52 protein-coding genes (2 of these 52 cut by a window edge) are annotated in these 57,083 nt (G+C 58.5%); 22 read left to right on the top strand and 30 right to left on the bottom strand.

Annotation, left to right across the window (positions count from 1 at the left end):
• From AAY24_RS06185 to AAY24_RS06150, 8 genes are all read right to left on the bottom strand, one after another.
• A protein-coding gene (locus AAY24_RS06185; RefSeq protein ID WP_046858943.1) for a phosphoribulokinase crosses the window boundary here: on the bottom strand, positions 1-827 show its 5' portion. 88 nt of this gene lie to the left of the window's left edge; the window shows 827 of its 915 coding nt (coding positions 1-827); its start codon is at positions 825-827; its stop codon lies beyond the left edge, outside the window.
• 106 nt (positions 828-933) lie between these two features.
• On the bottom strand, positions 934-1,650 hold the full coding sequence (locus tag AAY24_RS06180; RefSeq protein ID WP_046858942.1) for an epoxyqueuosine reductase: 717 nt from the start codon (positions 1,648-1,650) through the stop codon (positions 934-936).
• A 326-nt stretch (positions 1,651-1,976) separates the two neighbouring features.
• Entirely contained in the window at positions 1,977-2,672 is a 696-nt protein-coding gene (gene narI / locus AAY24_RS06175; RefSeq protein ID WP_046858941.1) for a respiratory nitrate reductase subunit gamma, read from the bottom strand.
• A 10-nt stretch (positions 2,673-2,682) separates the two neighbouring features.
• On the bottom strand, positions 2,683-3,198 hold the full coding sequence (gene narJ / locus AAY24_RS06170) for a nitrate reductase molybdenum cofactor assembly chaperone (RefSeq protein ID WP_046858940.1): 516 nt from the start codon (positions 3,196-3,198) through the stop codon (positions 2,683-2,685).
• A 16-nt stretch (positions 3,199-3,214) separates the two neighbouring features.
• Complete coding sequence (gene narH, locus AAY24_RS06165; protein ID WP_046858939.1) at positions 3,215-4,774, bottom strand: nitrate reductase subunit beta; 1,560 nt, start codon at positions 4,772-4,774, stop codon at positions 3,215-3,217.
• 69 nt (positions 4,775-4,843) lie between these two features.
• The gene (locus tag AAY24_RS06160; protein ID WP_046858938.1) at positions 4,844-8,605 is read right to left on the bottom strand and encodes a nitrate reductase subunit alpha; all 3,762 of its coding nucleotides are present in this window, start codon (positions 8,603-8,605) and stop codon (positions 4,844-4,846) included.
• A gap of 92 nt (positions 8,606-8,697) precedes the next feature.
• A complete protein-coding gene (locus AAY24_RS06155) occupies positions 8,698-10,302 on the bottom strand; it encodes an MFS transporter (protein ID WP_046858937.1) in 1,605 nt (534 codons plus the stop codon).
• 51 nt (positions 10,303-10,353) lie between these two features.
• The gene (locus tag AAY24_RS06150; RefSeq protein WP_046858936.1) at positions 10,354-11,793 is read right to left on the bottom strand and encodes an MFS transporter; all 1,440 of its coding nucleotides are present in this window, start codon (positions 11,791-11,793) and stop codon (positions 10,354-10,356) included.
• A 293-nt stretch (positions 11,794-12,086) separates the two neighbouring features.
• Between AAY24_RS06150 and AAY24_RS06145 the strand changes: the two genes are divergently transcribed.
• Entirely contained in the window at positions 12,087-14,048 is a 1,962-nt protein-coding gene (locus AAY24_RS06145; RefSeq protein WP_046858935.1) for a type IV pili methyl-accepting chemotaxis transducer N-terminal domain-containing protein, read from the top strand.
• Between the two features lie 8 nt (positions 14,049-14,056).
• On the top strand, positions 14,057-14,698 hold the full coding sequence (gene narL, locus AAY24_RS06140; protein ID WP_046858934.1) for a two-component system response regulator NarL: 642 nt from the start codon (positions 14,057-14,059) through the stop codon (positions 14,696-14,698).
• A 50-nt stretch (positions 14,699-14,748) separates the two neighbouring features.
• Here narL and AAY24_RS06135 read toward each other — a convergent pair whose 3' ends face one another.
• Positions 14,749-15,630, bottom strand: a complete 882-nt coding sequence (locus AAY24_RS06135) for a LysR family transcriptional regulator (RefSeq protein WP_046858933.1) — start codon at positions 15,628-15,630, stop codon at positions 14,749-14,751.
• A gap of 224 nt (positions 15,631-15,854) precedes the next feature.
• Between AAY24_RS06135 and leuC the strand changes: the two genes are divergently transcribed.
• The 15 genes from leuC (at position 15,855) to purF (ending at position 33,599) form a co-directional block, all read left to right on the top strand.
• Entirely contained in the window at positions 15,855-17,258 is a 1,404-nt protein-coding gene (gene leuC, locus AAY24_RS06130) for a 3-isopropylmalate dehydratase large subunit (protein WP_046858932.1), read from the top strand.
• Positions 17,258-17,896 (top strand): 3-isopropylmalate dehydratase small subunit, encoded by a 639-nt coding sequence (gene leuD / locus AAY24_RS06125; protein WP_046858931.1) that lies wholly within the window; start codon positions 17,258-17,260, stop codon positions 17,894-17,896. The genes leuC and leuD overlap by 1 nt, the downstream gene beginning before the upstream one ends.
• Before the next feature lie 134 nt (positions 17,897-18,030).
• A complete protein-coding gene (gene leuB / locus AAY24_RS06120; RefSeq protein WP_046858930.1) occupies positions 18,031-19,113 on the top strand; it encodes a 3-isopropylmalate dehydrogenase in 1,083 nt (360 codons plus the stop codon).
• Between the two features lie 119 nt (positions 19,114-19,232).
• The gene (gene asd / locus AAY24_RS06115) at positions 19,233-20,348 is read left to right on the top strand and encodes an aspartate-semialdehyde dehydrogenase (RefSeq protein WP_046858929.1); all 1,116 of its coding nucleotides are present in this window, start codon (positions 19,233-19,235) and stop codon (positions 20,346-20,348) included.
• An 86-nt stretch (positions 20,349-20,434) separates the two neighbouring features.
• Positions 20,435-21,460 carry an aspartate-semialdehyde dehydrogenase gene (locus AAY24_RS06110; RefSeq protein ID WP_046858928.1) on the top strand — a complete coding sequence of 342 codons (1,026 nt, stop codon included), beginning with the start codon at positions 20,435-20,437 and terminating at the stop codon, positions 21,458-21,460.
• A 200-nt stretch (positions 21,461-21,660) separates the two neighbouring features.
• Positions 21,661-24,468, top strand: coding sequence for a FimV/HubP family polar landmark protein (locus AAY24_RS06105; RefSeq protein WP_046858927.1), 2,808 nt, complete (start codon positions 21,661-21,663; stop codon positions 24,466-24,468).
• Positions 24,469-24,676: 208 nt separating this feature from the next.
• Positions 24,677-25,453, top strand: coding sequence for a tRNA pseudouridine(38-40) synthase TruA (truA, locus tag AAY24_RS06100; protein WP_234422255.1), 777 nt, complete (start codon positions 24,677-24,679; stop codon positions 25,451-25,453).
• Positions 25,454-25,671: 218 nt separating this feature from the next.
• Positions 25,672-26,295 (top strand): phosphoribosylanthranilate isomerase, encoded by a 624-nt coding sequence (locus AAY24_RS06095; protein WP_046858925.1) that lies wholly within the window; start codon positions 25,672-25,674, stop codon positions 26,293-26,295.
• Positions 26,296-26,314: 19 nt separating this feature from the next.
• Complete coding sequence (trpB, locus tag AAY24_RS06090; protein WP_046861066.1) at positions 26,315-27,499, top strand: tryptophan synthase subunit beta; 1,185 nt, start codon at positions 26,315-26,317, stop codon at positions 27,497-27,499.
• Positions 27,496-28,302, top strand: a complete 807-nt coding sequence (gene trpA, locus AAY24_RS06085) for a tryptophan synthase subunit alpha (RefSeq protein WP_046858924.1) — start codon at positions 27,496-27,498, stop codon at positions 28,300-28,302. Before trpB ends, trpA begins: the two co-directional genes overlap by 4 nt.
• 70 nt (positions 28,303-28,372) lie before the next feature.
• Positions 28,373-29,278, top strand: a complete 906-nt coding sequence (accD, locus tag AAY24_RS06080) for an acetyl-CoA carboxylase, carboxyltransferase subunit beta (RefSeq protein WP_046858923.1) — start codon at positions 28,373-28,375, stop codon at positions 29,276-29,278.
• Between the two features lie 139 nt (positions 29,279-29,417).
• Positions 29,418-30,680: a bifunctional tetrahydrofolate synthase/dihydrofolate synthase gene (gene folC / locus AAY24_RS06075; RefSeq protein ID WP_046858922.1), complete on the top strand. Its 1,263-nt coding sequence runs from the start codon at positions 29,418-29,420 to the stop codon at positions 30,678-30,680.
• Positions 30,681-30,790: 110 nt separating this feature from the next.
• On the top strand, positions 30,791-31,417 hold the full coding sequence (locus AAY24_RS06070) for an SPOR domain-containing protein (RefSeq protein WP_199930506.1): 627 nt from the start codon (positions 30,791-30,793) through the stop codon (positions 31,415-31,417).
• Between the two features lie 135 nt (positions 31,418-31,552).
• Positions 31,553-32,041, top strand: a complete 489-nt coding sequence (locus AAY24_RS06065; protein WP_046858920.1) for a CvpA family protein — start codon at positions 31,553-31,555, stop codon at positions 32,039-32,041.
• 43 nt (positions 32,042-32,084) lie between these two features.
• A complete protein-coding gene (purF, locus tag AAY24_RS06060; protein ID WP_046858919.1) occupies positions 32,085-33,599 on the top strand; it encodes an amidophosphoribosyltransferase in 1,515 nt (504 codons plus the stop codon).
• An 85-nt stretch (positions 33,600-33,684) separates the two neighbouring features.
• On the opposite strand, the gene AAY24_RS06055 is transcribed toward purF, so the two are convergent.
• The 4 genes from AAY24_RS06055 to AAY24_RS06040 all read right to left on the bottom strand — a co-directional run bounded on the left by AAY24_RS06055 (position 33,685) and on the right by AAY24_RS06040 (position 35,652).
• Positions 33,685-34,134 carry a PaaI family thioesterase gene (locus AAY24_RS06055; RefSeq protein WP_046858918.1) on the bottom strand — a complete coding sequence of 150 codons (450 nt, stop codon included), beginning with the start codon at positions 34,132-34,134 and terminating at the stop codon, positions 33,685-33,687.
• The gene (locus tag AAY24_RS06050) at positions 34,127-34,576 is read right to left on the bottom strand and encodes a PaaI family thioesterase (protein WP_052761096.1); all 450 of its coding nucleotides are present in this window, start codon (positions 34,574-34,576) and stop codon (positions 34,127-34,129) included. Before AAY24_RS06050 ends, AAY24_RS06055 begins: the two co-directional genes overlap by 8 nt.
• Before the next feature lie 19 nt (positions 34,577-34,595).
• Positions 34,596-35,207, bottom strand: coding sequence for a fumarylacetoacetate hydrolase family protein (locus AAY24_RS06045; protein ID WP_046858917.1), 612 nt, complete (start codon positions 35,205-35,207; stop codon positions 34,596-34,598).
• A gap of 73 nt (positions 35,208-35,280) precedes the next feature.
• A complete protein-coding gene (locus tag AAY24_RS06040) occupies positions 35,281-35,652 on the bottom strand; it encodes an Mth938-like domain-containing protein (RefSeq protein ID WP_046858916.1) in 372 nt (123 codons plus the stop codon).
• A gap of 164 nt (positions 35,653-35,816) precedes the next feature.
• On the opposite strand from AAY24_RS06040, the gene alaC reads away from it, so the two are divergent.
• The 3 genes from alaC to AAY24_RS06025 all read left to right on the top strand — a co-directional run bounded on the left by alaC (position 35,817) and on the right by AAY24_RS06025 (position 39,693).
• Positions 35,817-37,010 (top strand): alanine transaminase, encoded by a 1,194-nt coding sequence (alaC, locus tag AAY24_RS06035; protein WP_046858915.1) that lies wholly within the window; start codon positions 35,817-35,819, stop codon positions 37,008-37,010.
• 123 nt (positions 37,011-37,133) lie between these two features.
• Complete coding sequence (locus AAY24_RS06030) at positions 37,134-38,447, top strand: homoserine dehydrogenase (RefSeq protein ID WP_046861064.1); 1,314 nt, start codon at positions 37,134-37,136, stop codon at positions 38,445-38,447.
• 202 nt (positions 38,448-38,649) lie between these two features.
• On the top strand, positions 38,650-39,693 hold the full coding sequence (locus tag AAY24_RS06025) for a hypothetical protein (RefSeq protein ID WP_199930505.1): 1,044 nt from the start codon (positions 38,650-38,652) through the stop codon (positions 39,691-39,693).
• Positions 39,694-39,724: 31 nt separating this feature from the next.
• Here AAY24_RS06025 and AAY24_RS06020 read toward each other — a convergent pair whose 3' ends face one another.
• Positions 39,725-40,585 (bottom strand): sterol desaturase family protein, encoded by an 861-nt coding sequence (locus AAY24_RS06020; protein ID WP_046858914.1) that lies wholly within the window; start codon positions 40,583-40,585, stop codon positions 39,725-39,727.
• A 209-nt stretch (positions 40,586-40,794) separates the two neighbouring features.
• On the opposite strand from AAY24_RS06020, the gene AAY24_RS06015 reads away from it, so the two are divergent.
• Positions 40,795-41,280, top strand: coding sequence for a DUF1499 domain-containing protein (locus tag AAY24_RS06015; RefSeq protein WP_046858913.1), 486 nt, complete (start codon positions 40,795-40,797; stop codon positions 41,278-41,280).
• Positions 41,281-41,299: 19 nt separating this feature from the next.
• On the opposite strand, the gene mepK is transcribed toward AAY24_RS06015, so the two are convergent.
• From mepK to AAY24_RS05980, 7 genes are all read right to left on the bottom strand, one after another.
• The gene (gene mepK / locus AAY24_RS06010) at positions 41,300-41,875 is read right to left on the bottom strand and encodes a peptidoglycan L,D-endopeptidase MepK (RefSeq protein WP_046858912.1); all 576 of its coding nucleotides are present in this window, start codon (positions 41,873-41,875) and stop codon (positions 41,300-41,302) included.
• Positions 41,876-42,015: 140 nt separating this feature from the next.
• On the bottom strand, positions 42,016-43,710 hold the full coding sequence (locus tag AAY24_RS06005; protein WP_052761094.1) for a L,D-transpeptidase family protein: 1,695 nt from the start codon (positions 43,708-43,710) through the stop codon (positions 42,016-42,018).
• A gap of 174 nt (positions 43,711-43,884) precedes the next feature.
• Complete coding sequence (locus AAY24_RS06000; protein ID WP_063370482.1) at positions 43,885-45,675, bottom strand: GGDEF domain-containing protein; 1,791 nt, start codon at positions 45,673-45,675, stop codon at positions 43,885-43,887.
• An 88-nt stretch (positions 45,676-45,763) separates the two neighbouring features.
• Positions 45,764-46,306: a SprT family zinc-dependent metalloprotease gene (locus AAY24_RS05995; protein ID WP_046858910.1), complete on the bottom strand. Its 543-nt coding sequence runs from the start codon at positions 46,304-46,306 to the stop codon at positions 45,764-45,766.
• A gap of 252 nt (positions 46,307-46,558) precedes the next feature.
• Positions 46,559-47,215: a LutC/YkgG family protein gene (locus AAY24_RS05990; RefSeq protein ID WP_046858909.1), complete on the bottom strand. Its 657-nt coding sequence runs from the start codon at positions 47,213-47,215 to the stop codon at positions 46,559-46,561.
• Positions 47,208-48,626, bottom strand: a complete 1,419-nt coding sequence (locus tag AAY24_RS05985; RefSeq protein WP_046858908.1) for a LutB/LldF family L-lactate oxidation iron-sulfur protein — start codon at positions 48,624-48,626, stop codon at positions 47,208-47,210. Before AAY24_RS05985 ends, AAY24_RS05990 begins: the two co-directional genes overlap by 8 nt.
• Positions 48,610-49,377, bottom strand: coding sequence for a (Fe-S)-binding protein (locus AAY24_RS05980; protein WP_046858907.1), 768 nt, complete (start codon positions 49,375-49,377; stop codon positions 48,610-48,612). Before AAY24_RS05980 ends, AAY24_RS05985 begins: the two co-directional genes overlap by 17 nt.
• 268 nt (positions 49,378-49,645) lie before the next feature.
• Here AAY24_RS05980 and AAY24_RS05975 point away from each other — a divergent pair, with 268 nt between their 5' ends.
• Positions 49,646-50,530, top strand: coding sequence for an AEC family transporter (locus AAY24_RS05975; RefSeq protein WP_046858906.1), 885 nt, complete (start codon positions 49,646-49,648; stop codon positions 50,528-50,530).
• A 203-nt stretch (positions 50,531-50,733) separates the two neighbouring features.
• Here AAY24_RS05975 and AAY24_RS05970 read toward each other — a convergent pair whose 3' ends face one another.
• The 9 genes from AAY24_RS05970 to dctP all read right to left on the bottom strand — a co-directional run.
• Positions 50,734-51,516, bottom strand: coding sequence for a PEP-CTERM sorting domain-containing protein (locus AAY24_RS05970; RefSeq protein WP_046858905.1), 783 nt, complete (start codon positions 51,514-51,516; stop codon positions 50,734-50,736).
• A 372-nt stretch (positions 51,517-51,888) separates the two neighbouring features.
• Positions 51,889-52,245 carry a DUF488 domain-containing protein gene (locus AAY24_RS05965; RefSeq protein WP_046858904.1) on the bottom strand — a complete coding sequence of 119 codons (357 nt, stop codon included), beginning with the start codon at positions 52,243-52,245 and terminating at the stop codon, positions 51,889-51,891.
• Between the two features lie 122 nt (positions 52,246-52,367).
• Positions 52,368-52,697: a DMT family transporter gene (locus AAY24_RS05960; RefSeq protein ID WP_063370450.1), complete on the bottom strand. Its 330-nt coding sequence runs from the start codon at positions 52,695-52,697 to the stop codon at positions 52,368-52,370.
• Positions 52,698-52,769: 72 nt separating this feature from the next.
• Positions 52,770-53,309 (bottom strand): hydrolase, encoded by a 540-nt coding sequence (locus tag AAY24_RS05955; RefSeq protein WP_046858902.1) that lies wholly within the window; start codon positions 53,307-53,309, stop codon positions 52,770-52,772.
• A gap of 90 nt (positions 53,310-53,399) precedes the next feature.
• Positions 53,400-54,026 carry a YbhB/YbcL family Raf kinase inhibitor-like protein gene (locus AAY24_RS05950; protein ID WP_046861061.1) on the bottom strand — a complete coding sequence of 209 codons (627 nt, stop codon included), beginning with the start codon at positions 54,024-54,026 and terminating at the stop codon, positions 53,400-53,402.
• Positions 54,027-54,180: 154 nt separating this feature from the next.
• A complete protein-coding gene (locus tag AAY24_RS05945) occupies positions 54,181-54,846 on the bottom strand; it encodes a GntR family transcriptional regulator (RefSeq protein WP_046858901.1) in 666 nt (221 codons plus the stop codon).
• Positions 54,847-54,917: 71 nt separating this feature from the next.
• Positions 54,918-56,234: a TRAP transporter large permease gene (locus tag AAY24_RS05940; RefSeq protein ID WP_052761093.1), complete on the bottom strand. Its 1,317-nt coding sequence runs from the start codon at positions 56,232-56,234 to the stop codon at positions 54,918-54,920.
• Positions 56,234-56,746, bottom strand: coding sequence for a TRAP transporter small permease subunit (locus tag AAY24_RS05935; RefSeq protein WP_234422254.1), 513 nt, complete (start codon positions 56,744-56,746; stop codon positions 56,234-56,236). The genes AAY24_RS05940 and AAY24_RS05935 overlap by 1 nt, the downstream gene beginning before the upstream one ends.
• 63 nt (positions 56,747-56,809) lie before the next feature.
• Positions 56,810-57,083, bottom strand: the final stretch of a protein-coding gene (gene dctP, locus AAY24_RS05930; protein ID WP_046858899.1) for a TRAP transporter substrate-binding protein DctP. It continues 785 nt past the right edge of the window; the window shows 274 of its 1,059 coding nt (coding positions 786-1,059); its start codon lies beyond the right edge, outside the window; it ends in the stop codon at positions 56,810-56,812.

Genomic DNA, 57,083 nt, shown 5'->3' with positions numbered 1-57,083 from the left:
AACAGCACCTCCATGGCAAAGGCCATCTTGGTACCGGGAATCACCAGGGTATTGCGCCGGGAGATGAAGGAGTGCTCGATCATGTGTTTCAGGTAGACCAGGTCGATATGGTACTTCTTGATGATGCGTTTCTTGACCCGGATCACCACCAGGCTCTCGTCGGCGCTGGGCACTTCCCGGGAGATAAAGGGGTTGGAGGTGTCCACCGTGGGTATGCGTTGAAAGTTGATGTCGGTATGGGAGAACTGGGGCGTGATGTGCTCCACGTAGTCATCCATGCGCCGCTTGATCGCCTCGACGGTGGTCTCGGTGTCATAGCCGCGGGTCTGGTTGTCCCGCTGGATCTTCTGAATCCACTCCAGATTGATGATCGGCACCACGCCGATTAACAGATCCACGTAGGGACGCACTTCCGGCATGCCGCCATGGAGCCCCTCGTAGAGCAGCAGGTCGGTCTCCTCCTTGGTCGTTTCCCAGGGGGTGAAGGTGCCGGGTTTGAGTCCCCAGGGCAGGGCCTCCTCTTCATTGTGCAGGTAGTAACGGATCCTGCCCTGGCCGGTTGCCTTGTATTTTCTGAACATCTCCGCCAGATCGTCCAGCAGGTTGGCCTCAGGGCTGAAATGACTCAGGTTGCGCCCCTGCTGTTTGGCCAGCTTGGTGGCCTTTTTCATCTCGCTGCGGGTGTAGCGATGGTAGGAGTCGCCCTCGATCATCAGGGCCTGGATACCCTCCCGGTAGAAAATGTGACTGAACGCGTCCCTGACGGTACTGGTGCCCGCTCCGGAAGAGCCGGTTACGGCGACAATTGGAAATTCTCTCTTACCCATGGATGCTTAACTCGACGCAGTTCTGAAATACGAACCGGGCGATTTTGGCATATTTTCGGTTGAATTGCCCGGACAAATGGTCTGCTGCTGGCCGGGCTGAACTGAGTCAGGTGGATGGTGGGGGCTTGGTCCGGCGCCCAAATGGACACACCTTGATACAGATACCGCACATGGGGGCGCCTATATTGGGCAGGTTGGCAAATTCGACAGTCACCTTCTCGGCACAACGTTGCAAGTCGATTGCCTCCTCGCGGCTGTCATAGTGGGTGCTGGTATTGACGTTGTGAATGGCATCGACCGGGCAGGCATCGACACAGAGACGGCATTTGCCACAGCGGTTCTCGATCGGTTCATCAATCGCCAGTGGTGCGTCGGTCAGTAGTGTGACCAGTCGAACCCGGGAGCCGAATTCCGGGGTGATCAGTAACAGGTTCTTTCCCTGCCAGCCAAGCCCCGCCATCCGTGCCACTGCCTTGTGGCTGATGGCCCCGTACCAGTGCTTCCGGTCCAGGATCTGCGCCGCCGGGATCGGTAGGGCGCTGTGACCGGCCCGCTGCAGCTGATTGGCTGCCTTCAGGGCGATCTCATCCAGTATGCGGTTGGAGGCCTGATAGGCGGTGGCATAGATCGGAGTGGGGCGATCCTGGATGGTTTCAAACACGTCGGTCGGCACCCGCACAGCGATGGCGATGGCCCGGGAGTAGGGTGCCAGCAGGTTGTCTGGGTCGGTACGCAGGGCACGCAGTGGTGTGGCATCGGCAATACCGACCAGGTCGGCGCCCAGTTGGAGGATCTGCTGTTTGAAAGTCTCGGTAGTACCCATCTGTTTAATCCACGGCTAGGGGGACGGTGTCCAATGGTGTCGACTCAGGTTCAGTCGTGGAGCTGGCAGCTGGAGTGTGGTTAGCCGGCGGGAGCGAACCCGGTTTGGCTGGTGTCGCCACGGTGGAGTGCATTGTGGTCAGTCCTCCTTGATGCGTTGCATAGCGCTGATCCGTGTCCGGGCCTTTTTTTTCGGATACGGATCGACCGGTAGAACAGAGGGGAACCAGGGTGTTCCCCCCGGTACTGGTCATGCCGGTCTCAGCTGCCTCTGGGGCCACGCTTTGTAGCCTCAAGCGGGGACTGAAACCGGCATTTTTCACACACTCAGTTCATACCGACCTTTTTCATCCGCACAATCTGGTAGGGGCGGCTGATATAGCTCAGCGGCACGCTCCAGACATGCACCAGGCGGGTGAACGGGAACAGCAGGAACACGGTCATGCCGAAGAATATATGCAGCTTGAAGATCGGGTGCACATCCTGAATCAGGCCCGGATCGACACTCAGGGTGGCTACGCTCTTGACCCACTCGGTCAGGGCGATCATGGTGCCGGCGTTGCCATGGGCGGCGTGCTCCAGTGAGATCACCGTGGTGCTCAGGCCCAGGGTGACAGTGACCAGCAGCCAGCCGATAATGAAAGTGTCCCGCCTGCGGCTGACGGCCCGTACCCGGGGCTGGCTCAGGCGACGCAACAGCAGCATGATGGCACCGATCAGGCAGAGGCTGCCGAAAATCAGGCCAGCATAGATGGCGATGTACTGGTGCGCCGTATCGGAGATACCGAGCGCCAGGAACCAGCTGTGCGGAGTCAGCATACCGACCAGGTGGCCGAAGAATACCGCCAGGATACCGACGTGGAACAGGTTGCTGGCCAGTCGCATACCTTTACCGCTCAGCAGCTGACTGGAGTCCGCCTTCCAGGTGTACTGTTCACGATCGAAGCGGAGCCAGCTGCCAAGCAGGAAGATGGTGCCGGCCAGGTAGGGGTAGGCGCCAAAAAAGAAGTTATTCAGTGTCATGCCAGTCTCCTCAGGCTGCTTGGGCCAGATGGCCACGGTTTTCCACGATGCGGAGAATCCGCGCATAAGGGCTGCCGGCCTTCTCCAGGTTGTCACCAATCACTTTCAGTACCTTGGCGGCATCGCCCAGGAACACCCGTGCCTGTAACTCGTCCAGGGTGGATACATACTCCAGGATCAGGGGCAGGAAGTCGGGGATCTCGTTGCCTGCCACTTCCAGGCCACTGGCTTTGTAGTGCTCGGACAGGTCGATCAGGGCGGGGCCCCGGCCGCGATCATCACCGAACAGGTGGTGGGTCAGGTGCAGATCGTGTTCCGGCACCATGTCGAAGGTCTGCACGTACTGGCTCTGCAGGCTGGTCAGGTCGTGCAGGTTCATCCAGGCGATGAGCTGTAGCAGCCCCTCTTTTTCCGTCGGGGTGATCGTGTCGTCGTGCTGGATTGCATCCAGAATCCCCGGCAGGTTTTCCGCCAGATCCCCATCCGGGTAATCCAGCAGCCGGGCCATGATGTTGTAGATAAGCATGTCAATAATCTCCCGTTTAAACCTTGTCTTTTTTCCGTGGCTGGATGCCCTGGGGCGTATGGGTACGCTTGCGCGGTGCGGGGAACAGGGTGAATCCCTGGCCGCTGTCGCTGCCCTGGGAACTGATGTTGCCGGCGCTGAAACCGTTCTGACCCTGGAAGGCGTAGGGATCTTCCTGGGCCAGCGCCTCGTTGGCGGTGGGGATCACAAACCGGTCGTTATAGTTGGCGATACCGAGCAGCTGGTACATCTCATCGGACTGGGCTTCGGTCATGCCGACTGCTTCCAGGGCGGCCGTGTTGCAGGTACCCTCCACCGCCTTGGAACGCTGGTTGCTGCGCATCGCCAGCAGGCGGTTCAGGGCGCTGATGATCGGTTTCTCGTCACCGGCGGTGAGCAGGTTGGCCAGGTACTGGACCGGGAAGCGCAGTGCCTCCGCCTTGGGTATGCAGCCATCGGCCTCAGTCGGCAGGGTGCCCTGGTCGATCTGGCTCTGTACCGGGGAGAGCGGTGGCACGTACCACATCATCGGCAGGGTGCGGTATTCCGGGTGCAGCGGGAAGGCGATCTTCCATTCAATGGCCATCTTGTAGACCGGTGAACGCCTGGCGGCATCCAGCCAGGTGTCAGGGATACCCTGCTCCTGGGCCTGGCGGATCACCTCCGGGTCATTGGGATCCAGGAAGATGTCCATCTGGGCGTTGTAGAGATCCTTTTCACCCTCTACCGCGGCGGCATCGCTGATCCTGTCCGCGTCATACAGCACCACGCCCATGTAGCGGATGCGGCCGACGCAGGACTCGGCGCAGGCGGTAGGCATGCCGGACTCGATGCGGGGGTAGCAGAGGATACACTTCTCGGACTTGCCCGACTCCCAGTTGAAGTAGATCTTCTTGTACGGGCAGGCGCTGACACACATGCGCCAGCCGCGGCAGCGGTCCTGGTCGATCAACACCGCGCCGTCCTCGTCCCGCTTGTAGATGGCGCCGGAGGGGCAACTGGCCACGCAGGCCGGGTTCAGGCAGTGGTTACAGAGCCGGGGCAGATACATGTGGAAGGTCTTCTCGAAATCCTTGTAGATCTGCTTCTGGATGCCCTTGAAGTTCTGATCCACCGAGCGGCTCTCGAACTCGCCGGCCAGGTCATCCTCCCAGTTGGGACCCCACTGGATCTTCTCCATGCGCTCGCCGGTGATCTGGGACAGGGGACGGGCGGTGGGTGCCGCCTCGGAGAGCGGTTTGTTCTGCAGCTTGGGATAGTCGTAGTCGAACGGCTCGTAGTAGTCGTCGATCTCCGGCATGTCCGGGTTGGCAAAGATGTTCACCAGCTTGCTGATACGACCACCGGCCCTCAGCTCCAGCTGGCCGTTCTCTTTTTTCCAGCCGCCTTTCCACTTCTCCTGGTTCTCCCACTCCTTGGGGAAGCCGATACCAGGCTTGGATTCCACGTTGTTGAACCAGGCGTACTCAACACCCTTGCGGTTGGTCCAGATGTTCTTGCAGGTCACCGAACAGGTGTGACAACCGATGCACTTGTCCAGGTTCAGGACCATTGCAATTTGTGCACGTATATTCATGTTAAATTCCTCACTATGCTTGCCACCGGTTGCGGGGTGTCGCCACCCCGCAGGTTGCGAATGTCTGACTCAGTTGTTGATTCCCTGCGGATTGAGTTGAGCCTCCCGTTCCGGTGTCAGATCACCCTCCAGCCAGTTCACGTCGGCGTCTTCGATCTTGTGCACGATGACATTTTCATCCCGCTGGCTGCCCACGGTGCCGTAGTAGTTGAAGGCGTAGGAGAGCTGGGCGTAGCCGCCGATCATGTTGGTCGGTTTCATCACCACCTTGGTCACGCTGTTGAGAATGCCGCCCCGCTTGCCGGTGGTGTTGGAGCCGGGTACGTTCACGTTCTTCTCCTGGGCGTGGTACATGATCGCCATACCCTTGGGGATACGCTGGCTTACCACCACCCGGGCCACGGTGGCGCCGTTGGCGTTGACCGCTTCGACCCAGTCGTTGTCCTTGATGCCGATGCTGCGGGCCTCCTCCTCGTTGAGCCAGAAGTAGGGGCCGCCGCGAAACAGGGTCAGCATGCGCAGGTTATCCTGGTAGGAGGAGTGGATGCCCCACTTGGAGTGCGGGGTGATCCAGTTCAGAGTCAGGGTCTGCTTGCCGGCCAGCTTGTTCGCCAGCTCCTTGGGCAGGTTCTTGTGCGCACCCAGGTCCTGGGGCGGACGGTAGCAGCAGAGACCCTCGCCGAAGTCCAGCATCCACTGGTGGTCGAGATAAAACGAGGCGCGCCCGGTCAGGGTACGGAACGGGATGTGCTCATGGATGTTGGTGTAACAGGCGTTGTAGCTCACCTCCTCGGATTCGATACCGGACCAGGTGGGCGCGGTGATGATCTTGCGCGGCTGGGCCACGATATCGTGGTAGCGTATCTTCTCCTCGTGACGGCCCTCGTACAGGTGGCTGTGGTTGATGCCGGTCTTTTGGGTCAGGGCGCTCCAGGATTTGTGGGCCACCTCGCCATTGGTCTCCGGCGCCATGTGCAACACCGTGTCGCAGACATGCACATCTTCCAGCAACGAGGGACGACCCTGGGAGATACCCGGCTCGGTGATCACGCCGTTGAGGGTTTTCAACTGCTCGATCTCCAGTTCGGTGTTCCAGTCCAGCCCCTTGATGTTGTTACCCAGCTTGTCCATCAATGGGCCGACCGAGCTGTACTTCTTGTAGGTGTTGGGGTAGTCACGCTCCACCACCTTGAACATGGGCGCGGTCTTGCCCGGAATCAGGTCGCACTCGCCGCGCTTCCAGTCCTTTACCTCACCGTAGGGTTGGGCCATGGCCATCGGAGTGTCATGCTGCATCGGCAGTGACACCACATCCTTCATCGTGCCCAGGTGTTTCTCGGCGATTTCGGAGAACTTCTTGGCAATGCGCATGAAGATCTGCCAGTCAGACTTGGATTCAAATGCCGGATCCACCGCCTTGCCGAGCGGGTGCACGAACGGGTGCATGTCAGTGGTGTTCAGGTCGGCCTTTTCGTACCAGGTGGCGGTGGGCAGGATGATGTCCGAGTAGGCACCGGTGGAGTTGAGGCGGAAGTTGATATCCACCATCAGGTCCAGCTTGGCGATGGGCGCCTTTTCGCGCCATTTGATCTCCTGACAGCTGGCCCCTTCGGTGCCCTCCTGCATGACGCCGTTCTGGGCTCCCAGCAGGTGCTTGAGGAAATACTCATGACCCTTGGCAGAACAGCCGATCAGGTTGGCGCGCCAGACGAACAGGTTGCGGGGGTGGTTCTCCTCCGCATCGATATCCTCGATGGAGAAGGCCATGTCGCCGCTCTTCAGCTGTTCGACCATGTACTGGGCCACGCCGGCCTCGTCGGTGGCGCCGGCCGCTTCCGCCGCCTTGACGATATCCAGCGGGTTCTTGTTGAAGTGCGGGGCCGAGGGGAGCCAGCCAAGACGTTGTGAGACGACATTGTAGTCGGCAATCTGGTAGCCCTTGTACTTGGCTTGTGCGGTGGAGCCGAGGATGTTGTCGGCTTCAACCTTCTCGTAGCGCCACTGGTCGGTATGGAAATACCAGTAGGTGGTGCTGTTCATGTGGCGCGGCGGACGGTGCCAGTCGAGGGCGAAGGCGATCGGTGCCCAGCCGGCCTGGGGACGCAGTTTCTCCTGACCCACGTAGTGTGCCCAGCCACCGCCGGACTGGCCCACGCAACCACACAGGTGCAGCAGGTTCATGATTGAGCGGTAACCCAGGTCGTTGTGGTACCAGTGGTTGATGGCGGCACCCATGATGACCATGGACTTGCCCCGGGTCTTGGCTGCGTTCTCGGCAAACTCGCGGCCGGTGCGGACCAGGTCGGCGGTTTTGATGCCGGTGACTTTGGAGCCCCAGGCCGGGGTGTAGGGGACGCTCTCGTCTTCGTAGGAGGTGGCCAGGTTGTCACCCAGGCCCCGGTCGATACCGTACTGAGAGACCATCAGGTCAAATACCGAGGTGACGTAGACCTCTTCACCGGAGGCCAGTTTCAGCTTGCGTACCGGGATGTTACGCAGCAGGGTGTCATCCTCGTCCGGCGTGAAGTGGGGGAAGGCGACCTCCACCACCTCATCGCGGCTGTCGAGACAGCTCAGTTCGGCCTCGATGTCGGCCTGGTTGGCGGCATTTTTCGGCAGCAGGTTCCACTTCCCTTCCTCACCCCAACGGAAACCGACCGAGCCGTTCGGGACCACGAAAGCCTGGCTGACCGCGTCATACACCACGGTCTTCCACTCCGGATTGTTGGCTTCGCCCAGGTTCTGGTCAAAGTCGGTGGCGCGCAGGAACCGGCCGGAGACATAACGGTCACCCTCCTTGCGCAGCATCACCTGCATCGGCATATCGGTGTAGGTGCGGACGTACTCGGAGAAGTAGGGGTCCTGTCTTTTGATATGGAACTCGTTCAGCGCCACGTGACCCATGGCCATGAAGGCGGCGGCGTCGGTGCCCTGTTTGACCGGCATCCAGAGGTCGGCGAACTTGACGAACTCAGCGTAGTCCGGCGCCATGGAGACCACCTTGGTACCGTTATAGCGGGACTCGATGGCGAAGTGGGCATCCGGGGTCCGGGTCATGGGCAGGTTGGCGCCGCAGATGATGATGTACTTGGCGTTGTACCAGTCGGCCGCTTCCGGCACGTCGGTCTGTTCACCCCACACCTGGGGAGAGGCGGCGGGCAGGTCGCAGTACCAGTCGTAGAAGGAGCCACATGCCCCGCCGATCAGGGAGAGGTAGCGGGAGCCGGCCGCGTAGCTGATCATGGACATGGCAGGGATCGGGGAGAAGCCGTAGATCCGGTCCGGGCCCCACTTTTTGATGGTGTAGACATTGGCGGCGGCGATGATCTCGGTCAGCTCTTCCCAGTTGGAGCGGACGAAACCGCCCAGGCCGCGCACCGCGGTGTAGCTGTTGCGCTTGGCGGGATCCTGCTGGATCGCTTCCCAGGCTTCCACCGGATCCTTGCCGCTGTTGCGCTCCTGGCGATAGAGATCAATCAGACGACCGCGCACCAGGGGATACTTGATCCGGTGCGGGCTGTACAGGTACCAGGAGAAGGAGGCGCCCCGCTGACAACCCCGGGGCTCATGGTTGGGCAGGTCGGGGCGGGTCTCGGGATAGTCGGTCTGCTGCATCTCGTAGGCGACCAGACCGTTCTTGACATAGATCTTCCAGGAACAGCCACCGGTACAGTTCACGCCGTGGGTGGAGCGAACCACCTTGTCATGGCGCCAGCGATTGCGATAGGTGTCCTCCCACTGGCGATCCTCGTTGGTGACGATGCCGTGGCCCTTGGAGAAGGTCTCCTGGACCTTCTTGAAAAACCGCAGGCGGTCAAGAAAGTGGCTCATTGTGTATCTCCTCTCAGCATGTTCTCTAACGTGCTATTAACAAAAAAGGTTTCCCCATCGGGGCAGGTGCGGACCGGTCCGGCAGGGCCGGATCAGGGGTTGTCGTACTCCCGCTTCGGGCCCAGGTAGTACCACCAGTTGATCACCATGCAGACCAGGTAGAAGATGGCGAATCCGTACAGGGCATACTCGGGGGTGGCGGCTTTGATCTGTTCTCCGAACACCTGGGGGATAATGAAGGCGCCATAGGCGGCGACAGCGGATGTCCAGCCCAGGGCGGGCCCGGCCTGCTCCTTGTCGAACACCATGGCGATGGTGCGGAAGGTGGAGCCGTTACCGATACCGGTGGCGGCAAACAGCACCAGGAACAGGACCAGGAAGGGAACGAAGTACTCTTCCGGGGTGGCGGAGGCGTAGGCAGCCTGTAGGTAGTAGGCCACCCCCAGGGCGCTGGCGATCATGATCACCGAGACGATCTGGGTCACTTTGGCGCCACCCACCTTGTCGGCGATCCAGCCGCCTACCGGGCGGATCAGGGCGCCGATGAAGGGCCCCATCCAGGCGTACATGAGTGCGGATGGGCCGTTGGCGTTGACCGTGTCATGGGTCAACACACCGTCCACCACCAGATGCTGGTAGCCGAACACCACCTTGATGGCCAGGGCAAAGCCGGCTGAGTAGCCGATAAAGCTGCCGAAGGTCATGGTGTAGATGATGCTCATGATCCAGGTGTGCTTGTTGCTGAAGATCCTGAACTGGCGCTGCAGATTCGGCTTGATGTCACCGGGGATCTGTTTCATCAGCAGCACGGTGCCGAGCAGAATAGCGGCGATCACCGGCCACTTGGCCCAGCCCGGTGCGCCCAGTCCGGTGGGAGCCGGCAGGATGATGTAGAGACCGATGGCCGCGGTGAAAAAACCGATCAGCAGCAGGCCGGTGATCCGGGACATGGCGCTGACCGGTGAACCGATATGGGGCGAGACATCCTCTGTACGGATGTTGTTCATGCCGAACCAGCCGGCAAAGGCGAGTGGAATCAGCAACAGCAGCCAGACATAGCCGGCATTGTGGATGTAGCTCTCGGTGCCGGCCGGGATCTTGCCGATCAGGGTGCCGGAGGTGTTTTCCAGGATCATCGGTTCACCGCCGAAAATGCCAAAGGTCATCACCAGCGGCACCAGGATCTGCATGGTGGTGACACCGGCATTGCCCAGTCCGGCGTTCAGTCCCAGGGCCAGCCCCTGCTGGCGCTTGGGAAAGAAGAAGCTGATGTTGGACATGGAGGAGGCGAAGTTACCGCCACCAAAGCCGGACAGAAAGGCCAGTGCCTGGAACACCCAGATGGGCGTGCTCTTGTCCTGCAGGGCGATGCCGGTACCGATGGCCGGCAGCATCAACAGGGCGGTGGTAAAGAAGATGGTGTTACGTCCCCCGGCAATGCGGATAAAGAAGCTGCTCGGGATACGCAGTGTGGCACCGGTCAGGCCGGCGATGGCGGCCAGGGTAAACAGCTCGGATTTGGCGAACGGAAAACCGAGGTTGAGCATCTGCACCGTGATGATGCCCCAGTAGAGCCAGATGGCGAAGCCACACAGCAGACTGGGAATGGAGATCCAGAGGTTGCGGCTGGCGATCCGCTTGCCCTCCGACTCCCAGAACCGGGCATCTTCCACATCCCATTTTTGTAAATCAGACATAATGGCCTCTCTCTCTAAAGTTGCTACTAACCATCGTTACCGGCGTTGTATCTATTCCAGGGTGTCCACCGCGGTGGCTCTCAGCTGACGCAGCCGCAACTCGTCAGCCTCCTGTTCTGCCCGCTGTTTCGCTTCGCTGTACCGGCTGAACAACTCTTCCAGCAGGTGTGCCTGTTCCACCGCTGCCTTGGCGGCGGCGTACGCTTCCGGGTTCTCCCGGGACTTGAGGTATGCATCCACCGCGTGGGTCCGGGCCGATGCCATGTCCTGCTCCTGGTGCTCCCGGGCGAAGGTGTAGTGCATCCAGATCAGGGAGACCGAGGTGGCGCCATACAGCAGCATAAAGACGGTGGAGTTGATGCCGGTGATATCCTTCATGGCGCCGAACATGATGGGCAGCAGGAAGCCACCCATGCCCCCCGCCAGCCCGACGATGCCGGAGATGACGCCGATGTTGTCGGGGTACTCGTCGGACAGAAACTTGAACACCGACGCCTTGCCGAAGCCCCAGGCGATGCCGACGATGAACAGCAGAATGGTGAACACCCAGACATTCAGGCCCACATCCAGGGTCATCGGACCATTGATCGTCTTTACCGTGATGGCGGTCTGGGGATAGGACATGATGAACAGACAGACCCAGGAGACCCACATCACCCACCAGGTCACCTTGTAGGCGCCGTAACGGTCGGAGAACCAGCCTCCCAGGGCGCGGATCACGCCGGACGGCAGGACGAAGATGGAGGCGAGCAGGGCGGCGTGGGTCAGGTCAAACCCGTATTCATTGATGTAGTACTTGGTCATCCAGAGAGACAGACCGACAAAACCGCCGAACACCAGGGAGTAGTACTGGCAGTATTTCCACACCCGGGGATCTTTCAGGGCGGCCAACTGCTGTTTCACCGTAACGCTGGATGAAACCTTATGCTCGGGATCTTCGTAGGTGAACATCCAGAACAGGATCACCACCACGGCCATGGCGATCGCGTAGACTTTTGGCACCATGGTCCAGCCGTAGCTCACCACCAGTGCGGGCGCGACGAACTTGGTCAAAGCGGCACCCGCATTGCCGGCGCCGAAGATGCCCATGGCAAAGCCCTGTTTCTCTTTTGGAAACCAGCGTGCGGTGTAGGCGATGCCGACTGAGAAGGAGGCTCCGGCGATCCCGACAAACAGACCGAGAACCAGGAACTGCCAGTACTGTGTGGCGTTGCCGATGAACCAGAGCGGGACCAACATGGCGCACATCAGGGTGAAATAGACGATGCGCCCGCCGAACCTGTCGGTGAGCATGCCCACCGGCAGGCGCACCAGGGAGCCGGTCAGGATGGGAGTGGCGATCAGCAGGCCGAACTGGGTGTCATTCAGGTTGAGCAGTTGTTTGATCGGTATGCCGATGATGGAGAACATGACCCAGACGGCAAAACAGGCCGTAAAGGCGATGGTATTCATGCTCAGTACGGATAGTGCTTTTCTCTGCTGACTAGCCATGTTTTTCAATACCTGCAAACACCAATCAATCCACAACAAACCGTCTGCTCATGGGAGCGTTGGGAGGGCAGTCTAAAGGGATAAAAAAGTTGTGGAAGAGGGCCGGGAAGGGAGCAGTGAAGCGGACATACCACTAAAGTGGTAGTGGGGGTATGCGGTATAACAAACTGAAAATAAAGAAAAAATAATTTATTCAGGTAATTTGGGTGGGGCTGTATTAACCTTGTGGAATTTAAGGTGGTACTGCTAAAGAACCTTATTTTTACCACCCTTGAACAGGATAAGATCGCCCTATGGCCATCCGCTATAAAAATTCGGTTCTGTTGCGCATGGGTATCTCCATGGGTTTCATTACCCTGCTGGCATTCATGACCATGTTGGGGTCGATCTTCATTGAAGAGCAGACCCAGGGCCATGCGGCAGCGGTCAACCAGGCCGGCAGCCTGCGTATGCAGTCCTACCGTATCGCCACCCGCTTGGTTTACCAGTCCGACATCCGCCCCGAGCGGTACTGGAAGCTGACTGAACAGCTGGTTCAGGAGTTTGAGAATCGATTACGCAGCCCGCGCCTGATCGGTATTCTGCCCGCCGATCCGGATCATCGGTTGACCCGGGCCTATGAGCGGATCAATCAGCAGTGGCATAGAAAAATAAAGCCGGTCCTGACGGTTTATGTGAGCCTGATGGGACCCCGGGAGGCTGCCGGTCTGCTGCCTCCCCACGCGGCGGATGATCCGCTCAGGGTGGCAGTGCAACAAAATATCCGCGCCCGCTATGTCTCCATCGTCGACCGTTTCGTCGGTGATATCGATAAGCTGGTCCAGTTGCTGGAGGAGGGGACCGAATCGAACATCCGCTGGCTCAGGGTGATTCAGATCAGCTCTCTGTTCCTGACCCTGGCGGCGGTGTTCTACACCATGTACCTGATCCAGGCGCTGGTCATGCCACCGTTGCGTGACCTGTTGCGCTTTGCCCAGTTGGTGCGGCGGGGCGACCTGACCGTGCGGGTCAAGCATGAGCGGGATGATGAGCTGGGCCAGTTGGGCAGTGCCTTCAACGGCATGGCGGATGATCTGTCAAAAATGTATGCCGACCTGGAGATGCGGGTGCGGGAGAAGACTACCGACCTGGAGCGCAGCAACCGTTCGCTGGAACTCCTGTACAAGACCACCCGCCGACTCAACGACACCCACATCACCCCCCGGGTATATGAAGAGCTGCTCAAGGATATCGAGAAGGTGGTGGGTTTTGGTCCGGGCAATATCTGCCTGGCAAAGTCGATCGGCGGCGAGATATTCACCCTGGCCACCAGCAACCTGTCCGGCGCTACAGTCTGCAACCAGGATGAGTGCCGTGCCTGCATGAATCAGCAGGGTACCCGGATCAAAGAGTGGCGTGATCCGGACCAGACCCTGCGCCGGGTGCTGGCCATACCGATCCGGGATAAGGAGGAGCAGCACGGTATCCTGTTTATCGCCATCCCCGAGGACGCACCGCTGCAGGAGTGGCAGACCCAGCTGCTGGAGGCGGTGGCGGACCACATCGGCGCGGCCATCAGTGTGGCCTACCGCACCACTTACAACAGACGTGTGGCCCTCTATGAAGAGCGTGGTGTGATTGCCCGGGAACTACACGACTCCCTGGCCCAGTCGCTCTCCTACCTGAAAATCCAGGTCAGCCGGCTGGATATGGTGATCAAGCAGGGCGGCGATGAAGCGCTGGTGCTGGGGGTGGTGCAGGAGTTGCGTGAAGGACTCAACAGCGCCTACCGCCAGTTACGGGAGTTGCTGACCACGTTCCGTCTGAAAGTGGATGGTCGGGGTCTGTTGCAGGCGCTGGAACAGACGGTGGATGAGTTCAGGGGGCGCAGTGACATCACTATCCGACTCGATTCCAATCTGCAGGGTCTGCAGTTGAGCGAGAACGAGGAGATCCACGTCCTGCAGGTGATCCGGGAGGCCCTCTCCAACGTGATTCGCCACTCCGGTGCCAATGCGGCCCAGGTGACCCTGTGCGGGGGAGGCGATGAGCCGATCAGGGTCAGCGTGGTGGATGATGGCTGTGGTATCCCGGCCTCCCCCGAGCGATCCCGCCATTACGGTCTGGCGATCATGGAAGAGCGGGTCAGAAGCCTGAATGGTACGCTGACTGTTGAACCGGTGAAAGGAGGGGGTACCCGGGTGGCGTTCCAGTTCAGGGCCGCCAGGAAAAACCATGACAGGTCCGATGACTCCGTCAATCCCATAGCATTGTGAGTAGAGAGATGGCCATTTCAATCCTGATAATTGATGATCACCCCCTGTTCCGGAAAGGTCTGGCAGACCTGATCGGCATGGATCCCGGTCTGCAACTGGTGGCTGAGGCCGCATCCGGCGAGGAGGGGTTGTCTGCTGCCCTGGCCCTGAAGCCGGAACTGATCCTGCTGGATCTCAACATGAAAGGCATGGATGGCCTGGAGACCCTGAAGGCACTGAAACAGACCGACCTGGAGAGCTTCGTGGTGATGCTGACGGTGTCGGATAACGAGAGCGATGTGACTGCGGCGCTACGCCTGGGGGCGGATGGTTACCTGCTGAAAGATATGGAGCCGGAGAGTGTACTGGAGCATATCCAGATCGCCGCGTCCGGTCGGCTGGCGATTACCGACACCCTGACCGAGCTGCTGGCCCGGGCTCTGCGGGAAGATGGTCGGCCCAGAAGTATCGGCGAAGCGGGCCTGACCCGCCGCGAAGAGGAGATCCTGGCACTGATTGCCAGTGGCATGAGCAACAAGCAGATAGCCCGGGAACTGGATATAGCCGAGGGCACCATAAAGGTACACGTCAAACATCTGCTGAAGAAACTCAACCTGCGCACCCGGCTGGAAGCGGCGGTCTGGTGTGTCAAGAACAGCTCCAGCGGTTAAGCCGGTTGCAGCTCTCCGGTTGCCACGCAACCGCTGGACCGTCAGATCGACTAAGCCCGGGCCGACTCCTCCAGACAGGCATCCACCATGGCCCGGGCTGCATTGGAGAGGGACCGGTTGGTGTGGATGACAGCTCCCAGGGTACGGGTCAACTGCACTTCCCGGATATCCAGGACCTTTAACTCGGGATCATGGGTCATGGTCTCCGGCAGGAGACTCCAGCCCAGGCCGATGGAGACCATCATTTTCAGGGTTTCGAAATAGTTGGTGGCCATGCTGATATCCAGCTTCAGGTTCAGTGGTTGCAGGGCCCGTTCCAGAATCCGCTGGGTATAAGTGCCCTGGCCAACCAGCACCGCCTGGTGACGGGTCAGGTCGCTCAGGGAGACTTGTTGACGAGCGGCCAGCGGGTGTTCGGTGGAGACCACAAACAGCAACGGATCATCCCAGATCGGCTGGGTCGTCAGGTTGCTGATCGGCTCCGTGGGCAGGGTGACAATGGCCAGTTCCAGATCCCCCTGTAGTACGGCGCTGCAGGCGGTTTCCGAATCCATGAAGCGGATATCCAGCTGCACCTCGGGAAAACGCCGGCTGTAACGCTTGAGCGCCGGTGGCAAGCGCCGTAATCCGATGTGGTGACTGGTTCCCATAGTCAGTTTGCCGCTTATCTCACCATTCAGATTGGAGATGCTGCGGCTGATGTCCTCCAGGTCGTAGATGATCTTGCGGGCCCGGGGCAGCAGTTGTCGGCCCGCCTCGGTCAGGCTGATTTTGCGGCTGATGCGATCGAACAGCCGCACGTTCAGCTCATCTTCCAGGGCGGCGACCCGCTTGCTGACCGCCGGTTGGGTCAGGTGCAGCTGTTCAGCAGCCAGTGAGAAGGAGGTGCTTTCCGCCACTGCGAGGAATGCCTTTAATGCGTTGATATCCATGAAAAATAACCGCCGAATTAATGGGTGGACCGGGGTCGCGGAACGGGGGGCGGATGAATGGGGTACTGGCCCTATCCCCAAATCAGGGGGGAGTCTCTTGTCACTCCAATCTACCGGGTGACCGTTCGCTATTCCTGAAAAGAATTATAAACATAAAAAAGATGAATTTGTTTTATATCTATCCGGGGTTTATCCTTCCGTTTCCAATAACAGGTGGCAGGACGATGAGCGCAAAAACACTCTACGACAAGATTTGGCAGGAGCACGTGGTGCGGACCGATGAGGACGGTACCACGTTACTCTATATAGATCGGCAGCTGGTACATGAAGTGACATCTCCCCAGGCTTTCGAAGGCCTGCGGATTGCCGGACGGAAGCCCTGGCGTACCAGCGCCACGATCGCAACCCCCGACCACAATGTCCCTACCCTGGGTCGTTCCCAGGGTATCGATGACCCCATAGCCCGACTGCAGGTGGAGACCCTGGACCGGAACTGCGCGGAGTTCGGTATTACCGAATTCGGCATGTCCGATGTGCGTCAGGGCGTGGTGCATGTGATGGGCGCCGAGCAGGCCCTGATCCTGCCCGGCATGACCGTGGTGTGTGGTGACTCCCATACCGCCACCCACGGCGCGTTTGGCGCCCTGGCGTTCGGTATCGGCACCTCCGAGGTGGAGCACGTGCTGGCCACCCAGACACTGATCCAGAAAAAATCCAAGTCGATGCTGGTGAGCGTGGACGGCGAGGTGGGGCCGGGTGTCACCGCCAAGGATATCGTGTTGAAGATTATCGGTGTGCTGGGTACCGCGGGCGGCACCGGCTACGTGATCGAATTCGGTGGTGAGGCGATCCGCAATCTCACCATGGAAGGGCGTCTGACGGTCTGTAACATGGCGATTGAAGCCGGCGCCCGGGCGGGACTGGTGGCGGTGGATGATACCACCATCAACTACCTCAAGGGTCGCCCCTATGCCCCCAAGGGTGAGCTGTGGGAGCAGGCCGAGGCGGCCTGGCGGGAACTGCACTCCGATGCCGGGGCCGAGTTCGACGCAGTGGTACACATCGACGCCAGCGAGATTCAGCCCCAGGTCACCTGGGGTACTTCCCCGGAGATGGTGTTGCCGATCGATGGGGTCGTGCCTGATCCGGACCAGGAAACTGATCCCACCAAGGCGGACGGCATGCGCCGTGCCCTTGAGTACATGGGATTGAAAGCGGGTACGCCGCTGGTGGAGATCCGTCCCGATCATGTCTTTATCGGCTCCTGTACCAATGGCCGGATCGAGGATCTGCGTGCCGCGGCGGCGGTTGCCAAGGGTCGCAAGGTGGCGCCCAATATCGTGCAGGCGCTGGTGGTGCCGGGCACCGGACTGGTGAAACAGCAGGCGGAAGCGGAAGGGCTGGACAAGATCTTTATCGAGGCCGGCTTCGAATGGCGCGAACCGGGCTGTTCCATGTGCTTGGCGATGAACGCGGACCGGCTGAAACCGGGTGAGCGCTGCGCCTCCACCTCGAATCGTAACTTTGAAGGACGCCAGGGGCAGGGTGGGCGTACCCATCTGGTCAGTCCGGCGATGGCGGCTGCCGCCGCTGTCATGGGTCATTTTGTTGATGTGAGGGGGCTCTGATGGAAGCGTTTAAAACATTTACCGGTGTGGTGGCCCCGCTGGATCGTTCCAATGTGGATACCGATGCCATCATTCCCAAGCAGTTTCTCAAGTCGATCAAACGGACCGGCTTTGGCCCTTACCTGTTTGACGAGTGGCGCTACCTGGATCACGGCGAGCCGGATATGGACTGCAGCAATCGTCCGCTGAACGAGTCGTTCGTGTTGAACGATCCCCGTTATGCCGGTGCCCAGGTACTGCTGGCGCGGGATAATTTCGGTTGTGGCTCGTCCCGCGAACACGCCCCCTGGGCGTTGGCCGACTACGGCTTCAAGGTGATTCTGGCGCCCAGCTTTGCCGATATCTTTTTCAATAACTGTTTCAAGAACGGCATCCTGCCGATCCGGCTGAGCAGTGCCCAGATTGACGGGCTGTTTGACAAGGCGACCGGTGGGCAGGCATTGCAGATCACGGTGGATCTGGAAGCTCAGACCCTCACCCTGGCTGATGGCGAAGTGATCAAGTTCGATGTGGATGAGTTCCGCAAGCAGTGCCTGCTGGAGGGATTGGATGATATCGGTCTGACCCTGCGTCACAGTGACGAGATTGCCGCCTTCGAAAAACAGCGTCAGGCCAAGGCGCCATGGATATTTAATTAACAAATCAGCTATACGGCGAACGGATAGTTATCAGGAGCGGCTCGAGTCGCGAATAGAGTCTCTGTTCAGGCGTCTTGCCCGGCCAGGACCGCTCCTGCCCCTTCCCGTAGGCAAAATCTTCTAGGAATCAAATAATGAGCAAGAATATTCTGGTACTGCCGGGTGACGGCATCGGTCCCGAGATCGTCAATGAGGCCGTCAAGGTTTTGGCCTGTCTGCGTGATGAGTTCGGTCTGGATATCGATATGGATGAGGCGCTGATCGGCGGTGCAGCCTATGATGCTGCCGGTGATCCGCTGCCCCAGTCGACCCTGGATATGGCTAAGGAGTCCGATGCGGTGCTGCTGGGCGCAGTGGGTGGCCCCAAGTGGGAGCCGCTGGATATCTCGGTGCGGCCCGAAAAGGGTCTGCTGGGTATCCGCAAGGAGCTGGGTCTGTTTGCCAACCTGCGTCCCGCCATTCTCTATCCCCAACTGGCGGATGCCTCCACTCTGAAGGCGGAAGTGGTGGCCGGTCTGGATATCATGATCGTGCGGGAATTGACCGGCGGCATCTACTTCGGTCAGCCGAGGGGTGTGCGGGAGCTGGAGAATGGTGAAAAAGAGGGTTTTAACACCCTGATTTATAAAGAGTCCGAGGTGGATCGTATCGTTCGTGTGGCGATGGATATCGCCATGAAACGCAACAAGCGCCTCTGCTCGGTGGACAAGGCCAACGTGCTGGAGTGTACCGAGATGTGGCGTGATGTGGCGGTAAAGGTTGGGGCCGACTATCCGGAGGTGGAACTCTCCCACATGTACGTGGATAACGCCGCCATGCAACTGGTGCGTGCGCCGAAACAGTTCGATGTGATGGTGACGACCAACATGTTTGGGGATATTCTGTCCGACTGTGCCTCCATGTTGACCGGCTCCATCGGCATGCTGCCGTCCGCCTCCCTGGACGAGAACGGCAAGGGTATGTACGAGCCGATCCACGGTTCCGCACCGGATATCGCCGGTCAGGGCGTGGCCAATCCGCTGGCCACCATACTCTCCGTCGCCATGCTGTTGCGCTACTCCCTGAATGAGGAGGCGATGGCCGATCGGGTCGAGCAGGCGGTCAACAAGACCCTGGATCAGGGGCTGCGCACGCCCGACATCTACTCCGAGGGCACCCAGAAAGTGGGTACCGAAGCGATGGGTGACGCGGTAGTCGCTGCGCTGCGGGCAGGCTGAACCGCTTTAGTCTGGTGTGCGGATTGGGGTGAGTTCACGATCCCCAGTCCGCAGTCAAAGGCCGTCAGGAAGCGCGGCTCAATTAACGATTTTTCTATTTACAGGAACAGGTGATAGCAATGAAACGGGTAGGTTTTGTCGGCTGGCGTGGCATGGTGGGCTCGGTCCTCATGGGGCGGATGCTCGCAGAGAAAGACTTTGATCTGATCGAAGAGCCGGTCTTTTTCACCACTTCGCAGGTGGGGCAGGCTGGCCCCGATATCGGCAAGGCGATACCCGCCCTCAAGGATGCCACCAATATTGATGAGCTGAAGGCGATGGATGCCATCGTCTCCTGTCAGGGTGGCGATTACACCAAGCAGGTGTTCAAGGATCTGCGTGGTGCCGGCTGGAAAGGCTACTGGATTGATGCGGCCTCCGCTCTGCGCATGGAGCAGGACAGCGTGATTATTCTTGATCCGGTCAATATGGATGTGATCAAGAGCGCCCTGGCCTCCGGTGTGAAGGATTTCATTGGCGGCAACTGCACTGTCAGCCTGATGCTGATGGCTTTGGGTGGCCTGTTTAACCGGGATCAGGTGGAGTGGGCCAGTGCCATGACCTACCAGGCCGCCTCCGGTGCCGGTGCCAAGAACATGCGTGAACTGCTGGCCCAGATGGGGGCTGCCCACGCCTCCGTCGAGACTCTGCTGGCCGATCCCGCATCCGCCATTCTGGATATTGACCGGGATGTGGCCGCCGCCATGCGCAGCGAAGCGTTCCCCACTGACAACTTCGGTGTACCTCTGGCCGGCAGCCTGATTCCCTGGATCGACACCCAACTGCCCAACGGACAGAGTCGGGAAGAGTGGAAGGGTGGAGCTGAAACCAACAAGATTCTTGGCCGGGAGTCCAATCCGGTTCCAATCGATGGGCTTTGTGTGCGCGTCGGCGCAATGCGCTGCCACAGTCAGGCCCTGACTATCAAGTTAAAGCAGAATCTGCCGATAGACGAGATCGAAGGCATGCTGGCGGAGGCCAATGACTGGGTCAAGGTGATTCCCAATGATCGGGAACGCACTGTCCAGGAACTGACGCCAGCAGTGGTGAACGGTACCTTGAGTGTGCCGGTCGGGCGTCTGCGAAAACTTTCCATGGGTGAGGACTACCTCTCGGCATTCACGGTCGGTGATCAGTTACTCTGGGGCGCTGCGGAACCGCTTCGGCGCATGCTGCGCATCCTGCTTCAGGACTGATCTGAAATAGAGACAGACCGGGAGTTGGCTTGGCAGCATCTAGCGGCTGTTGAGGCAACTCCCTTTTCCATTTATGAGGCAGGTGAATGACAGATAAGAAAGTGGCTATCGCCATTGTGGGCGCCACCGGATCGGTCGGCGAGGCGATGCTTTCAATTCTTGATGAGCGGAATTTCCCGGTCGGCACCGTACATGCTCTGGCCAGCAGTCGTTCGGTCGGCAAGCGGGTCTCCTTCGGAGAGACGCACCTGGTGGTGCAGGATCTGGCCGACTTTGATTTCTCCCAGGTGCGGATTGCCCTGTTCTCTGCTGGTGCAGCGGTTTCGGCAGAGTATGTTCCGAAAGCGGTCGAAGCCGGCTGTATCTGCATCGATAACACTTCCCGGTTCCGTTATGATGAGGGGATTCCACTGGTGGTGTCGGAAGTGAATCCGGAGCGGATCGCCGATTACCGTCAGCATGGTATTATTGCCAATCCGAACTGCTCCACCATGCAGATGCTGGTGGCCCTGAAACCGATCCATTCCGCGGTTGGTATCGAGCGCATTAATGTCTGCACTTACCAGTCTGTTTCCGGTGCGGGACGCCGGGCAGTCGAGGAACTGGCCGGCCAGACCGCTCGGCTGCTGAATGGTCAGAAGATCACACCGCATGTGTTTCCCAAGCAGATAGCCTTTAACGTTTTGCCCCGGATTGACCAGATGATGGAAAACGGCTACACCCGGGAAGAGATGAAAATGGTGTGGGAGACCCGTAAGATCCTGGGCGACGAATCGATTCAGGTCAATGCCACCGCTGTGCGGGTGCCGGTGTTCTATGGTCACTCCGAGGCGGTACATATTGAAACCCGGGACAAGATCAGTGCGCTACAGGCCCGGGAGTTGCTGTCGGGTGCGCCGGGCATAGAGGTGGTCGACGAGACAGATGATGATGGATATCCCACCCCGGTGACTGAATCGGCGGGTCGGGATGGTACATTTGTGGGGCGTATCCGGGAGGATATTTCCCATCCACGGGGACTCAATTTGTGGATTGTGTCTGATAATGTGAGAAAAGGTGCTGCACTTAACACTATACAGATTGCCGAGATTTTGGAAAAAGGCTATTTGTAAGCTATAGTTAGGCGACAAATATTAAGTTCATTCTATGTTGTGGGTATTTGCCGGATTTTCCTGTCTGGATTTTATGGAAAGTGGGTATGGAAGGGGGAGACATGGTGCGTAAGTTATCCTTGGCAGTAGCCTTGGTATTGGGAATATCACCGTTCAGCACATTTGCGGTAGGGCTGGGGAACATCCACCTTAATTCTGCGTTGAACCAGTATTTTGATGCAGAGATTGACCTGCTTTCGGTGGATCAGGATGAGATTGCCGATATCAATGTGACGCTGGCCAGTCCGGAGGCGTTCCGCCGCTCGGGTCTGGAGCGTCCATTTATCCTCAGCAAACTCCGCTTCAAAGCGGAAGAGACTGCTGATGGAAAGGCCGTTATCCGGGTGTCCAGTCGTGATCCGATTCGCGAGCCCTTCCTTAACTTTCTCGTTGAAGTAAACTGGCCGAAAGGCAAGCTGCTGCGTGAATACACCGTATTGCTTGATCCGCCGGTTACGTTGGATCGACGGCCGGCAGCGGTACAGCAGGCACCGATGCAATCCGCCCCGACCCGGCAGGCGAGCGCGCCCGCTGCAACATCCGGCGGCAGTTCAGCGGTAACCCCTTCAGATGTGGCGTGGGCGGGTGGTCCGTCTGCTACCGAATATGGCCCGACCCAGCGTAACGATACCTTGTGGGGTATCGCCCGGCAGGTGCGGACCGAAGGCGCCACCATGGTGCAGATGATGATTGCACTGCAGCGGGCCAATCCCCAGGCATTCATCGATCAGAATATCAATAATCTCAAGGTGGGCCAGATCCTCCGCATCCCGAAAGCCGAGGAAGTGCTTGAGTTGAGTCGCCGTGAGGCCTCCATCGCCTACCAGGAACAGCTGCAGGACTGGCAGGCCGACAGCAAGCCGACCGAGATGGCCGCCGATGAGACCACCGCCGACCAGAGCGTGGCCATGGACAGTACGGCACCCGCCACGCCAGAACCGGAAGCTGAGCTGAAAATTGCCTCTGCGAGGCCCTCCGGTGAGGGCGAAGCCGGTCCAAGTGAGGGTACCGGGCCGGGCGCTGAACTGGAGCGCTTGAGACAGGATCTGATCGCCTCGGAAGAGGCTAAGGAAGCGGCGCTGCAGGAAGCCGAGAATGTGCGCTCCCGGGTAGAGGATCTGGAATCCCAACTGGAAGATCTGCAGCGACTGCTGACGCTCAAGAGCGAGCAGTTGTCCCGGTTGCAGGCGGGTGTTGCGGCGGATAGCCCGGTAACCCCTGAAGAGAGTCCTGTTATCAGCGAGGATACTGAAGCAGCGCCGGAAGCCGAGGCGGAGTCCGAGGCAGAGGCAGAGGTAGCACCGGAGGCCAGCGGCATGGATCAGGAGATCCTGCTGCCAGCCGAGGGTGACAGCGCAGATGCGGATGCACCTGTGATTATGGATGAGGAAACGGTTGCTCCGGATACCTCTGCTGAAAGCGAGCAGATGTCCTCTTCAATCATGGAGGAGACAGAGAGTACCGCGGTGATGGAGCAGGAGCCGGCAGAACCTGTCGTACAGCCTGAACCGGAGCCGAAACCCACTCCGGCACCCGCTCCAGCCAAGGAGCAGGGTCTGCTGGATATGATCACTGGAGACACCACCATGCTGGGCGTGGCGGTGGCCGGTATTGTGGTGCTGCTGGCGCTGCTCTGGGTGGCCATCAGCCGGCGTCGTTCCAGCAGTGCAGATTTCCAGGAGAGCATCCTGATCAGCACGATTGACGAGGGTGATTCCGAACAGGTGGCGGCTGATGTGGCCCCCGAAGCGCCATCGCACCCAACCGAAGAGACCTCGTTCCTGAGTGATTTCTCTCCCAGCGATATCGATGCCTTGCAGGACGAAACCGGTGAGGTGGATCCGCTGGCAGAAGCCGATGTCTATATCGCTTACGGCCGCTACCAGCAGGCTGAAGAGCTGATTCGCCAGGCCATGGAGAAATCGCCTGATCGGGAAGAGCTGAAATTCAAACTGCTGGAGATTCTATACGCCACCAAGGACAAGGACGCCTTTGTCGAGTTGGCGGAAAGTGCCGCGGCCGATGGGCTGGACAAGAAAGATCCGGCCGCCTGGGGCAAGATTGCCTCCATGGGTGCGCAACTGGCCGCGGGCCACGCCCTGTTTGCGGGTGCCGCCCAGGCGGGTCAGTCTGAACTGGATGAAGACGAACTCACTTCCCTGGAGAATGAACTGGGATTGGATAATGGTCTTGACCTGGATGAGCCTTCCAGCACGGTAGATCTGGATGCGACCGAGGAGTTGGAGTCGGTTAGTGCACTGGACATGGAGAAGCACTCTGAGTTCACTGATCTGGAGGATCTGAATGATCTCAGCCTGGACAGTGAACTGCTGCAGTCCAACCTGGATGAGATCAGTACCGATCTGGGATTTGACTCGGAAGATTCGGCCCAGCCATCAGTACCTGAGGCAGATGACGAAGTTCTGTCGCTTGACGATGTTGAGGGGCTGGAGTTGGGAGATGACTTCGGACTGGATCAGACCGAAGACTCAAAAGAAGCCGATGCAGATACCGACCTGACACTCAGCGATATGGATGTGGACGGCGCGTTGTCGATCGAAGATCCGTTGGAGAGTGCTGAGGCGGATGAGTTGAAACTGGATGCCGAGAGTAAAGCCGAGGAGTTGGGCGATGCAGTGCTGGATTTCAGTGACTCACTGTCGCTGGAAGAGGGCGATTCCCAGATGTTTGATTCTCTGGAACTGGATGCTGAGAGTGAAGAGACCTCGCTCGATCTGGATGAATCCTTCTCCCTGGACGATCTGGCTGAGGAAGGAGACAGCGAGGTGCAACTTGAAGACTCGGATCAGGATCTCGCGGATGAAATCAATACCAAGCTGGATCTTGCCCGTGCCTACGTGGAGATGGAAGATGCCGAAGGGGCCAGGAGTATCCTCGACGAAGTGGTGAAAGAGGGTAATGAAGGCCAGCAGGCCGAGGCCCGGAAGTTGCTGGATCAGATTTCCTGATACCCTTTACCAGCAACGTTTAGGAAGGCGCACCCTGGTGCGCCTTCCTTCGTTTTGGGCCGTTAATTGTCGTTAGCTGGTTGGCCAGGTGTTATGTCAGCCGGTTACCCCAGGCAGAAACGCCGGTGGCGTTGGGATGAAAAATTTCGGGTAAGATAGCGCACCGTATCAATCCTTCCGAAAAATGGCGAACCAGGGACACAACATTATGACGCGTTTAGCAATGGGCATTGAGTATGACGGCTCATCGTTCCATGGCTGGCAGTTGCAGAAATCCGGTGTGCGCACCGTACAACTGATGCTGGAGACCGCTCTCTCTAAAGTGGCGGCCCATCCGGTACGTACCCATTGTGCCGGCAGAACCGATACAGGCGTCCATGGAGAAGGCCAGGTGATTCACTTTGACACCCCCTCGGTACGGGCCATGCGGGGCTGGTTGCTGGGGACCAACGTCAATCTGCCTGATGATGTGAATGTGAACTGGGTCCGGGAAGTGCCGGAATCGTTCCATGCGCGCTTTTCCGCCACCAGCCGCAGTTATCGCTATGTGATACTGAACCGACCCACCCGTTCAGCGATCTGGCGTCACCGGGCAGTCTGGATTCACCAGTCCCTGGATGTGGAACCCATGCAGGCGGCGGCTGAACATCTGCTGGGTACCCATGATTTCTCCTCCTACCGTGCGGTGGGCTGCCAGGCCAAAAGTCCGGTCAGAACCATCACCAGGCTCCAGGTGACCCGCCAGGATGATCGGGTCGTGATCGAAGTGACCGCCAATGCCTTTCTGCACCACATGGTCCGCAACATTGCCGGCGTGTTGATTGCCATTGGCAAGGGTGAGCAGCCGGTGGAGTGGAGCCGGGAGGTGCTGGAGTATCGGGATCGCACCCTGGGTGGGGTGACCGCCCCGCCGGAAGGGCTCTACCTGGTGCATGTGGGCTATCCGGAGGAGTACCGGTTGCCAATCCATGGCGGCGGGGAGTAGCCGGCGTCGTGAATTGACCGCTGCCTTTATCCGCTTACCCGGCTGGTCAGCGAACAGCGGATGATGTAGAGAGATCACTGTTGTATTCTTCGTGGTCTTGGACGCAGGGGGGCGGATCAGTTTGCACCGCTGAGCAGGATTTTTTTAGACTGCGTTCGATCCCGATAGCGGGTAAGATCTTTCTCAATTCACCACGATCCTGTATTGTTAACTGTTTTATGAGAACCCGGGTAAAAATTTGCGGTATCACCCGTCCTGAAGATGCTGCTGCTGCGGTCGAAGCAGGCGCGGATGCGATCGGACTGGTGTTCTATCAGCCGAGTCCGCGGGCTATCAGTCTATCCCGGGCAGCACAGATCATTCACAACCTGCCGCCCTTTGTCACTGCGGTCGGACTGTTTGTGAATGCTGCGGCCGACGAGGTGGCGGAGGTGCTGAAGAGCGTGCCACTGGATCTGCTGCAGTTCCATGGTGACGAGAGCCCGGCCTTCTGCGCAGGACAGGGTCGCCCCTACATCAAGGCAGTGCGTATGCGTCCCGGTGTGGATCTGGCCGAGCAGGACAGGCTCTACCACTCCGCGCAGGGATTGTTGCTGGACAGTTATCAACCCGGCAAACCGGGCGGCACCGGTGCTACTTTTGACTGGGAACGTATCCCGGCGAGTATGGGGAGCCGGATTATCCTGGCCGGTGGGCTCTCCCCGGACAATGTGGAAGATGCCATTCGACAGAGCAGCCCCTACGCGGTTGATGTCAGTGGCGGCGTGGAACGGGAGAAGGGTATCAAGGATGCAGAAAAGATCAGGGCATTCATGCGAGGAGTAGAGCGTGCCAACCGATAAAACCGTAGATTTCACCCATATGCCGGATGCCCGGGGGCATTTCGGCCCCTATGGCGGCCTGTTTGTCTCCGAAACCTTGATGGAGCCGCTGGAAGAGCTGCGCGCTGCCTATGAAAAATATATGCAGGATGCGACTTTTCTGGCCGAGCTGGATGCCGATCTGGCCAACTATGTGGGACGTCCATCGCCGGTCTACTACGCCCAGCGGTTGAGTCGGGAGAATGGCGGCGCCCAGATCTACCTGAAACGTGAGGATCTCAATCATACCGGCGCGCACAAGGTGAACAACACCATCGGTCAGGCGCTGCTGGCCAAGCGGATGGGCAAGACCCGCATTATTGCCGAGACCGGTGCCGGTCAACACGGCGTGGCCACCGCCACGGTCGCCGCCAGACTGGGTCTGGAGTGCGTGGTCTATATGGGCGAGGTGGATATTGCCCGTCAGGAGGCCAATGTCTATCGCATGAAGCTGCTGGGTGCCCGGGTTGAGTCGGTGAAGTCCGGCTCCAGGACGCTCAAGGATGCCCTGAATGAGGCGATGCGGGACTGGGTGACCAATATCGACGATACCTTCTATATTATCGGCACGGTGGCCGGACCCCATCCCTATCCGGCCATGGTGCGGGATTTTCAGGCGGTCATCGGGCGTGAGGCCAAGTTGCAGATGCAGGAGCAGACCGGTGATCTGCCGGATGCGCTGGTGGCCTGTGTGGGTGGTGGCTCCAATGCGATCGGGCTCTTCTATCCCTTCCTGAACGACAGCTCGGTGGCCATCTACGGTGTTGAAGCGGCGGGTGACGGGCTCGATTCCGGGCGTCACGCGGCGCCACTTTGTGCCGGAACACCTGGCGTGCTGCATGGTAACCGCACCTATCTTATGGAGGATCCCAACGGCCAGATCATTGAGACCCACTCCATCTCGGCCGGCCTGGACTATCCGGGGGTCGGTCCCGAACACGCCTGGTTGAAGGATGTGGGCCGTGCCAAGTACGTGGCGGCTACCGATCAGGAGGCGTTGGCGGCATTCCACACCCTGACCCGGGTGGAGGGTATTATCCCGGCCCTGGAGTCGAGTCATGCCATCGCCTATGCCCTCAAGCTGGCCCGGGAAATGGATCAGCAGCGGACCATACTGGTTAATCTCTCCGGTCGTGGTGACAAGGATATGCACACCGTGGCAGCACTGGATGGACTGAAACTATGAGCAGAATCAGTAATTGCTTCAAACAGTTGAAAGAGCAGGGGCGGGTTGCGCTCATCCCATTTGTTACCGCCGGGGATCCGGAGCCGGGCATCACGGTGCCGTTGATGCACGCCATGGTGGCGGCCGGGGCCGATATCATCGAACTGGGCGTGCCCTTTTCCGATCCGATGGCGGATGGTCCGGTGATCCAGCGCGCCAGCGAGCGGGCCCTTGAGCACGGCGTCAGCCTGCGGGATGTGCTGGCCATGGTACACAGTTTCCGGGAGCAGGATCAGACCACTCCGGTCATCCTGATGGGGTATCTGAATCCCATTGAAGTGATGGGCTACGAGGGGTTTGCCCTGGCTGCCGAGGAGGCGGGGGTGGATGGCGTCCTGACGGTGGATCTGCCGCCGGAAGAGGCGGATGACCTGCTCTCATCCCTGCGCCCACGGGATATCGATCCCATATTTCTGATGGCACCCACCACCACTGAAGATCGAATGCAGCGTATCTGTGATACGGCCAGTGGATTTGTCTATTATGTCTCGGTAAAAGGTATTACGGGTGCCGCCCATCTGGCAATCGATGAAGTGTCGGCCATGACCGACCGGATACGCCGGCATACCCAACTGCCAGTGGGGGTCGGGTTTGGCATCAAGGATGCCGAAATGGCCCGGTCCGTGGCACAGGTGTCGGATGCAGTTATTGTGGGCAGTGTACTGGTGAGACGTATTGAAGAGTTGCGTGAAACGCCGGCGGCGATTGCACCGGCCGTAGCCGGGATTCTCTCCGATATGCGTCATGCCATTGACCTGAATTAACCGGGGTGCGGCAGGATACTGATCCACGCATTCCAGCTTAAGCTATACAGAGCATAGACAGGATTTAACCATGAGTTGGTTTGAAAAACTGATGCCGAGCCGTATCCGTACGGAAGGTGGCAACAAGCGGGCGGTTCCAGAAGGTCTTTGGACCAAGTGTCCCGGCTGTGGCGCAGTCCTCTACCGCGCCGAGATGGAGCGCAATCTCGACGTCTGCCCCAAGTGCAGCCACCATAACCGGATCGGCGCACGCAAGCGTCTGGAGGCGTTTCTCGATGCCGATTCCACCAGCGAGATCGCCAACGAGTTATCACCCACCGATCCGCTCAAATTCAAAGACAGTAAAAAGTACAAGGACCGGCTCACCCAGGCCCAGAAGGCGACGGGAGAGAAGGATGCACTGATTGTCTTGCAGGGCACCCTGAAAGGTCTGCCGGTGGTTTCGGCGGCCTTTGAATTCAGCTTTATGGGGGGCTCCATGGGTTCCGTGGTGGGCGAGAAGTTTGTCCAGGGGGTCAATGTGGCGCTGGAGCAGCGCATACCCTTCATCTGCTTTGCCGCCAGTGGTGGCGCCCGGATGCAGGAGTCGCTCTTCTCCCTGATGCAGATGGCCAAGACCAGTGCAGCCCTGCACAAGATGCGGGAGCAGGGGATTCCATACATTTCCGTGTTGACCGACCCCACCACCGGTGGAGTCTCCGCCAGTTTCGCCATGCTGGGGGATCTGAACGTGGCCGAGCCGAATGCCCTGATCGGCTTTGCCGGACCCCGGGTGATTGAGCAGACCGTGCGGGAGACCCTGCCGGACGGATTCCAACGCAGCGAGTTTTTGCTGGAACACGGCACCCTGGACATGATCATCGACCGGCGCGAGATGCGCGACAAGCTGGCTGATCTGCTGAGTATCCTGACCCATCAACCCAAACCCAACAAACCTGCGGACGACTCCGTCGCCCTGGCGACACCGACCGAGTAAGCGGTGGAAATCCCGCCGGCTCTGTTCAGGTCGTCGGGTGTCCTGCCCTGAACCCTGTCCGGATGGGCACGATGCCGCAGCAATGCTTTGAGTGCCCTGGACAGGGTGGCCCTGATCCTGTCTACAGGTAGATATCCCTATGCGCTTTAACAACCTTGATGAGTGGCTGGACTGGCAAAGCCAGCTGCATCCGAAAGAGATCGAGCTGGGCCTGGAGCGGGTCAGTGCGGTCTGGCAGCAGCTTCGTGCGGCGCCGCTGGACTGCAAGGTGATCACAGTGGGGGGTACCAACGGCAAGGGTTCCTGTGTGGGATTCCTGGAGGCGATGTTGCGCTCTGCCAGCTACCGGGTTGGCTGTTATACCTCGCCGCACCTGGTACGTTATAACGAGCGTATTCTGATTGACGGCAAACCGGTCACGGATGACCAGCTTTGCGAGGCATTTGAACGAGTTGACCAGGCCCGTGGGGAGAGCCAACTTACCTATTTCGAGTTCGGTACACTGGCGGCTCTTGATCTGTTTGCCGGCGCCGGGCTGGACGTGGTGGTGCTGGAGGTCGGCCTGGGCGGACGCCTGGATGCGGTCAATATCATCGACGCTGATGTGGCCCTGATCACCAACGTGGAGATAGATCACACTGACTGGCTGGGTGAAACCCGGGAGCTGATTGGCCGGGAAAAAGCCGGCATCATGCGGGGCGGCCGGCCGGTGGTGTTTGCCGCTGATGCGATGCCGGACTCCATACAGCAGGTGGCTGATCAGACCGGTGCCAGGCTGTTACGGGCCGGGCAGGACTACCAGTGGCGCCGGCAGGATCAGGGCTGGGACTGGTTGCATGGGGATCATCCCCGCCATTCACTGCCGCTGCCCTATATGCGCGGAGACTACCAGTTGCAGAATGCGGCTGCCGCTCTGATGGTGCTGGAGCTGTTGCGCGATGCATTGCCGCTGGATCAGCAGTCGATCCGTTACGGATTGCAGGAGACCCAGCTGTTTGGCCGCTACCAGGTGGTTGGGCGTGATCCCCAGGTGATCCTGGATGTGGCGCACAACGCCCAGGCTGCCCAGGCACTCTCCGGCAATCTGGGTGACATGTTCTGTCACGGTCGAACCATTGCTGTTTTCTCCATGCTGGCGGACAAGGATATTGAACGGGTGGTGCAGGCGGTCTCTTCACGCATCGATGAGTGGTATCTGTTTCCCATCGATACGGGGCGGGCAGCCAGCCTCTCCCGATTACATGAGGCGCTGCAGAACCAGGGGATAGAACCGCAGCAGTGGCGCGATTTCGACCATGTGGCAGCGGCCTTCGCGGCTGCCAGGGAGAGTGCTGGCGAGGGTGATCGTATTGTGGTGTTCGGATCCTTCTACAGTGTGGGTGATGTGGTCAAACTGCTCTGAGGCAGGACGATCAGTGGATGCCCGGATCTATTCTTGCCGGGGGGCTGGAACGGTGGTTCGATCCGTCCCTATAATAGGAACGGCCTGTAAATGGGTATAGGATATACGACGTGGATGAAACATTAAAAAAACGCCTGGTAGGGGCGACGGTGCTGGTGTCACTGGTAGTGATCTTCGTGCCCATGCTGTTGGATGATGAGCCGATGGTGGAAAGCGGCATTACTGAAACCAATATACCGCCCAAACCAGCGCAGGATTTCTCTTCCCGGGTGATTCCAGCCGAGGATGAGGAGTTGTCGATTCCACCGCTGTCACAGCGGCCGGAGATTGTGCCCCTGACGCCGCCGCCGGCACCTGCCCCAACTCCGGAGACGCCCGAACCCACTGCACCTGTCGAACAGACTGCGGTACCCACAGTGGCGGAGAACAAGGCGCCGCCTGTCCAAGCCCCGCCGGTAGAAAAACCCCAGCCTGTGCAGCCCCGGGAAGGGCTGGCCGCCTGGGTGATCCAGGTGGGCAGTTTCTCCAATCGGGAGAATGCGGAGAAGCTGGTGGAGACCATTCGCAACATGAAGTATGCCGCCTTTATGGAACAGGCCGCTGTGGATGGCAAGACCCTGTTCCGGGTCATGGTGGGGCCGGAAGTTGATCGGAAACTGGCAGACCAGATGCTGGTCAAGCTGAACAAGGATATAAAGTCACTGGATTTAAAGGGCAGAGTCAGATCCTATCCTTGATAGGGGGGCTGATCGGTCAGCATGACATTAATCGCTTCTGCTCCCTATGAGCCTCTGATAAAATTAACCGCTTTCAAAGATAAAAATTCCTTTTATGAGTTTTAGGTTTCTACCCACTACCCAGGCCTGTTCTGAATGATCTGGATCGATTTCGTCATTCTCGGCATTATTGGGCTTTCGGCGATTATCAGTCTGATGCGTGGTTTCGTGCGTGAGGCCCTGTCCCTAGCCGCCTGGGTGCTCGCCTTCTGGGTCGCCTGGACCTTTTTCCGCAAACTGGCACTGCAACTGGACTGGTTCACCGTACCCTCGGTCCGGCTCGGTGCCGCTTTCCTGATACTCTTTATCGCGACCCTGATGGTGGGTGCGCTGGTTAATTTCCTGATGGGTCAGCTGGTGGACAAGACCGGCCTGAGTGGCACCGACCGGCTCATCGGTATTCTGTTTGGAGCAGCTCGGGGGGCTATACTGGTAGCGATACTGGTGCTTTTGGCGGGGTTGACACCCTTTCCAAACGATCCCTGGTGGAAGGAGTCACAATTGATCGGATATTTTCAGGAGCTGGCTATCTGGTTGAAACAGCTGCTACCTGCGGATATTGGCGAGAAGTTTAAATTTGTTTAACGCTTGATTAACGATTGAGAAGACTCTCAAGGGTAGACGGATCATGTGTGGTATTGTCGGAATCTTCGGTTACAGCCCGGTGAATCAAGGGATCTACGAGGCGCTGATGGTGTTGCAGCATCGTGGACAGGATGCGGCTGGAATCGTCACTCTGGATGGCAGGAAAATTCATCTGCGTAAGGACAATGGCCTGGCGCGGGATGTGTTCAGGACCGAACACATGATCAATCTGAAGGGGAATATGGGGATAGGCCATGTCCGCTACCCTACCGCCGGCAGCTCGTCATCGGCCGAGGCGCAGCCCTTCTACGTCAACTCACCCTACGGTATCACCCTGGCCCATAACGGCAACCTGACCAATGCCGATGAGTTAAAGGGTGACCTGTACCGGGAAGATTTGCGCCACATCAATACCTCATCCGATTCGGAAGTGCTGCTGAACGTGTTTGCCCATGAGCTGCACAGCCTGGGTAAACTGCGGATTGATGAGAATGACGTGTTCAAGGCAGTGGCGGCCGTACACCGTCGTTCCCGGGGTGGCTATGCCGCGGTTGCCATGATCATCGGTTACGGCATGGTGGCATTTCGTGACCCCCACGGTATCCGCCCCATTGTGTTTGGTAAGCGTGAGACCGATCAGGGTACGGAATACATGATCGCCTCTGAGAGCGTGGCGCTTGATTCCCAGGATTTCGAACTGGTGCGGGACCTGGCGCCGGGTGAAGCGATCTATATCGATATGACCGGCAAGCTGCATAGCTGTGTCTGCGCAGCCCATACCGAACACACCCCCTGCATTTTCGAGTTTGTCTATTTCGCCCGTCCCGACTCCATTATTGACGATATCTTTGTGCACAAGGCCCGCTCCCGTATGGGGGCCAAACTGGCCAGCAAGATTCAACGGGACTGGCCCGATCACGATATCGACGTGGTTATCCCGATTCCCGATACCAGCCGTACCGCCGCGCTGGCGCTGGCCAATGCGCTGGGCGTGGAGTATGCGGAGGGCTTTATCAAGAACCGCTATATCGGTCGAACCTTCATCATGCCCGGCCAGCAGGTGCGGCGGAAGTCGGTGCGGCAGAAACTCAATGCGATCGACTCAGAATTCAAGGATAAAAGGGTACTGCTGGTGGACGACTCCATTGTACGTGGCACCACCTCCCAGCAGATTGTGCAGATGGCCCGTGAGGCCGGTGCCACCCGGGTCTATTTCGCCTCCGCTGCACCGCCGGTCAAACACCCCAATGTGTACGGTATCGACATGCCATCGGCCCACGAACTGGTGGCCTTTAATCGCAGCATCGAGGAAGTGCAGGAGATCATTGGGGCCGATCGACTGATCTTCCAGGATCTGGAAGATCTGATTGCGGCGGTCAAGAAGGAGGACAAGTCGGCGGTAAAACGTTTTGATACCGCTGTATTCGATGGTCAGTACGTGACCGGGGACGTAAGTCCCCAGTACCTGGAGCAGTTGGAACTGATCCGTAATGACTCGGCCAAGCAGGGCGATAGTTCCGGTGCAGACGTGGTGATCGGCCTGCACAACAATCGCTAGCGGTGTCTGACCTTTGGCAGGGTGGGCACATGGCCTGTGCCCATCTTTTTAAACCGCACTGTCCCGCCGCGACAGATCCCGCCGCCTAACCCATCAGAAAATGGGCATGGGCAGCAGCCACCGGTCGCTGCCGATCCGCCTGCCACGCCTCTATCCGAACATTGGACACACTGCGGCCCTGCCTGATCAGGTAACCCCTGGCGAAGGTATCCTGGTTACCCAGACAGGGTCGCAGGTAATCCACGGAAATATTGATAATCCTCGGGAAGCGGCTGATTTCACACTCGTGGATAATGTGCATCACCCCGGCGTGTTCCAGCATCGCACCAACCACACCGCCATGCACTGCGGGAATGCTGCTATTCCCAACATTACTCGGCTTTGCGCGTAAAATGGTGGTCAGGCCCTGATCATCTGAAACCAGTTCGAGCCCGACAAAGGCACTGTAGGGGATTAGGGCACTGATAGCGGCAAACTCACCGGCCGCTTTCAGCGCCATCACTTTTTCAAACAACGAGGATTCACTGTTATGCATCAGAGGCGGGTCCTGTTGAGCCAATCATGAAACTGGCGACAAAATGGGCAATCGGGTCCTCCGGCTGGTCGTGGTAGGCGTGGCCCTTTACGAACAGTATGTGCGGGGTCTGTCGGTAGCACTCGGCAAAGCCCAGTATGGATTTTCCCGGCTCCGCCTTTTTCAGATAGTCGATCCGCAGGTCCAGGGTGGCCACAGTGGAGTTGAGTGGCGCCACGCTAAAGGCGGCGGCACCACCGGCACTGTCCAGCAGGGTGGTGATAACGCCACCGTGGATCACGCCGCTTTCCAGGTTACCCACCAGGTGGGGGGCGTATTCGACCCGGAACAGGCAGGAGCCCCGCTGCATATCCACCACGGTCAACCTCAGTGCCCGGATCTGTGGCAACTGTTCCATCACCGCCTGAACATCATCCGGTGCATAGTGTGTTAATTGATTCATAAGTCAGCTGTAACTCCCTCTAGAGAGCGGTCCACTCCTGGGTGACCAGTGGTCGGTTAGCGGCCAGAATCGTACCCTGGAACCGGTCTCCCCGCTGGAAGGCGCCAACCCCCTTGGGGGTCCCGGTCAGAATGATATCGCCATCCTCCAGGGTGAAACTGCGGGATATCTCCCGCAGCAGAAACTCCGGTTTGAAGATCATCAACCCATAGCCACCCTGTTGAACCAGCTTGTCGTTGATAAGCAGCTCCAGGCTGAGCGATTCGAGCGGTTCCGAGAGCCGCACAAACTGGCTGAAGACGGCGGCACCGTCGAACGCCTTGGCCCGCTCCCAGGGGAGTCCCTTGGCTTTCAGTTGATTTTGAATCTCCCGATTGGTCAGGTCCAGTCCGAAGCCGACCCCGGTAATGGCACCGTCCATAATGAGCAGTGCGATCTCCCCTTCATAATGCAGCGCCTGGTCCGTACCGGCGTGAAGTTCACCGCAGATGGCCGAATTGGGCTTGATGAAAATAACCGGTGAGTCCGGAACGTCGTTGTTCAACTCCTTGGCGTGATCGACATAGTTTCTGCCGATACAGACCACCTTGGATGGGGTGATCTGTTCAGATTCAAACAGGATCTGGTTCATCTTTGCTCCAGGTTGGCATGCCGGTAGTGGTCAAACAGCACGGTTGCCTGCCGGGTTCGACAGGGCGGTGAGATCAGCTGAACAGCAAGGCACTGATCACCCTGCGGCCCTCCGACGTGAGAATATTATAGGTGCGACAGGCGGCAGGGGTGGTCATTACCTCAATACCGATGCCGGCTTCGATCAGCGCCCGATAGAGTTGCGGATCCGGGAAGCGCTGCTGCTGGCCGGTACCCAGCACCACCAGATCCGGGCGCAGATCGACAAAGGCGGCAAAGTCGGTCTCCTGCAGCGCCTGGAAAGAGTCCGGGCGCCAGTCGGGAATGACCCGCTCGGCCATAACCACCAGGCTTTTGGAAAAAACCGTACCATTCACTGTCACGCTGTTGTCGGTGTAGCCCTGAATGGTGTAACCGTTTGATTGATCCACAACTGAGAATTTCATGCAGGAAAGATAGCAGCCTGCGCTATTCCCTGCAAAAGGAATAAATTCACTATCGTGGTCTCTATATGAGATTGACAGCCCCGTGACCCCTCGGGTAGGTTAGATCTTTTTTCCCCAGCCACTGCTTCAGTGCAACCAAGAGGTCCCCAGTGTCAACGCCCGAGATGGAAGATTTCAGCAGAATCAAGCGACTGCCGCCCTATGTTTTCAATATCGTCAATGATTTGAAAGCAGCGGCGCGAGCGAGGGGCGAGGACATTATCGACTTCGGTATGGGGAATCCCGATCAACCAACCCCGCAGCACATTGTTGACAAACTGGTGGAAGCGGCGCAACGCAAGGATACCCATCGTTACTCCATGTCCCGGGGTATTCCCCGGCTGCGCCGTGCCATCTGTCGCTGGTACAAGGATCGCTACGATGTGGAGCTGGATCCGGAATCCCAGGCGATTGTCACCATCGGCTCCAAAGAGGGCCTGGCCCACCTGTCCCTGGCCTGCCTGGGACCGGGCGATTCGGTACTGGTGCCCAATCCGGCCTATCCGATCCACCCCTACGGATTCGTCATTGCCGGTGCCGATATTCGGCATGTTCCGCTGGTGCCGGGCGTGGACTTTTTCGACAAGCTGCAAGAGGCCATTGTGGACAGCTGGCCGAAGCCAAAAATGCTGGTGCTGAACTTTCCCGGCAATCCAACCGGGCAGTGCGTCGAGCTGGATTTCTTCGAGAAGGTGATCGAGATTGCCCGGGAGAACAATATCTGGGTGGTGCATGACCTGGCCTATGCGGATATTGCATTCGATGGTTATGTGGCGCCTTCCATTCTCCAGGTCAAAGGTGCGGAAGATATCGCCGTGGAGTTCTTCTCACTGTCCAAGAGTTACAATATGCCCGGTTGGCGCGTCGGCTTCATGTGCGGCAACAAGGTGTTGGTGGCGGCATTGGCACGGATGAAATCCTACCTCGACTACGGCATGTTCACGCCGATCCAGGTGGCGGCCATCCAGGCCCTGGAAGGGCCGCAGGATTGCGTGCGGGAGATCCGCGATATGTACCAGCGCCGCCGGGATGTGCTCTGTGATGGATTGAATGCCGCCGGCTGGCCGGTGGAGCGGCCGAAGGCGACCATGTTTGTCTGGGCGAAAATACCGGAGCAGTACCTGGAGATGGGTTCCCTGGAGTTCTCCAAGAAACTGTTGAAGGATGCCAAGGTGGCGGTCTCTCCCGGTGTTGGATTCGGCCAGCACGGCGATGACTACGTCCGTTTCGGCTTGATTGAGAATGAGCATCGAACCCGGCAGGCGGTTCGCGGTATCAAGGAGATGATCCGCAGAGACGCCAAACAGAGTGAGGCGTAGCTGTCCCGGATCCGGCAAACAGTGCACGGGTGGGGATAGACCGGGTGAAAGTGTGGCAAGATAAGCTAAATATTTTTTCGGCAGCGGAGCTGCCCCGTAGTAAATAGTATTGGGAGAGTGAGTTTGGACGCGGTCAAGGTAGGTTTGTTGGGTCTGGGTACGGTCGGTGGCGGTACGGTGAATGTGCTGACCCGGAACGCGGATGAGATTACCCGTCGGGCCGGCCGGGGAATCCGCATTATCCAGGCGGCGGCGCGGGACTATGACGCCGAGGCGATCAACGGGCTGGATCAGATCGATGTCACCGATGATGCCTTCGCCGTGGTCAACAACCCGGAAATCGAGATTGTTATTGAGCTGATCGGCGGTTACTCGCCGGCCCGGGAACTGGTATTGCAGGCAATCGAGAACGGCAAGCATGTGGTTACGGCCAACAAGGCACTGATCGCCATGCACGGCAATGAGATTTTTGCCGCCGCCCAGGCCAAGGGGGTAACGGTGGCGTTCGAGGCTGGCGTCGCCGGTGGTATCCCCATTATCAAGGCCATCCGTGAAGGCCTGGCTGCCAACCAGATTGAGTGGGTGGCGGGTATTATCAATGGTACCGGCAACTTTATCCTGAGCGAAATGCGCGACAAGGGCCGGGATTTTGATGACGTGCTGGCGGAGGCCCAGGCGCTCGGTTATGCCGAGGCCGATCCCACTTTTGATGTGGAAGGTATAGACGCGGCTCACAAGCTGACCATTCTCAGCTCAATCGCCTTCGGGATTCCGCTGCAGTTTGACAAGACCTACACCGAGGGGATCACCCGTATCGATCGCCAGGACGTGGCCTTTGCCAGTGAGCTGGGTTATCGGATCAAGCATCTGGGTATCGCCCACAAGACGGACAAGGGGATCGAGATGCGGGTTCACCCGACGCTGATCCCGGAACGCCGCCTGCTGGCCAATGTGGATGGGGTGATGAACGCCGTCCTGGTCAAAGGTGATGCGGTGGGTCCGACACTTTATTACGGCGCAGGTGCCGGTTCCGAACCGACCGCCTCGGCGGTGGTGGCGGATGTGGTAGATGTGGTGCGTGCCCTGACCACAGATCCCGAGAACCGGGTGCCGCACCTGGCGTTCCAGCCCAACGAGCTGTCCGATTTGCCCATTCTGGGTATGGAGGATGTGGAGACCGCCTATTATCTGCGCATGCAGGTGGCTGACGAACTGGGTGTGATGGCGGAGATCACCCGTATCCTGGCGGATGCCGAGATCAGCATCGAAGCGATTCAGCAGAAAGAGCCGGCGGAAGGGGATACCCAGGTATCACTCATTATGCTGACCCACGAAGTGCTGGAGCGGCAGATGAATCAGGCAATCAAGCGAATCGAGGCCCTGGCTGCGGTGACTGCCCCGGTCATCCGCATCCGCATGGAGCAGCTCGACGGCTGACACTGTTTGGGGTTAAGTTGGCCGGGCCAACTTAACCGCGCTGTTGCTATTTGTCCGGCGCGCTCTTCGGCGGCTGACTTCCCCGACAGGCAGGCTTGGACCAGCAGGCTTGCGGTTGCAGCCGCGCCTGCTCGACTTGCTGCTGGCAGTTGGGGCAGAGACCAGGCAACCAACCATCCACCGTGACAGTCAAAAACAGCTGATGAGCAAACTACCCAATCTTCATCTTCTGATACCCGGTCTGTTGGGGCCGATGCCGACCCTTGATCAACTCCAGCCACAGCCGGGTTTCAAACTCCTGGAGCGGCTATTTGCACGCAGTGATCGCCAGACCCACCCCGGTGATGATCTGGAGTCTGTGCTATTCGGCCTGTTTGGCATTTCCAGCGAAAACGGGGGCAACCTGCCCACCGCGGCCTATCGTCGGATCGGTGATGGCGGCACTGCGGACAGTCGTTACTGGTTGCAACTGACCCCGGTATATCTGCGACCCGACCAGGATCGGCTGCTGCTGTTTGACGTTGAAGATCTGAATCTCACCCTGGCGGAGTCGAAAGGGCTGGCCAAGCTGTTTAACGACCACTTTATCGATGAGGGCTGGCAGGTGGAGGTGCCCCATCCCCACCGCTGGTATCTGTCCCTGGCAGAAGAGCCCGACCTCAAAACCTATGAACTGACCGATGTGTTTGGGCGCAATATGGATCTGTTTCTGCCCGAGGGCGAGGAAGGGATACGCTGGCATGGCGTGTTGAACGAAATTCAGATGTTGTTTTACACGTCGGAGCTGAATGCGCAGCGGGAACAGTCGGGGAAGGGGCCGGTAAACGGGCTCTGGTTGTCGGGTGGCGGCAAGTCCCATAGTCAGCTGCAGACAGGAATGAGTGCACTGTATGGTGATTCAGCCCTGCTGCGTGGGTTGGCCAGCACGGCTGGCACACCGGTTGAAACGCTGCCTGATAGGTTAGATGGACTGTGTGATGCAAGCGGCGGCGAGATCCTGGTCTGCTATGAACTGCTGCGGCGCCCAGTGCTCTGTGCCGATCCTTTCGCCTGGAGTGAGCAGCTGATCCAGTTACAGAACTGGATCGAACCCCTGCTGGATGGGTTGCGTCAGAAACGGCTCAACTCGCTGTTTCTCTATCCCTGCAACGGCCAGCAATACCGGATCGACAGGCACAGCCTGCGCCGTTTCTGGAAACGGCCAAGCCCCCTGAGTCAGCGGCTGGACAGCAATCCACTGGTCTGAATTTCCCCCGACTGCTTCTCCTCCGATATCATCAACTCGGTGGCTTCTTCCAGCTGCGCCGATTGATGGTGTAACCGGTGCTGCCTCCACTAAACGGCAGGGTTAACATGCCGGCTAACCGCTCAACCCTGGACGGATCACGGAACCGGTCGATGCCGATGGTCATTCCTTCGTGGCCCGCATCGGGTTGTGCCTTGTAAGTGCCGAACACGCGGTCCCACCAGGGCAGGTTGAAACCGAAGTTGCTGTTGGTCTCGTCATCTTCGATGGAGTGATGGACCCGGTGCATGTCAGGTGTGACGACGAACAGTCGCAGCACCCGGTCCAGGTTTTCAGGTAACCGCAGATTGCCGTGGTTGAACATGGCCGTAGCGTTGAGCAGCACTTCAAAAATCACCACCCCGACCACCGGTGGGCCAAGCAGCAGGATAGTGGCGAACTTGATCAGCATGGAGAGGATGATCTCGATCGGGTGGAAGCGGGCGCCGGTGGTGACGTCAAAGTCCAGGTCTGCGTGATGGACCCGGTGCAGGCGCCAGAGCAGGGGAACTGCATGTACCATCACATGCTGCAGATAGATCACCCCATCCAGCAGTATGACGGAGACGGTGGCCGAGATAACCAGCGGCAGCTGGTAGTAGTTGAACAGTCCCCAGCCCTGTTGATTGGCAAAAACCGCCACGCCCACGGCCGCTGCCGGAAACAGCAGGCGCAGCAGCAGGGAGTTGAGAAAGGTGAGACCCAGATTATTGCCCCAGCGTAGCAGCTTGGGCTGGCTCAACGGTCGACGTGGTGAAGCCAGCTCCCACAGTGCTACCAGCAGCAGTATGCCGAAGAAAAAACCGAGTCGTATCGGTACTTCGTATTCAAGAATAAAGTGGTTCCAGTCCATGATGCTCGATGTCGTCTGCCCGATACAGGCTTCTGTAGTGATGTAATTCCGTGGTTATTCTATTCCGGCCCGGGAGTTGAAAATCCACGGAAAGTGGGTGGTTCGCCGAGCCTGGCAAGGCGCCAGCGTATCTCAAATGGCCCATGATAAACCATTCTGGAGTATCATCGGCGGAACTGTTGCTGTTTTCCCCAACCGGATGTGTCGTGATGAAAACAACACTGATTATTTTATTACTGATGGTGGTCGGAGTGACCCTGCTGTTGTTTGTGATGGGCATGGTCTCCCGTTCCGGAGAGTCTCCGGGCCTGCTGGACGGGCGGCTGACCCGATGTCCCGATCGGCCCAACTGTGTCTGTAGCGAGTATGCCGAAGACAGTAACCACTATGTCCAGCCGGTGCAACTGCCCGCTGGGGCGCAGGACTGGTTTACTCAGTTGATGCGGAGCGTTATCGAAGAGATGGGTGGCCGGGTGGTGGTTGAACAGGATGGTTATCTGGCCGCCACTTTCCGTTCCGCCCTGTTCGGTTTTACGGATGACCTGGAACTGCGAATGGATCCGCAGCGGCAGCTGTTGCATATCCGTTCCGGTTCACGGGTGGGTTATAGCGATAGTGGTGTCAATGGCCGACGGGTCTACCAGCTGAAAAAACGTATCGAGGCAAAACGGCTGTCGGCACAGGTGAAAGATTGAGCAGGGGTCGGTGGGTCAGCTACCAGTATCTGACCCGGCCTGTATCCACGTGCACGAAATTGGAGCGGGTATAGAGGCCGACGCCGCCCGCCTTGAGTGATTTGGCGGCCCGGTGCAGCTGTTTCAGCTCACAGCCGGCGAGACGGATGTCGAGCGCCTTGCCGTCCATGTGCATGCTGCGCTTGGCTACGCCGCTGCTGTTCTGGCGCAGCATCTTGTTGGTCTTGGGAGAGCGGTAGCCCGAGATGATCTGGAACTCACCACGGCACTCCAGGCGGGCCTGTACCTGGTGCAGCAGATCGAACAGTGCGGGATCCATGCTGTGCTGATCGCCGGTACGGTGATCCCGCAACAGGTGGTTGATCTCCTTCAGTCCATCCTGGATGTAGCTGCCCTCGGCCCAGTAGGTGACCCGTCTGCGCTCTCCGGTGTGCAGGTGATGCAGCGCCAGCACGCGCTCGGGTGACTGTTTGATGTTGGCGAAGGCGGTGGGCGCAACCATGGCCGCTGCTGCAGCCGCACAGCCGGTGATGAAACCGCGTCGGCTGAGGGTGGGTGTCTGGCGTGATGCGTGATCTTTCTGCTTAACCGTCATACAACCGTAATCCCCAGTCAAATGTGTAGAATTGGTTGTTTTATAACCAAAAAACTCTGGAGATACTATCGCAAGCGCTGGCGGGTTGCCAGCCCTGTGCACTGTGTCACGCTGTTGACGGGTCAGTACGCGGTTTGTTCTTAATTGGCGATAGAGACCGGTTCGGTTTCGCGGTGGGCGAACTGCTTGTCCTGGGAGGGGGATAACTGCCGCAGGCTCAGCATCAGGGGGCGGTCAAGGTCATAGATATCGGGACGGAACTGGACACCTGTATCGGGGTCAATCCAGGCGGTGAAATAGACCAGGTAGACGTCAATCGGCTGCGGGAGTTTGAAATAGCTGCTCTGACGGGATGCCAGTCGATCGCTAAACAGGCTGATCGTCTCCGGCTCGCTGACGAGCAGCTGCCGGGCCAGATCCTGAATCCCCTCCACCCGTACACAGCCTGAACTGAAGTCCCGGACCGGGTGGCTGAACAGACCCTTGGCCGGGGTGTCGTGGAGATAGATGGCGTAGGGGTTCGGCATGTGGAATTTGATGCGGCCCAGGCTGTTGCCGTCACCGGGGCTCTGTTGCAGGCGGAACGGGAAATTGTTCCTGTTGAATGCTCCCCAGTCGATCATGGCCGGATCCTGGCTCACCCATTGATCTCCCTCGCGCTGTTGAATCTGGATGTTCTTGCGCAACAGGTACTCCGAGTCCCGGCGCTGTGCCGGCAACAGATCCTCCACCGCAATACGGCGGGGTACTGTCCAGGTAGGGTTCAGCACCAGATGGGTGGCGCGCGCACTGAATGAGGGGGTATAGCGCATTGGCCGGCCGATAATGCTACGGCTCTCCAGCCTGACCTTATCATGCTCTACCAGCTGTACCAGATAACCACCGATATTAACCAGGATGTAGCGGTCACCAAGCTGTTGAGGCAACCAGCGCCAACGTTCCAGGTTGGATTCGATCTGGGCGATACGTTGTTCGACGGAAACATTCAATGCGGCGCGGGTTTGCGGGCCGATGATGCCATCCTGCTTGAGCCCGTGAGCCTGCTGAAAACGCTCCACGGCCTGTTGCAGATCGGGGTCGTAAGTCAGGACATCGGTTGCTGGTGACGGGGCGTCAAAATGTCCCGTGGTCCGGAGTCGCTGGCGCAACAACGGCACCAGTCCGTGCTGTTCACCGGGGCGTAGCAGGGGGGCTTCTGGCAATGGCGACCAGCCCCCCTCGCTGGCGATGCGGCGATAGTCGGACAAGGCCCGTAGCAGGGCCTGGTAGCCGTGATTGCGTGGATTGAGCGACTCCAGAACCGAAACCGGATTCAGGCCGATCACCGCTTGATCCAGCAACCGGGCGCTGTCAATCCGCTCCATGGGGATTTTCCACAGTGGATCAACGGCTGCCGGATCCAGTTGTCCTTCGGCGAGGTGGCGGGCGAGCCTGAGAAATCCATCGGTCAGTAACAGATCCTCCCTGGCCAGCTGCTGGGGCTGGTTGTCCAACAGATGACTGAAGTTATCCGCCTGGTAGAGTGCCGGCTCGAGCCCAGCTCCGGCAACGTCCTGGATGTACTGCTTCAGGGCAGTGCCCGCTTCAGCCAGTTGCCCGAAGGGGGTATGCCAAAGCGGCCGGTAATCGTAATTGGCGTATACCTGTCGCAATAGGCTCCAGTCCGGTTGTGGCTGGATCGACAGTGATTCACCGATAGCGAGCTGTTCCTGCAGTGATTGCCTGATGACATTGGTCTGGTTCTCCCCATCGTTGGCTCTGCCCGGTGACAGAACGGTCATCAGTGCCAGCAGTGCCAACAGATGGAAACGGAAGTAAATGTCAATCCTGGCCATGATCCTTTGAAACGGCTGCCTGTCGAGATGCAGAAACCAGCATGCACCCCTTGTTCCCAATAGTATAGGTTGTTTTGTCCGGCGGAAGCGTTAACAACTGTGACAAATTGTATCTGAAACCTGTCGATGGTGGCCGGGGCGGAGCGGATGGCAGGGGACGGGATGGTCTCCCTTTCAGGCAACCGCTTCCCGGGGGCGTTGGCAGTTGGGGCGTCTGCGTCGCTCCAGGAACAGGCTGTTTCCCGGCAGCCGTTTCGCTTCGCGCTTGGCGATACTGGCCAGGGATGCTACGTCGTGATGGCTTTTGCAGGCTGACGGGTCCGGACGTACACTGCCGATGGAGAGGGTGAGTAAGGGAAAAAAACGGTAATTGCCGGAGCGGTCCTGGGACCAGATCCCTTGCTGCTCATTATCTTCCCGGCTGTAGTATTTTGGCGCAGTCTGTTTGAAATGGTCCAGGATCAATTCACACCGTTTCTGCCAGTCCGGGCTGCGGAAGATCAGGATGAAATCATCGCCGCCGATGTGGCCGATAAAGTCATGCTCCTGCTGAACGTGGTCGCGCAGGATATTGGCCAGGTCCCGGATTACCTGATCGCCCTTTTCATAACCGTACTTGTCATTGAACGGCTTGAAGTTGTCCAGATCACAGTAACAGACCACGAACTCCTGCTGTTCCCGCAGCAGATGATCCAGCTCCTCGTAGATCGGCACATTGCCCGGCAGCAGGGTGAGGGGATTGGCATAACGGGCACTGCGCACCTGCATTTCGGTGATGATCTCAAGCAGGTCGATGACTGATCCGGTACCCACGTAGGCGCCGTTATCTGTGATAATGAAATCGAGTTCCTTGTGCTGTTTCATCTGTTCGCTGACTAGGGAACTGGCCTGCTCAATCGGCACCTGTCTGTCCAGCATCAAGGTGTCATGATCCAGAAACTGCATGATCGGTTTCTTACCATGCAGATCCCGTCCGTAACGTGTCAACAACAGGTTCATCAGTCTGGTTCGGCGTACCAGCCCCAGGGGGTGGTGACCGACCACTACCGGCAGGCTCTCCAGCTGCGGGGCGCGCTGGAAGATCTCCGCCGTCTCTTCGATATTGGTGGTGGCGGTGATACCCGGCACCGGCACCAGCAGGTCGCCGATAACCCTGGAGAACAGGCTGCGGCCGATACCCTGTGTCAGGTTCTCCCGGGTTTCCTGAAATGCGCTTTTGGGAATTTCAGTTACCGGTATCGGCGCCGGTCGGGCGAAGTAGTAGCCCTGGATGAATTCGATACCCAGTTTGGAGATGCAATCCAACTCATCGGCGGTCTCCACCCCTTCGCCGACCACCTTGCAGTTGAGTCCCCGGGCGATGTTTTTTATCGAGCGTACAAACTCCTGCTTGGCCGGGTCGTCGTGGATATCCTGTATGAAGTGGCGATCAATTTTTACATAGTCCGGACGCAGCTCCGACCAGAGTCGCAATCCGGCATAACCGGCTCCCAGGTCGTCGATGGCGATCTCGAACCCCATGGACTTATAGTGATTTTTCGCCTCCCGGACTGCTTGGTAGTTTTCGGTGGGGAACTGTTCGGTAAGTTCGATCACCATCCGTTCAGGAGACAGCCCCACCTGTTTCAATATGCCCAGGGTCGCACCGGTGCGGAAATTGGGCTGAAACAGACACTCCGGGCTGGTGTTGAGAAACAACTTGCCCGGCAGGTTAAGGTGGACAAACTGCTTGATTGCCACCTCCCGGCAGAGTACATCCAGTTCCACCAGACGACCCTGACGGGCCGCCGTCTCAAACAGGGTTACCGGGGAGTGCAGGGGGGTGTTGGAGGGGCCGCGTATCAGCGCTTCATAGCCAAAAATAGCCCGTTTCTGGTTGCCGACTATAGGTTGAAACAGTACGGTGAGCGTGCGATCGCGGATCGTCCTGTAGAGATACTCTTCCAAGGAGAGTTGTAGCGCCATCGCCATTCCACCTCTGTTGTCTGAAGCGGAAGCAAGGCTAGTCTCCGATTGTTACCATTTTATGAATTGGCCGGTTTCTGTTGCCTGATCAGCGGTCGGATGGGTCTGATTTTTCCAGGGCGATAAGCGGCTGTTTGCAGGCCAGGCAGTGATAGGTCTGACCCCGTTTAACCCGGTTATGCCGAATGCTGCTGAGCTGGTGGGTGCGACAACCACAACGATAGGCGTAGCGTTTCAACCTGCGTCGCACGGAGCGACTGACGTCGTAGTTGTGACAGCGGGAGGCCTCGGCGCCAAACAGTTGCATAACCTGGCGCCACTCTGCACCGTGCGGTTTGATCCGTTTGCCAAACAGTTGGCGGGCGACCACGTGGGCCACTTCATGGGGTACGGTGCGCGTGAGGAAGTCCTCCCGGTTTTCGGCCAACAGTAGTGCGTTGTAGCGGATTACCGGTGTCCCCCGGTAGGGGAACATGGCCATGCCGGCGGCCTTGCCGGTGAGGTCGAAGCGGATTACCACCCGGCCGGGATCCTGTTGGAAGTGTAGCCGGGCGGTCGCCAGCAACTGCTGGGTGCGGGCTTCCACCTGTTGCTGGAGTGGGTTGTCAAACGTCTGAATCGGGTTATCCATTATTTTGTATCGTTTCGGCCAAGCCCGCATGGGGCCGCAGGCACTGCAAAGCCATAAGCGTAACTGCTTCTGACCAGATTTCATCGGGCTGGGTGGGCAGAGTCATTATTCCGTGGGCGCAAAAAACGTTTCCACCCTGCGCAATCGCCACACAGAGGGGTAGAGAGCATACAGGCAAGCTGCGGCAGGGGCCAGAACGCTGCCGGTTGAATAGGTCCGAATTATCGGTTCAGCTGTTTGTCAGTATCGCTTCTATTCGATCAGCAGCACAATCAGTTCCACCGGTCCGTGCACACCGTAGGCCAGTGTCTGTTCGATATCCGCAGACTTGGAGGGACCGGAGATCAGCACTGCATTGGTGGGCATGCCGGCTTGCCAGTTTTCATCGGCAATGGCGTCGGCAAAGGTGTTGTGCAGCTGATCCGCTTTCACTACGGCGATATGGATCGGTGGCACCAGGGAGAAACTGCGGGGCTCTTGCGGGGTCGGCCAGAGAATGAGAGCACCCACTTCGGCGATGCCGCCACGGGTGGAGGTGATGGCGGCGTCGATGCCGAAGAACAGCTCCTCTTTCCACTCATCCAGCTCTGCCGTCCGGGACACCAGCTCCGGTAGCGCTTCTCCGTTGCGCCAGGCCGCTTCGATCTGCCTGGCCAGCGGGCCGTTGGGTGCATAGAGCAGGTTGTTGAGCTTTCTCTCCTTGACCAACTGCGCCAGCCGGTCGGCCCAGTCCGATGCTCTTACCCGGTGTATCTCGGTTCGGACCGAGGTCATCGCCTTGCAGAACAGCTCGATACGTTGTTGCCGGTTCCAGTCGGGCGACCGGAAGCCCCGATCCAGCTCCACGGGAGGGATCTCCGTGGAGCGGGCCCGCAGCCGGGCCAGAATGTTGTCGCGTGCCTTATTCATGCTTAAAACCCTCTTCCCGGGCCAGTTGGTGTAACGATTTCGGGGCGATCCGTGGTGTGGTCCGTACCTGGCTCCAGGGGCCGATACGGTTTGGTATACGGTTTCTGAACAGACTGGCCAGCCGGGTAGCACTGCGATAGACCAACGGGGTGGCGTGTATCCAGCTCCACAGTTTCCAGATCAGTGCCTCTTTTCCGGAGCGTTGCGAGCCCTGACCGATGGTGGCGCCGGTGCGGTCTTCCCGCACCTGTTCGTAGCGTAGCCGGTGCAGCAGTTTCGGCAGCGGTATCCGTACCGGACAGGCTTCGCCACAGGCGCCGCACAGGGTGGAGGCGGTGGCCAGGACACCGAAGTTTTCCAGGCCGAATTTCTGGGGTTCGATGACCGAGCCGATCGGACCGGGAATCGGCGGGCCGTAGGCGTGACCACCAATACGGGTATAGACCGGGCAGTGGTTCATGCAGGCGCCGCAGCGGATGCAGCGCAGGCTGTCGAACAGTTCACTGTCCCCGTAGATCCGGGAGCGCTGGTTATCCAGCAGCACCAGGTGTACCTCTTTCGGGCCATCCCGCTCACCCGGCTTGCGGGGCGAGCTGATCATGTTGAAGTAGGTAGTGATGTGCTGGCCGGTGGCGGAACGGGTCAGCAGTTTCAGCAGGGGCGGAACATCCGCCAGCTTCTCCACCACCTTCTCGATGCCGGTGACAGCAATGTGTACCGGCGGTACCGTGGTACAAAGGCGACCGTTACCTTCGTTCTCCACCAGGCAGAGGGTGCCGGTCTCCGCCACTGCAAAGTTGACCCCGGACAGCCCAATCTCCGCGTCGTGGAATTTGCGCCGCAGGATCTGGCGCGCACTGCGGGTCAGGGTGTCGATATCCTCACTGTAGGGGATGTCGGGATGCTTGGCCTTGAACAGCCTGGCAACCTCCTGTTTGCTCTTGTGGATGGCCGGGGCAATGATGTGGGAGGGTGCCTCGTTATCCAGCTGGATAATGTATTCACCCAGGTCCGATTCAACGCAGCTTTTACCCTTCGCTTCCAGGAAGTGGTTCATCTGCATCTCTTCCGAGACCATGGATTTGCCCTTGATCATGCGGGTGGCGTGGTGCCGCTCCATGATGTCGAGCACAATCCGGTTGGCCTGCTCAATGGTCTCGGCCCAGTGCACCTGTATGCCGTTGCGGGTGCAGTTGGCCTCCAGCTGCTCCAGCAGTTCCGGCTGCCGGGCCAGAGCGTTGGCGCGGATATTGGCGCCGATGGTGCGCAGCTCCTCCAGGAACGCCTTGTCGGGAAACGCCTTGTCGCGCTTCTCCATCAGCCCATCCATGGTGACGCGGAAATTGCGCCGCAGCTGGGGATTGTCCAGGGCTTGCTTTACCCGTTGGTCGAACTCAGCTTTTTGGGTCATGGGTGCGCTCCCAGAGAAAACTGGCGATGTGCTGGCCCTTGGGGCCAACGCCCTGGTGTTCCATGTGTCCGGTGATGTTCATCAGGCAGCCGCAATCGCCGCTCACCAGTTGGTCAGCCCCGGTATCGGTGATCGCCTGGGCCTTGTCCGCCACCATGGCGGCGGAGATATCGGGATGCTTGACCGCAAAGGTGCCGCCGAAGCCGCAGCACTCCGCTTTGCGCACCTGTTCCACCAGTTGCACGTTTTCGAGTTGCTGCAGCAGTGCTTCGTGCTCACCGGCAACATCCATCTCCCGGCGTGCTGAACAGGAGGCGTGCAGGGCCACTTTGGTAGGTTGGCCGAGATCCTTCAGTTCGATCTTAAGGACATGCACCAGGAACTCGGTCAGCTCGAAGATCCGTTTCGAGAAGCGCTCCACCTGCTGCGCTTCGGGCTTGTCCCGGAACAGTTCCGGGTACTGGTTACGCAGCATACCGGCGCAGGAGCCGGATGGTACCACTACCGGATACTCTTCCGGAAAGCAGCGAATCTGATTCAGCACCACCGCCTCTGCCTGTTCCCGGTAGCCGGCGTTCCAGGCGGGTTGGCCGCAACAGGTCTGGTCCTGGGGAAAGATCACCTGGACCCCTTCGCGGCGGATCAGCTGCATGCCGGCCAGTCCGGCCTGGGGATAGAGCAGGTCGATCAGGCAGGTGCCGAAAAAGTAGACTTTCTCGGGTTTGCCCGGGTACTGCTTTGTCAAAGACATGGTGTCTCCTGGGTAGGGTGGATCAAAAAGCTGTACACAGAATCGTTGTATGTGCCGAGTGTGGTGACAGGCCCGGTCAGAAATTCACAACAGTCGGCGCTATTTGAATAGTCGTCATTATAGGGCATGGGGTATTGATGAACAGGCCGAAGCACCGGAACTGCCGATCCGGAGCGACATGATCTGCCGGGCCGCTGGTTTTTTCCCAATTCACCGGAGATACTAGCGGCTTTTAAATCCAGCCGTCACGATTCAGGTCATCCAGCCCATGCAGCAGATTTTCAGCATCATTTTTCCAATCTTCGCCATCGTCCTGGTGGGCTATCTCTATGGGCGTCGTCATGCGCCGGATATGGCGGCAGCCAATCAGATCAACCTGGATATCTTTGTTCCGGCGTTGATTTTCCATGTGCTGTCCCAGAAGAGTTTTGCTCTGGGTACCTACCAGGAGCTGGCCATCGCCGGGCTGGTGGTGGTGCTGGGTTCCGGTCTGTTGGCCTGGGTTGTGGCCCGCTTGCTGAACTACCAGGCCAAGACCTTTGTGCCGCCCATGATGTTCTCCAACTCTGGCAATATGGGGTTGCCACTGGCCCTGTTTGCATTTGGTGAGGCGGCGCTACCGGCAGCGGTGGTGCTGTTTATCGTGGAGAACACGTTGCACTTCAGTGTCGGCATGAAGATGCTGGATCATCGAACTTCGTTGGTGGGTATTCTGCGTATCCCGATGGTGTTGGCCACGGTAGTGGGTATCGCCTTCAGTCTCACCGGCTGGGTGTTACCCCAGGTGCTGTCGGTCTCCATCGAGATGGTGGGGCAGGTGGCTATCCCCCTGATGCTCTTTTCACTGGGGGTGCGTCTTACCGGTGTGGATCTGAAGGACTGGCGTATCGGAGTTATCGGCGCCCTGATCTGTCCGGCCAGCGGGCTGGTCATGCTGTTGCTGATGAGTCCTTTCCTGGATCTGCCGGCGCTGCAGTACGGCCAGCTGCTGCTGTTCAGCGTACTGCCGCCCGCGGTACTCAACTTCATGGTGGCGGAGAAGTACAACCAGGAGCCCCGCAAGGTGGCCTCCATTGTCATGCTGGGAAATCTGGGTAGCCTGTTGGTGATTCCCCTGGCCCTGGCCTATATCCTGGCCCAGAACGGAGTGTAGCGGATCGGGGGATTGTGGGCAGAAACGCCAGGGAATGGGTGGGCCTGGGCCGTTGTTGTTTCTCTGAACTCAGGCCACCGGGACGCTGCTGACAGCGTCCCGGCTCGCCTACCGGCATGACCCCGATCGAAGCGGCGACGAATTCCACAGGCATAAAAAAAACCCCGCCGAAGCGGGGTTCTGTACCGATGATCGGTAATCGATCAGGCGTTTCTTCTGCTACGTTGCCGTCCATAACCGACGCCGGCCAGACCCAGACACATCAGTGCGAGGGTGGCGGGTTCCGGTACATCAGCAGCAGCCCCGTTACCGACAATGATCTGTATCTCGGTGCGCGCCTGCTGGGCGCCACTGTCATCGAAAGCGGCCAGGTAGATGTCGTAAGTGCCGTCGACCGTGGGGTCAAAAGAGGCGAAGTACCAGTGTGGCTTCCAGGAGTTTTGTGCCACGTTGTTGTCTGCTACCAGATCGTTATAGCCGGTTATGCCAATTGTGCCGAAGAACGATATGGAAAACCAACTCAAAGTTTCTTCACCGCCACCATTACCAGTGCTGTTGTTCCCGAATGAATGATCGGGTGGTGTCAAACCGCCAAGATCGAAAATGGGATCGAAAACGGTGAAGCTGGTGTCCTGCGACGGATCGTTGTCCAGACCCAGAGCGTAGGTCAGGTCACCGACATTGAGACCGGTGCTACCGTCAAAGTCAGTATTGATTGACCACTCAAAGCTCCAGACCGCGGTGGGGGAGGACTGGCCCGGTGCGACGCCTGCGTCAAAGCTGTAGGTGCCATCACCATTGCTGTTAAAAGTGTTTTCCGGGTTACCGGCTGCGTTGTGGCGCAGCTTGCCACGCAGTCCCAGTTCGATGCCGTTGTTGCGGTCCACGGTGAAAGAGCCGTTGCTGACGCCGGAACCAAAGATCACATCAGGCGTAACGTTCTGGTCATAACTGATTGCAGCCGAAACCGTACCCGACTGGGTCATACCAGCTGCTACAAGCGTCAAAAGGAAAGCGATGTTTTTATTCATTATGAAGAACCCTTCTTAGGTGTACCAAATTTTAATTAGAAATTCAGTTTGCCTGTTAATTTAACCTTACCCAAATTTCACGCCATATTAAGCAAATTAAATGCCAAATTAAGAATTTAATTTACACTCAATGGGTTACTTGCGATGTCTTACCATATACCACTCTTTTAATGGGGTGAGTGTAAAAAATTCTGACGTTTTGCCGGCTGGGTTGATAACCATTGACTCTGAAGACCCCGGAGGGCTAGCCCCTGCATCAGGGCGGCGGCGATGTCTCAAACGAAGGTGCGATATCTGTAAATGTGGTGTTTGAGCGGCTGGTATGCCCTAACGGGCCAGTTTTGATTCCACATAGGTCTTTAAAGCGGCCGCATTATTGTATTGCAGATCCTTGGTGCCGAACAGAAACGTCACATTTTGCCGCTTGAGGTGGTTGATCAGTTCCGTGACCGCTGCCCTGTTGGTGTCCAGTTCCGCGAAATAGCGTTTCTGGAATTCGGGCCACTTTTCAGGATCATGCTGATACCACTTTCTCAGTTCATTGGAAGGAGCGATGGACTTCAGCCACAGGTCAATCTTCGCACTCTCCCGGGAAAGGCCCCGGGGCCATAGGCGGTCCACCAGTATCCGGAAGCCATCCCCGGGATCGGCCGGGTCATAGGCCCGTTTGAGCAGAATGTTCATGGCGCACCTTAATCGGTATGGGTTTGGTGTGGCACACCTTTCCATTATAGATGAGCGTTTCCGTTGCTTAATACATCCGATTCAGGCGCCTGTTTCCACTGCAGTGATTTGAATGGCCTGGTTCAGTGGCTGATGGTTTTTGAAAAGATGTGAATCACCAGCACGCCGGCGATAATCAGGCCCATACCGATCATGGCGGGGACGTCCGGGATCTCCCGGTACAGGAAAGTGCCGGCGATGGTGATCAGCACAATACCGAAACCGGACCAGATGGCGTAGGTGATGCCGATCGGGATGGTCCGCAGTGCCAGGGTCAGGAAGTAGAACGCCAGACCATAACCCACAACCACCAGCAGAGTGGGGTAGAGTCTGGTAAATTCCGCGGAAGCCTTCAGCGCGCTGGTGGCGATCACTTCAGCGATGATAGCGACTGTCAGGTAGAGGTATGCCATGGATATTGGAAAGTCGGGCGTCAGGTCGGCAGGGCGAACAGCACTTAAGCGTGTCTGCCCTGTCGGCTTGGATTACTTGATGAGTCGGAGTATGTCACGGAACTCGCCGGATCGACAGTCACCCACCAGTTCATAGAGGCACATCTCCACTCCAGTGATCCCGACACCGTTGGCGGTGAGCTTGGCAATGGCCAGCTCCTTGTTGGCCAGGGTGCGGGACGAGACACAGTCGCAGACCAACTCCACGTCGTAGCCGAGATGGACCAGGCTGGATACGGTCTGGTACACACAGATATGGGTTTCGATACCGCATACCAGCCAACGACCAACGCCGGACTGTTTGACGGCATCCTCAAACTCCACCGAACCAAAACCGTCGAAGGTGTATTTGGTGATCGGTTCACGGGGTACCAGGGCTGCGGCGATTGCCGGTGTGGTAGGGCCGAGTTTTTCGGGATTCTGTTCCAGCCAAAGGATCGGCAGATTCAGCACCTTGGCCCCTTGGATCAGGGCCAGGGTGTTGGTAATCAGCTGTTCACTCTGGTGGACAATTTCGGCCAGCTTGCCCTGTATATCGACAACAATAAGGCCGGTGTTATCTCTGGTTAACATGGCTACCTCATGGGATCTGATCGGTGATGACCGGATAGTCCGGGGCGCGGGCGGATTGGGCCCGCGCCGGTGCGGGTCGGGTGGTCGGGTTCAGGCTACTCTCGGGTTGATGGCATAGGTTCCGGTGATGCTGGCACTCTCCAGCACATGCCCTTCGATGGCGGCGAGTGCCTCCGGTCCACCGAAGCGGCCGCTCAGACCACAACTCTCGATATCCAGTGCATAGAGGGTGAAGCAGTAGCGGTGCAGGATACTGTCATTCCAGGGCGGGCAGGGGCCATCATAACCGTAGTAGTCGCCCGCCATGTCGGCATCGCCGGCAAACCAGTCGGTGTAGTTGTTGATGCCGCGGATACCACCGGCGGGAGAGGCGCCGCCCGGTTTGCCTTTGGGAGTGATGCCGTCCGAGTCAGCGCCGGCAGCAATCTGTCGCTGGTCAGCCGGAATATCCACCAGCACCCAGTGATAGAAGTCGACCCGGGGCAGATCGGCTGGAACTTCACGGTCCTCCTGGTTCACATCATCCGGTTTGCTGGGTACGTCGGGGTCGTGGCAGATCAATACAAAAGAGCGTGTACCTTCTGGTACATCGTCCCAGCTCAGGTCGGGATTGCGGTTATCGGCCAGCGCCACATGCGTGGTCGCATCATGGGTGCCAAAGGCGTTTGATACGGGGATCGGCTGGTTATCCTTGATCTGGTTGCTGGTCAGTTTCATCGGACTCTCCTCATGTGTGCTGTCGTGGCTGTCTACCGGGATGGCGCCACCGTCCGGAATGATCACCGGGTAGTTGCAGGACGGTTGCTGGAGAGATCATGCCACACATGGGACGGCTGGTGTAAGGGCGCTGTTGCAGGTTCCGGTTTGCCGCCTAGATGTCCAGGGTGCGCCGGGCGAACTGCTCCAGGTAATCCATCAGCGAGTTGGAGAGATCCTCTGCCTCCTGTTCGTTGCCTTCCGCCACGGTACGCATGATCGAGGCGTGCAGACCGGCGCCGGTGGCAAGGTCTCCCTCGCGCATGTTGAGATACCAGAAGCGGCGGGTCATGCCCTGTACCGGTCCCATGGCCCGCTCGATGTACTCGTTGGCGGCGGCTTCGGTGAGGAGGTGGTGCACATCACGCAATACGTACAGAAACTCTTCGGCATTCTGCTCGGTGGCCAACTGCTCCAGGCAGTTTGCCAGGGACTGCATCTGCTCCCGGTGTTGCTTGCTGCCGCGGCGGGCAGCCAGACGGGTCGCCAGGTTCTGCAACGGGCGACGCACCTCCAGCAGTTTTAACTCGGTATTGACCGACACTTCTGGGATCATCACCCCCCGGCGCGGATGAATGGAGACCAGCCCGTCCCGGGCCAGTCGCTGCAGAGATTCCCGTATCGGCATGCGGCCCATCTCCAGTGCCTTGGCCAACTGGGCCTCCGAGACCATCATCCCCGGTTCCAGTTGCCCGGTGACAATACGTGCCTCCAGGGCGTCATAGGCCTGTTCGGTAAGTGACCGGCGCTTGTTGGGTCGGATCGTGTCTCTGTCTGTCATGCAGGTTCCATATTTCTAATTATCGATGCTGCGACCCGTAAACTGTCGCTCCCTGTCAGTCCCATCACGGTTCAGAAGCCCAGCAGAATACTGGGTAGCCACAACACGGTAACCGGGAATACCGCGACAATGCCGAGTAGAACGAACTGTATTATAACGAATGGCATCACGCCTGCGTACATATGCTTTAGGGTGATCTCTTTCGGCGCTACGCCACGCAGATAGAAGATTGCCGGTGCCATGGGTGGCGTCATGTAGCTGGTCTGAACCGTAATCAGCACCAGGACTGAAAACCAGACCGGATCAACACCGGCTGCTTTAATGAACGGCATGAAGATAGGCACGAAGATCAGCAGGATGGAGATCCACTCCAGAAAGAAGCCGGCAGCAAACACGATACCGAGGAAAGTGAGGATCAACACCCAGGTCGGTACATCCATTGCCGAGATGGCGTCCTGAACATTCCACAGTGCACCGGTTCCCAGCAATACGCCGGTAAACAGGCTGCCACCGAGTACGATGAACATGATCATGGTGGTGACGGAGAGTGTCTGAACCAATGAGTGCCACAACATCCTTAAGTTGAGTTTTCCATGCAGTGCCGCCAGTACCACGGCACAGGCAGCACCGATGCCGGCCGCCTCGGTGGGTGATGCGGCGCCGGTAACAATAGACCCCAGTACGGCCGAGATCAGCACCAGCGGTGGCAGCAGGGCCTTGGCGGACAATACCAGTTTTTCAGACAGGCTCATGTCGTCCGCAGGATCATGCTCAAGACGTGGGCCGGCACCACCCATGGCGCTGGCCACCAACACGTACGTCAGATAGAAGAAGCCGAGCAACAGGCCGGGAATAATCATGCCGGCCATCAGATCACCGACGCTGACGTCGGCCAGTGGACCGAGCAGGATGATGATGATCGACGGAGGAATAACCGTACCCAGTGATCCGCCGGCACAGATAGTTCCGCTGATAAGACTCTTTTTGTAGCCCTGTTGCAGCATCGGAGGAATGGCCAGCAGGCCGATCAAGGATTCGGTTGCGCCCACCACGCCGGTGGATGCGGCGAATACAATCGCCATCAGCACCGTGCCGACAGCGACACCACCGCGCAGCTTGCGGGTCCAGATACGGATGGCAGAGAACAGATCCTCGGCAATTCCGGAACGCTCCAGCATGGCACCCATGAACACGAACAGGGGCACGGCGGCCAGAATGAAGTTGGTGGCCACATCCTCGATCTTGCCGACAAACTGATGAAATACCGAGTCACCAAAGACGACCAGGCCGCCGACAGTGGCTACGGCCATCAGTGCAAAGGCCACTTGCACGCCGGTGAGGATCAGCGCAAACAGCGCTACAAACATGATAAGGGCGACGATTTCCATCAGAGCTTCTCCGGCTGGCCAAACAGCGTATCTATCCGCTTCAGGCATTCGGCTATGAGTTGCAGGACGAGGGTGGAAAAGCCCACCACAAAGACCAGGCGCAGTGGCCAGACCGGTGGATTCCAGGCCGATGCGCCGGTAGTCTCACCACTCTCCAGACCTGACCAGAAGTAGCCGGCGAGTGCATAGGTGGTCCAGGCCACCAGGGGCAGCACCACCAGTGCATAGAACAGCAGGTCGAGCCAGGCCCGTTTTCGCAGTGACAGTCGGTGATAGAACAGATCCACCCGGATGTGGCTGCCCCGCTGCAGGGCCAGGCCGCTGCCCAGCAGGAAAAATGTACCGGTGAGCATGTAACCGATCTCGAACGACCAGATGGTCGGTGCGCCAAACAGATAGCGGGCCACCACTTCGTAACAGGTGGTAAGAATCAGTGGAATCAACAGCAGGCAGGAGGCGTAGCCGACCCAGCGCGGCATCAGTTCCAAGAGGGCGATGGTTGCTTTCATCATGGTTACCCTGGTATCAGGTGGGTGGCGGGCTGGTCCCGCCCCCACCAATCGTAGAAGTGTCGACTACTGGTTTGACAGTTTCCGGGAGCGTTGGCCCTTGCGCCAGACAGTCTCGAATGCCGCCTGATGTTCCATCACCCGCTTGAACCAGTCGTTCTCTGCCGCCTGACTAGCGCCCCATTTCTGGGCCGTTTTCAGTACCGCTTGCTGAACTTCAGGATCCAGCTCAATCACTTCGTTGCCCTGTTCTTCAAACCACTTCAGTGCCTTGGCATCTTCGTAGCCGAGCTTCAGCCAGCTATCCAGTGTCACCAACCGGGCGGCATATTCGATCATC

Source organism: Sedimenticola thiotaurini (genome assembly GCF_001007875.1).
Taxonomy (GTDB): Bacteria; Pseudomonadota; Gammaproteobacteria; order Chromatiales; family Chromatiaceae; genus Sedimenticola; species Sedimenticola thiotaurini.
This window is presented reverse-complemented; position numbering and strand designations above follow the sequence as displayed.

What these genes read in the sequence shown, in the direction of transcription:
- truA (WP_234422255.1), top strand. Translation starts at nt 24,677, where the DNA reads ATGACGCGTTTAGCAATGGGCATTGAGTATGACGGCTCATCGTTCCAT.
- AAY24_RS05985 (WP_046858908.1), bottom strand. Translation starts at nt 48,626, where the DNA reads ATGACCCAAAAAGCTGAGTTCGACCAACGGGTAAAGCAAGCCCTGGAC.
- AAY24_RS06155 (WP_046858937.1), bottom strand. Translation starts at nt 10,302, where the DNA reads ATGTCTGATTTACAAAAATGGGATGTGGAAGATGCCCGGTTCTGGGAG.
- asd (WP_046858929.1), top strand. Translation starts at nt 19,233, where the DNA reads ATGAAACGGGTAGGTTTTGTCGGCTGGCGTGGCATGGTGGGCTCGGTC.
- trpB (WP_046861066.1), top strand. Translation starts at nt 26,315, where the DNA reads ATGCCGGATGCCCGGGGGCATTTCGGCCCCTATGGCGGCCTGTTTGTC.
- AAY24_RS05950 (WP_046861061.1), bottom strand. Translation starts at nt 54,026, where the DNA reads ATGAAACTGACCAGCAACCAGATCAAGGATAACCAGCCGATCCCCGTA.
- accD (WP_046858923.1), top strand. Translation starts at nt 28,373, where the DNA reads ATGAGTTGGTTTGAAAAACTGATGCCGAGCCGTATCCGTACGGAAGGT.
- narI (WP_046858941.1), bottom strand. Translation starts at nt 2,672, where the DNA reads ATGACACTGAATAACTTCTTTTTTGGCGCCTACCCCTACCTGGCCGGC.
- AAY24_RS06000 (WP_063370482.1), bottom strand. Translation starts at nt 45,675, where the DNA reads ATGGCGCTACAACTCTCCTTGGAAGAGTATCTCTACAGGACGATCCGC.
- AAY24_RS06110 (WP_046858928.1), top strand. Translation starts at nt 20,435, where the DNA reads ATGACAGATAAGAAAGTGGCTATCGCCATTGTGGGCGCCACCGGATCG.
- AAY24_RS06055 (WP_046858918.1), bottom strand. Translation starts at nt 34,134, where the DNA reads ATGCATAACAGTGAATCCTCGTTGTTTGAAAAAGTGATGGCGCTGAAA.
- narJ (WP_046858940.1), bottom strand. Translation starts at nt 3,198, where the DNA reads ATGCTTATCTACAACATCATGGCCCGGCTGCTGGATTACCCGGATGGG.
- AAY24_RS06160 (WP_046858938.1), bottom strand. Translation starts at nt 8,605, where the DNA reads ATGAGCCACTTTCTTGACCGCCTGCGGTTTTTCAAGAAGGTCCAGGAG.
- AAY24_RS05940 (WP_052761093.1), bottom strand. Translation starts at nt 56,234, where the DNA reads ATGGAAATCGTCGCCCTTATCATGTTTGTAGCGCTGTTTGCGCTGATC.
- AAY24_RS06040 (WP_046858916.1), bottom strand. Translation starts at nt 35,652, where the DNA reads ATGAAATTCTCAGTTGTGGATCAATCAAACGGTTACACCATTCAGGGC.
- AAY24_RS05965 (WP_046858904.1), bottom strand. Translation starts at nt 52,245, where the DNA reads ATGAACATTCTGCTCAAACGGGCCTATGACCCGGCCGATCCCGGGGAT.
- trpA (WP_046858924.1), top strand. Translation starts at nt 27,496, where the DNA reads ATGAGCAGAATCAGTAATTGCTTCAAACAGTTGAAAGAGCAGGGGCGG.
- AAY24_RS05935 (WP_234422254.1), bottom strand. Translation starts at nt 56,746, where the DNA reads ATGATGAAAGCAACCATCGCCCTCTTGGAACTGATGCCGCGCTGGGTC.
- purF (WP_046858919.1), top strand. Translation starts at nt 32,085, where the DNA reads ATGTGTGGTATTGTCGGAATCTTCGGTTACAGCCCGGTGAATCAAGGG.
- AAY24_RS05990 (WP_046858909.1), bottom strand. Translation starts at nt 47,215, where the DNA reads ATGAATAAGGCACGCGACAACATTCTGGCCCGGCTGCGGGCCCGCTCC.
- leuB (WP_046858930.1), top strand. Translation starts at nt 18,031, where the DNA reads ATGAGCAAGAATATTCTGGTACTGCCGGGTGACGGCATCGGTCCCGAG.
- AAY24_RS06045 (WP_046858917.1), bottom strand. Translation starts at nt 35,207, where the DNA reads ATGAACCAGATCCTGTTTGAATCTGAACAGATCACCCCATCCAAGGTG.
- AAY24_RS05970 (WP_046858905.1), bottom strand. Translation starts at nt 51,516, where the DNA reads ATGACCCAGTCGGGTACGGTTTCGGCTGCAATCAGTTATGACCAGAAC.
- AAY24_RS06135 (WP_046858933.1), bottom strand. Translation starts at nt 15,630, where the DNA reads ATGGATATCAACGCATTAAAGGCATTCCTCGCAGTGGCGGAAAGCACC.
- leuC (WP_046858932.1), top strand. Translation starts at nt 15,855, where the DNA reads ATGAGCGCAAAAACACTCTACGACAAGATTTGGCAGGAGCACGTGGTG.
- AAY24_RS05995 (WP_046858910.1), bottom strand. Translation starts at nt 46,306, where the DNA reads ATGGATAACCCGATTCAGACGTTTGACAACCCACTCCAGCAACAGGTG.
- AAY24_RS05945 (WP_046858901.1), bottom strand. Translation starts at nt 54,846, where the DNA reads ATGACAGACAGAGACACGATCCGACCCAACAAGCGCCGGTCACTTACC.
- AAY24_RS06065 (WP_046858920.1), top strand. Translation starts at nt 31,553, where the DNA reads ATGATCTGGATCGATTTCGTCATTCTCGGCATTATTGGGCTTTCGGCG.
- AAY24_RS05960 (WP_063370450.1), bottom strand. Translation starts at nt 52,697, where the DNA reads ATGGCATACCTCTACCTGACAGTCGCTATCATCGCTGAAGTGATCGCC.
- narL (WP_046858934.1), top strand. Translation starts at nt 14,057, where the DNA reads ATGGCCATTTCAATCCTGATAATTGATGATCACCCCCTGTTCCGGAAA.
- AAY24_RS06145 (WP_046858935.1), top strand. Translation starts at nt 12,087, where the DNA reads ATGGCCATCCGCTATAAAAATTCGGTTCTGTTGCGCATGGGTATCTCC.
- folC (WP_046858922.1), top strand. Translation starts at nt 29,418, where the DNA reads ATGCGCTTTAACAACCTTGATGAGTGGCTGGACTGGCAAAGCCAGCTG.
- AAY24_RS05955 (WP_046858902.1), bottom strand. Translation starts at nt 53,309, where the DNA reads ATGTTAACCAGAGATAACACCGGCCTTATTGTTGTCGATATACAGGGC.
- AAY24_RS06015 (WP_046858913.1), top strand. Translation starts at nt 40,795, where the DNA reads ATGAAAACAACACTGATTATTTTATTACTGATGGTGGTCGGAGTGACC.
- mepK (WP_046858912.1), bottom strand. Translation starts at nt 41,875, where the DNA reads ATGACGGTTAAGCAGAAAGATCACGCATCACGCCAGACACCCACCCTC.
- alaC (WP_046858915.1), top strand. Translation starts at nt 35,817, where the DNA reads ATGGAAGATTTCAGCAGAATCAAGCGACTGCCGCCCTATGTTTTCAAT.
- AAY24_RS06050 (WP_052761096.1), bottom strand. Translation starts at nt 34,576, where the DNA reads ATGAATCAATTAACACACTATGCACCGGATGATGTTCAGGCGGTGATG.
- AAY24_RS06025 (WP_199930505.1), top strand. Translation starts at nt 38,650, where the DNA reads ATGAGCAAACTACCCAATCTTCATCTTCTGATACCCGGTCTGTTGGGG.
- leuD (WP_046858931.1), top strand. Translation starts at nt 17,258, where the DNA reads ATGGAAGCGTTTAAAACATTTACCGGTGTGGTGGCCCCGCTGGATCGT.
- AAY24_RS05975 (WP_046858906.1), top strand. Translation starts at nt 49,646, where the DNA reads ATGCAGCAGATTTTCAGCATCATTTTTCCAATCTTCGCCATCGTCCTG.
- narH (WP_046858939.1), bottom strand. Translation starts at nt 4,774, where the DNA reads ATGAATATACGTGCACAAATTGCAATGGTCCTGAACCTGGACAAGTGC.
- AAY24_RS06020 (WP_046858914.1), bottom strand. Translation starts at nt 40,585, where the DNA reads ATGGACTGGAACCACTTTATTCTTGAATACGAAGTACCGATACGACTC.
- AAY24_RS05980 (WP_046858907.1), bottom strand. Translation starts at nt 49,377, where the DNA reads ATGTCTTTGACAAAGCAGTACCCGGGCAAACCCGAGAAAGTCTACTTT.
- AAY24_RS06005 (WP_052761094.1), bottom strand. Translation starts at nt 43,710, where the DNA reads ATGGCCAGGATTGACATTTACTTCCGTTTCCATCTGTTGGCACTGCTG.
- AAY24_RS06095 (WP_046858925.1), top strand. Translation starts at nt 25,672, where the DNA reads ATGAGAACCCGGGTAAAAATTTGCGGTATCACCCGTCCTGAAGATGCT.
- AAY24_RS06180 (WP_046858942.1), bottom strand. Translation starts at nt 1,650, where the DNA reads ATGGGTACTACCGAGACTTTCAAACAGCAGATCCTCCAACTGGGCGCC.
- AAY24_RS06150 (WP_046858936.1), bottom strand. Translation starts at nt 11,793, where the DNA reads ATGGCTAGTCAGCAGAGAAAAGCACTATCCGTACTGAGCATGAATACC.